Below are 57,671 nucleotides of genomic sequence, written 5' to 3' on the forward strand. Positions count from 1 at the left end.
CACCACAAACAGCGAATACCTATTCATTGAATAAAATGGGGGCTCCCCTTGTCAGGGGAGCTGGCCCGCGAAGCGGGACTGAGGGGTAGTGAATTAATCAACGAACTTACGGCGAGGCTTACTAGTGGTCCGTTTGAGATTTCAACGCGACACGCTGTTTTGCGAATGCAAGCGAATATGGTAAGTTATTCAACTGTTGCTTTTGCAACATCGGACCATAGCGCAGTTTGGTAGCGCACTTGACTGGGGGTCAAGGGGTCGCGGGTTCAAATCCCGCTGGTCCGACCAGAAAGCCCGGAATTTCAACGATTCCGGGCTTTTTCGTATTCCGGCCGGAATGGGGGCTTATCCGGCTCTTCCGATTTTGGTGTGTAAGGGCCATGCGGTTTCATGGCTCTTCGCGGTTTGGTGTGCATGTGCCTTGCGGGCGGTAACGATGGCGACATCAGGACGAGACAGTCACGGTGGGTGGACATAGGCGAACCACGGCAACCATGACAAGGTGTTTGCGTTTTTGCGATATCGAGACGATGATGTTTTGTCCTGCGCGGGATGATAGGTTGTGGCCGAATCGACCGATTCAGCCGGATCGGAGCATATAATCGCGAGGAGGAGATGACTATGGCGCTGACGTGGTTGATGCTGTTCGGAGCTATTTTCTGCGAGGTGGCTGCCACGCTGTCGCTGCGCGCATCGGAGGGGTTCAGCAGACTTGCTTGGGTGGCTCCTGTGGTGTTTGGATACGGCGTCTGCTTCTTCCTGCTCGCCAAGGTACTGGATCGTGGCATGCCGACCGCGCTGGCGTACGGCGTATGGTCGTGCGTGGGTATCATTGCCACCGCGATCATCGCGCATTTCGCCTTCCAGGATCCGTTGAACTGGCGTATGTGGCTGGGCATGGCAATCATGATTGTCGGCATCATCGTGCTGCAATGGGGCAGCCATACGGCCGTCCAGTAGATTATGGATCCGAGGAATGCAGCATCATTGACAATAATGACATTGCCAGCTACTTCGACAGTGGTATGTTTCTGAAACATGTCTTCGGGAGTGACATCCTCGAAGTCGGGAATGCGCTCGGAGGCTCTCGTATGCCCAGAGATACATCCCATGTCGAGATACTGTCCATGCGTGGAAAGATGGGGTGAGACTTAAGAAGGTGATGCCTGATGATTGTTGATGAACGCATAGATGGCGGCACGCCGTTCGACTGGGGAAAAGTGTCGGCCGACTACGCAAAATACCGTGATATTTATCCTCCGGAGTTCTACCGGATGATTCTCAATCGAGGATTGTGCAGGGATGGGCAGCACGTGCTTGATTTGGGCACAGGTACTGGTGTGTTGCCACGCAACATGGCGCGGTATGGCGCTTCGTGGACAGGAATCGATGTTTCCGGGCCTCAGATTGAACAGGCGCGTCTGCTTTCCAAGGGAATGGACATCGAATACCGCGTATCGAAGGCTGAAGATGCCGTTTTTCCGGATGGTTCGTTCGATGTCGTCACAGCGTGCCAATGCTTCTGGTATTTCAACCATGAGATGGTATGCGAGAGGTTGCATCGTCTGCTCAAACCGGGTGGCACATTCCTGGTCATGGTGATGGAGTGGCTGCCGTTCGAGGACCCGGTCGCCGGTGCGAGCGAGCGTCTCATTCTCAAGTACAGTCCTCATTGGAGCGGTGCTGGCGAACGCATGCATCCAATCGATGTGCCGGGTTGCTATCTCCGTGGTTTCGAGCTGGTCCATCATGAGGAGCGCAAGCTGGAGGTGCCATTCACCCGGGAGAGTTGGAACGGAAGGATGAAAGCGTGCCGGGGTGTCGGTGCATCGCTTGATTCGGCGCAGGTTGCCGCATGGGAGCGTGAGCATATGGCACTGCTGGAACGCATCGCGCCGCCTCGCTTTGAGGTATTGCATTATGCGGCCATGGCCGAGTTGAGACGAATCTGAGTCGCGCCGCATATGACCATGGCTGGCATAACCGTGATTGGTATAACCGTGATGGCATGCCTGCTGATACGTCATGAATGTATGGCTCGGTATTCGTGCCATGCGACTGCACAACCGGGTTACCGCCCGTGTGTGGCATCGTGTGACGCCGTATATCACAATCGTGAACTGATGTATACGGCATGAACCGCAAAACACGGAACATTCAGCCGCATGACATTGATGGCATAACGCTTCGATGGCGCCTCTGCAGCATCTTTGCAAAAGCAGAGGCGCCATCGAGCAGTATTCGCTACTTCTTCTTGCCCTTCTTCTCGCGGATGTTCACCGAAATCTGAATCGGAGTGCCTTCGAAGCCGAACTCCTCGCGCAGCGAGCGTTCGATGTAGCGGCGGTATCCGTGATCGAGGAAGCCGGTGGCGAAGATCACGAAGCGCGGCGGGCGCGTGGATGCCTGCGTGGCGAACAGGATTCTCGGCTGCTTGCCACCGCGCAGCGGATGCGGATGCGCGGCCTGGATCTTGCCGAGGAAGGCGTTGAGCTTTCCTGTGGGAACACGCTGATCCCAGGATTCCAGCGCCGAGCGCATGGCGCTTGCCAGACGATTGGTGTGCCAGCCGGTTTTGGCGGACAGGTTCACACGCTGCGCCCAGGTCACGCGATCGAATTCGGTGGTCCACAGTCGTTCGAGGCGCTGCTTGTCGAAATCGTCCATCGCGTCCCATTTGTTGAACACCAGAACAATCGCGCGACCGGCGTCCACGGCCGTGGACATGACCTTCAGGTCCTGATCCGAAACAGGCTGTGAGGCATCAAACAGGATTAGCGCCAGCTCGGAACGCTCGATGGCGGCTTGGGTACGCAACGAAGAATAGTATTCCGCGCCGGTCAGCTTATGCTGACGGCGTTTGATGCCGGCCGTATCGATGAGCAGCCAATCCTCGCCGTCGATGTCGATGATCTCATCGACAGGGTCACGAGTGGTGCCGGCCAGATCGTTGACCACGGAACGCTCCTCGCGAGCGAGCTGGTTCAACAGGGAGGATTTGCCCACGTTCGGCCGACCCACCAGAGCCACGCGACGCAGGTTCGACGGTGTGAGGAATCCGGAGGTCTTCTCGGCCTTCTTCAGCTTGTCGAGCGCGACATCAAGCATGTCGCCCACGCCGCGGCCGTGCATGGCGGACACCGCATATGGTTCGCCGAGACCAAGCTTCCAGAATTCGGCGGCCATGTATTCGCTCGCCTGATCGTCGATCTTGTTGACCGCCAAGGTCACCGGCTTGCCGGCCGCACGAAGCATCTTGACGATACGTTCATCGGTATCGGTCATGCCCACCTGTGCATCGACCACGAACACCACGGCATCGGACAGCTGCACGGCCATCTGCGCCTGCGAGGCAATCGCCGAATCGATGCCTTCGACATCGGCTTCCCAACCACCGGTATCGACCAGCTTGAAGTCGGTACCGGCCCATTCCGCATCGTAGCTGACACGGTCACGTGTCACGCCGGGAGTATCCTCCACCACTGCGGCACGACGACCGAGAATACGGTTCACCAACGAGGATTTGCCCACGTTCGGGCGTCCCACAATGGCAAGCACGCCGACAGGTTTTGGCCCTGATTTGACGGAACCCGCGGCTGGGCCACGTCCCTCGACCAGCGCCTTGTCCGCCTCATCAAGGTCATAGCCTTCGAGATTGGCGGCATACTGCTCGTATTCCTGGTTTTCGATGGCATCCTCCACCATGCCGATCAGCATGTCCAGCGTATGCTCGAAATCCAAATCCGAGTTGTCTATGGTGGTGACGCCATCGGCGGCGGTCATGAAGCTGGTGACCTTGGAGTCGGCCTTGTCCCGTGCGACGACATTCTCCGCTCCCACTCCCGCAGCGGCCTGACCGCTGCGACGTGCCTGACGCACCTCCTCACGGGCGGTCAGCAACACGCGCACTTCGGCGTCAGGAGCCACCACGGTGGTGATGTCACGACCTTCCGCGACAATGCCGAGCCCCTCCGAGAAGGAGTCGGGAGCGGCTTCGCGGGCGATGTAGGCACGCTGCGCAGCGATGAGCACATTACGCACGGGAATCACATTTGACACCTTCGACACATGCGAAGAGACTTCCGAGGAGCGGATGGCATCGGAAATGTCTTCGCCGTCGGCGAAGACGCGCGGATCGTCGGGGTTCACGGAGATGTCGAAATGATCGCCGGTGAAGAAATCACCCACCGTCTCGGTCACAGTCCGTTCATCGACCTGTTCGGAGTCCAGATCGATGCCCTGCTTCAGACACCACCAAGCGCAGGCTCGGTACATGGCTCCCGTATCCAGATAGGCATATCCGAAATATTTGGCCAGCGCCTTGGACGTGGAGGATTTGCCCACGCCGGCTGGTCCATCAATGGCGACACGAATCACAGGCCGACCTCCTTGGACAGTGCACGAACCTCGGTCTGGGAGAGCACGCGATACGAGCCGGGCTTGATTTCACCGAGCTTGATCGGGCCGATCTGCGTGCGTACCAGGCGCTTGACGGGGAAACCGATCGAGCCGAAGATACGACGGACAATGCGGTTCTTGCCGGAATGCAATACGACCTTGACCATGGTGAAATCACGGGTCGCGTCGATGATCGCGCAATGGTCGAGCTTGATCCAGCCGTCATCGAGCTGCACGCCGGTCTTGACGAGACGGCGGCATACGGTGCCGGACAGCCGGCCCTCCACCGTGGCGATATAGGTCTTTTCGACTTCATACTTGGGATGCATGACGTGCTGGGACAGCTCGCCGTCATTGGTCATCAGAATCAGGCCCTCGGAATCATAATCCAAGCGGCCCATGTGGAAGATGCGCTCATACTTGTCGCCGACGATGTCGCGCAACGTGTAACGCCCTTTCGGGTCCTCCATGGCGGAAAGGACCCTGCGCGGCTTGTTCAGCGCCAGCGTGACATGGTTCGGATTCACACGTACGCGTGAACCGTCCACGCGTACCTGCTGGGTCTTCGGATTGACTCGTGAACCGAGTTCGGTGACCAGTTCGCCGTCCACCTCGACACGGCCTTCGGTGATCATCAGCTCGCATTTGCGGCGGGATCCGAAACCGGCTTGGGCAAGCAGCTTCTGGAGTCGAATGGAATCGGTATCATCATGCGCCATCTGGGCGCGGGAATATGCGTTTGGCATCGTTCTCCCAACGTGGCCGGGCAGGCCGCCATATGCGGCCTGATCTCATCTTTATGGTGTTATATCAGTGAGTTGTATCAGTGACAGGCTGACATTCACAGCCTTTTTCAACTTATCCATAATACCGCATCGTTGGACTGCTGATAGACTTGCAACCGTTTGTGCGGGTTCGCTCGCCTTCCAACAGATGAAAAGGAAATAAATCATGGAAAAAACCAAGCAACAGCCGCTGGCCCTGCGCGTATGCGCAGAACTGGCCGGCAGCCTTCTGCTGTGCTTTGCCATTTACGCGTTCTCCACCTGGGGCTCCGCCGTATATGGTGTGAACGTTGTGTTCGCGCCGCTCGCCACAGGTCTGTCCTATGCGGTCATCTCCGCGCTATTCGCACGCGTGTCCGGCGCTCAACTGAACCCTGCCGTCACCGTGGCAGCGGTGCTCACCGCGAAAACCAAACTGGCGGACGGCATCCTGTATGTCATCGCGCAGGTAATCGGCGCCATCGCCGCGGCGTTCGCTGTGGTGAAGCTGCTCCCCACTTCCGAGCAGGTCGCAGCCAAGGTGTGGCTCTCCCCCGCCGTCAACGGTTTCGAGCAAGGTTCGGTGTCATATTCGTTGCTGACCCAGTACGGCATCACGTTCTCGGTGACTTTGGCGATCGTGGTCGAGGTGATCGGCTCGCTGGTGGTGGTGGCCGCCGCCATGTCGTCCATGAGCGCAGATGGCACGAATTCCGATCGCTATGCGCTGACCATGGGCGGCGCGTACGGCATCGCCGTGGCGATCAGCTATCCGGTGACCGGCGCTGGCCTGAATCCGGCACGCTCCACGGGTATCGCATTGGCTGCCATAAACGAGGGCTTGACCCAGAACCCTGTGCAGCAGCTGTGGGTGTTCTGGATCGCTCCGGTGCTGGCCGCCGCAATCGTGGCGTTGGTCATGATCGTCGTGCAGATGGCTACTACGCCGAAGCCCAAGGCCTATGATTCCGTGGCTGATGAGGCTGATGGCCAGGTGACTGCGGATGTCCAAGAGGACGTCGCAGACCAGACCGTACAGGACTCAGTGCAGGAAGGTGCCGGCGAGCGGGCCGAAGAAGCTGAAGTACGTGATCAGCAAGCCGATTCCCAGCGCGATGCCGATGAAGGAATCGAACGCCACTGAGCGTACTTTCCAAGGGCTTTTCTCCCGTAGCACAAGACGAATAAGCCCGGTGCCGATGGCCGTCACAGCAAGCAATACTGTGGCGGCCATCGTGTATCCGGATGCGGCAATCACCGTGATGACGACAACGATGCCGAGCACGATCCATTCGAACCAAGGTTTGCCTTCGTGGGCTTCGGATACGAAAGGATGATTGCGCATGTTGCTTCCTTGTGTCGCTTGAGGTACATGAGGTACGTGAACAGAATAGCAGGTAAACAACAGCGGCTGGGTTTCTGCCGGTTTGCATCGCAAACTTTCAGAAACCCAGCCGCTGTCATGGTGTTGTCATGGTTCCGTTCGAGGGGAACGGCAGAGGATCAGTGGAAGAAGTGGCGGGTACCGGTCAGGTACATGGTCACGCCGGCCTTCTTGGCGGCTTCGATGACCTCTTCATCGCGAATGGATCCTCCAGGCTGCACGATGGCCTTCACGCCGGCATCGATAAGCACTTGGGCGCCATCGGCGAAGGGGAAGAACGCATCGGATGCGGCAACTGAGCCGGTGGCACGGTCCGCACCATCAGCGAGCGTGTTTGCACGCTCGACGGCCAGATGGCAGGAGTCCACACGATTCACCTGACCCATGCCGATGCCGACGGTCGCCTGGTCATGCGCCAGAAGGATGGCGTTCGACTTCACACAGCGGATGGCACGCCATGCGAACACCAGATCCTTGAGCGTGGACTCGTCGGCGGGGTCGCCGGACACCAGCTTCCATGCATCGGGATCATCACCGGTGGCGTTGATCAGATCGGTGTCCTGCACCAGCAGTCCCCCATCGATCTGGCGTACGGATTCATGGCCCTTAGGCGGTTCCGCCACCTTGAGGATACGCAGGTTCTTCTTCTTGGTCTTCAGCAGTTCCAATGCTTCGGGCTCATAGTTCGGAGCTACGATCACCTCGGTGAAGATCGGACGTACGCTTTCGGCCATATCCAGCGTGACCTTGGAGTTGCATGCGATCACGCCGCCGTATGCGCTCATCGGATCACAGGCATGGGCCTTCTTGTGGGCTTCGGCAGCTGTGGCGCCGATGGCCAGTCCGCATGGATTGTTGTGCTTCACCACAGCCACGGCGATGGCCGGAGCCATATCCCATACCGTGCGCCATGCCGCATCCGCATCCACATAGTTGTTGTAGCTCATCGGCTTGCCGCCTAGCTGCTCAGCATGGGCGAAACCGGTCTGATTCAGCGGATCGATGTACAGGGCGGCCTGCTGGTGGGAGTTCTCGCCGTAGCGCAGCGTATGCGCACGATCCCAGGTGCGGGTGTACTGGGCGGGGAACTTCGCGGAATCGACTTCCGTGCCCTGATCGTCCGTATCGATCTCCGTGTCGGCAAGGGAAGCCGGCTTCGTCCAATGCTTGGCGGCCCACTCATTGATGGTGGCGTCATAGGCGGCGGTGTGCGCGAATGCCTTGGCCGCCAGCCACTTGCGTTCCTCCAGCGAGAAACCGGTGCCGTCAGCCACACGGGCTGCGACCAGTGCATAATCGCCGGGATCGGTGACGATGGCCACAGTCGCATGGTTCTTGGCTGCGCCACGGACCATGGAGGGGCCGCCGATGTCGATTTTCTCGATGGTATCCGCTTCGTTGGCGCCGGAACGTACGGTATCGGCGAACGGATAGAGGTTGACGACGACCAGATCGAACGGCTTGATGCCAAACTCCTCAAGCTGCTTCGCATGCTCGGGGTTCGTCATGTCAGCCAGAATCCCTGCATGAATATACGGGTGAAGGGTTTTGACGCGACCATCCAAGCATTCAGGGAATCCGGTGACTTGAGACACCTCAGTGACCTTGACGCCCAGTTCCATGAGCCTCTTGGCGGTCGAACCAGTGGAGACGACCTCTGTACCTGCCTTCACGAACGCGTCGGCGAGTACTTCGATTCCCTCCTTGTGGAAGACGGAAACCAGTGCCCGTCGTATCGGCCTGTTCGTGTTTGTCATCCTTGTTCCTCCTTGGATTGTTCGGGTTGAGACATATGTGAGCGCGGCTGAGACGTGGAACGGACAGCTGCAGGAACAGTGGTGCTGGAAGACTTGACTTTTCCAACAATCCAGAATACCGAAAAAACAAGTGCTGTGCCAATCAGCGCGACAAGCCAGGCTGCGAGAAGTCCCAACGCCGCTGCATGGCCGATGGTCTGGGTCGAAGCCATCACGTCGACGCCTACGTGTGCGAGGCGATGCTGCCCAAGCGATCCGTTGGACACGGTGAACAGGAGCGTCGCACCAAGGGAGAGCAGCGCTGCGCTGATGCAGAACGTGGCTGCGGGGTACGCCAGATGGATCGCCACCGAACCGCGCAATTGCGCATCTCGGACGTCCAAAGGCCTGTAACGGAATCCCTGAGGGAGGAACAGCACCAGCAGGCCGACCACCAGCGCGGTGGCGAATGGAATGCTCATGGCCACTGTCCGCCACAATTCGCTGGTGACCGGTTCGGGAAGAATACCGAACACCGGGACCGCCGGCAAGTCGTTCGATTGACCGACCCAGAGGGTGAAACTGGCCAGTTCGCCGATTGAGAATCCGGCTCCGAAGAGCCACGACATCGCCCAGATCACCAGATTCGGCATCCATATGATCATCGCGATGGTGGTGAGGATACGCGACCCGTTCTCCATACCGGACATCGCGAATATGGAACCCACGGCATTATGGTTCAAGACAATCCAGATGATCACCGTTATCGTTCCGGCCAGCAAATACAATGCCATGATCAACGCACTGACCAATCCGCCGAGCTTGACGCAACGGGTCGCCTGCGGGGACAGCACGGTTCCGGCTGCCCGGGAGACCGCATCGATGATGGACGAATGCGTAATGCCGGCGAGTCCATAGCCCAGCGCATACACCAACGCCGATTTGGCGAGCACAAGCCAGCCGGCATCCACCAATCCCCCGCCCAGCGACAGCTGGAAGCACTGGTTGATGATCAGCCATGTGATGAGTCCGGGCAGAAAGGCATGGATGCTGACGGCCTGCAGTCGTATCGCAAGGGCATCGATGAGCCAGATGAGCAGGATGGTGAGCAACAACGGTGTAATGGTAAGGGTCACCGCGTCGGTGATGAAACCGGATCCCTCGCTCAGCAGCACTATGGCCTGCGTAAGGGGCACAGTGCTGGACGTGAGGTTATCGCCGCCCTCTTCCATGGATATGACGAGAAGCATCAACGCTATGAAGCATCCCAATGCGATGGCATACACGGCCATGGCTGCAAGGGACACGACGATTCCTCGCAGCCATTGGCGTATCACTGTTTTCATGGAGACCGTTCTGTTGGCTATGCGGGCGATCAGGCCAGGTCGATCTTGGCGAGCAGGTCGCGCATGATCTGCGCAGCCTGCCCCGGGGTCTTGCCCACCGGGATGCCAGCTGCCTCCAAGGCGTTCTTCTTGTCCTGTGCAGTGCCCTTGCCTCCGGAGACGATGGCCCCTGCATGACCCATCTGCTTGCCTTCGGGTGCGGTGAATCCGGCGATATATGCCACGACGGGTTTGGTCATATGCTCCTTGGCCCATGCGGCGGCCTCTTGTTCGGCAAAACCACCGATCTCACCGATCATCATGACGGCCTTGGTGTTCGGATCCGCTTCGAATGCCTCCAATGCCTCCAGCAGCGTGGTACCCACGATGGGGTCGCCGCCAGCGCCCAGGCATGCGGTGAAGCCGATGTCCGAGAGCTCGCCCATCAGCTGATAGGTGAGCGTACCCGACTTGGACACCAGTCCCAACGGCCCGCGGGAGACGATGCCATCCGGGATGATGCCCAGATTGACTCCGGGATTGCCGAGCGTGATAAGACCGGGGCAGTTCGGTCCGATGATGCGAACGCCTTTCTGCTGGGCCAGCTCCACGAAATATGCGGAGTCGGATACCGGAATGCCTTCGGTAATGACCACGACGAGCTCGATGCCGGCTTCGACCGCTTCCACTACAGCGCTCTTGGCGAAACGCGGCGGCACGAACACCACACTCGCCTTGGCTCCGGTGGCCTCCCGCGCCTCACCGCAGTTGGCGTATACGGGGATGCTCGCATCCTGGCCGTCATGAGCGGCGGAGAATGTGACCGAAGTCCCAGCCTTACGCGGGTTCACGCCGCCGACGATATTGGTGCCCGCCTTCAGCATGCGTGCAGTATGGGTCATGCCCTGATGGCCGGTCATACCCTGAACGATGACCGGTGCGCCATCCTCAATGAACAGCATCAGCGGACCTCCTTGGAATGGGTGGATTCGGCGGCGAGCTGTGCCGCCTTGTAGGCTGCGCCTTCCATGGTTTCGGATACGTGGATGGTCGGTCTTGCGGCTTCAGCCAGGATATGAAGTCCTTCCGCCGCCGCATTGCCGTCGAAACGCACCACGATGGGCTTGGGACTTCCCAGCGTCTTGACCGCCTCGAGAATGCCATTGGCGACCTCGACACACGAGGTGATGCCACCGTAGACGTTGATGAACACGGATTCCACCTGCGGATCGGAGAGCACGATTTCGAGGCTGTTGGCCATGACCGTCGCTGAGGCGCCGCCGCCGATATCCAGGAAATTCGCCGGCTTGATGCCGGTGCCCTGTTCTTCGCCCGCACCCGAGACGGCGTCCAACGAGCTCATGACCAGGCCTGCACCGTTGCCGATGACACCGACTTCACCATGCAGATGCACGTAGTGCAGGCCATGCTCGCGCGCCTTCTGCTCGAATGGGTCGGGAACGACCGGGTCGATGAAACGGGTCCAGCCGTCATGGCGGAATGACGCGTTGTCGTCCAATGAGATCTTGGCATCCAACGCGCAAAGCTGCTTGGTGGATTCGTCATCAGGGTCACCGATTTTGGCCAGAGGATTGATCTCCACCAATGTGGCGTCGTTGTCCTTGAAGCATTTCCACATCTTGAGCAGAATCTGAGCGGCCTGATCCACATCAGCGTGGTAGAAGCCGATGGCTTCGGCCATCTTGGTGGCCGCCTCAAGATCGAAATCGCCCAATGCTTCTATGTGCAGCCTTTTGACCGATTCGGGATGCTCTTTGGCAATCTCCTCGACTTCCGTGCCGCCATTGGCGGTCGCCAGCACGTCGAAATCTCGAGAGGTGCGATCCACCGAGATGGAGACATAGTATTCGTGCAGCACGTTCTTCGCTTCGGCCACCAGCACGCCAGAGACCTTGTGACCATGGATGGTCATCGGAAGAATGCTCTCTGATTCCAGGATGGCTTCATCCCGGTTGTGCGCTATCTTCACGCCGCCAGCCTGGCCGCGGTGACCTATTTTGACCTGTGCTTTGATGACGCACGGGTATCCGATTTTATCTGCGGCTTCAGCGACTTCATGGGAGTTCTGTGCGAAGATGGCACCCGGAGTGGGGATGTCCTGTTCTTCCAGCAACTCTCGCGCCTGATACTCGTAAAGATCCATGGATCCTTCCCTGCTGAAATGAATAATCCGGCATGTAACTGTACATGCTACATGCCGGAAGAGTAAAAACCGAGTCTATTGTCTGAGATATCAACGAAACGCCCAGACGGGCCTCTTGTGCATATTGCTCACGCTGGCATCGAAATCAAGGAAGTCACCGGCACGTCACCGAGCTTGTCGATGCCATCCAATCCGTTGAGACGCATGACGAAGCTGAATCCGGCCACCTTCCCGCCGGCCTTTTCGATGAGGTCTGCGGCGGCTTTGGCAGTGCCGCCGGTCGCGATGAGATCATCCACGATGAGCACTCGCTCGCCATGAGCGACCGCGCTGGTTTCGATTTCCACACTGGCTGTGCCGTATTCGAGGTCATAGGATTCCCCGATGGTCTCGGGCGGCAGCTTGCCGGCTTTACGCACTGCGATGAATCCCTTGCCGAGCTGCGCGGCGAGAATCGGCCCGAACAGGAAACCACGGGACTCAAGACCTGCTACCGCATCAAACTGTTCGGGGGCGACCGGAAGCGTTTCGGCGATCGCGGCAATCAGGATCTGCAAGCCCCGCGGATCTGCGATAACCGGCATGAAATCACGGAAGATGATGCCTTCCTTGGGAAAACCTGGTACGGAACGAACCAGTGATACCAGATATTCGGCATCCTCCTTGCCTACGGTGTTCAATGCCTCGATAGTGATGTCCGACTGTGCCATGTTGCTTTGCCTCTTTGGTCCTGACCGGGTTCTTCGCCGTACGTTACTGCACGGACTGTTGCCTTGCGGATTCGATGTGTTACTTGGTCTCGCCGTTGTCGGCGGACTTGGTTTCGGCTTCGGCAGTGACGCCTTCGATCGGCTTCTGTGCCTCGGCGTCGTCCGTCGGGGTCTCGTCGGCGTTGTCCGGCAGGGGGTTGCCGTTTTCGTCTACTTCGTCGTCGGATACATAAGCCGGACGAGTGTATTCACGGGCGATGGCGTTGAAGGAGAAACGCATCTTGGAGCCTTCGGAGTCAATGACGATTTCCTCGTACTGCTCATCGACCTCGACGACCTTACCGATCACCTGACCGATGGTGATGATCTCAGTACCAGGCTTGAGATTGCGGCGAAAGTCCTGTTTTTCGGCCTGCTGCTGCTTGGCTTTCTTGGACTGCCACCACATCATGCCGCCGATGACCACGACCATGACGATAAGCATTGCGTATGAAGGATCCACGGAACACTCCTTTAATAAACCATCGCGATCCAAACATCAGGCGTCTGACTGCCGCCATGTTGACATCCGACCACGTTATGCAAACAGGCTAAAGTCTAGAAGAGCTTGCTGACATCATCCTTGGGCGTAATGCCCAGATGCGCCCATGCTTTCTCGGTGGCGACGCGCCCTTTGGGCGTGCGCATCAGGAAGCCTTCACGCACCAGGTACGGCTCGCAGACGGTCTCCACGGTTTCGGACTCCTCCCCCACCATGGCGGCGAGGTTGTTCAAGCCTACCGGTCCACCGTTGAAATTGCGGATTATGGCGTTCAGCACCGCAATATCCAGCCGGTCCAATCCTTCGGAATCGATCTGGTAGAGCGCCAGAGCCTCTTTGACATCCGAGGGGCGCACCATGACCAGATCATGGACTATGGCCCAGTCTCGGACTCGTCGCAGCAGACGATTGGCGATTCGCGGCGTGCCTCTGGACCGCAGGGCGAGTTCATGGGCCGATCCTTCATCCAGATTCACGCCCAGCACATTCGCGGATCGTTCGATGAGCTTCTCGAGTTCCTCATGAGGATAGAAATCCAGATGCGCCGTGAACCCGAAACGCGCGCGCAACGGACTCGGCAGCATGCCTTCGCGTGTTGTTGCTCCGATCACGGTGAATCGCGGCAGAGTCAGCGGAATTGAACTTGCACCCGGACCTTTGCCCACCATGACGTCTACACGGAAATCCTCCATCGCGATGTAGAGCAGCTCCTCCGCCGCACGCGGCAGACGATGGATCTCGTCGATGAACAGCACCTCGCCGGTATCGAGCGAACTGAGAATGGATGCCAGATCGCCCGCATGCTGCACCGCAGGTCCGGAAGTGACACGAATCGGCACTTCCAGTTCATTGGCGACGATCATGGCCAGCGTGGTCTTGCCCAAGCCCGGAGGACCGGCCAGCAGAATATGGTCAGGCGGCACATCCCGCTTGCGCGCGGCATCCAGAAACAGCTGGAGCTGGGCTTTGAGCCGTGGCTGCCCGATGAACCCATCCAGCACATGTGGCCGCAGTTCCTCGTCGCTGACCGGCTCATTGCCGATGGGCTGCGATGACACCATGCGCAACGATTCCTCGTTGGCCCCAGTATTCGACGTGCCGAAATCAACGGATTCGTTCATGAACGTCCCCTATCCATCAAGGTGAGAGCGAATCGCAGGACCCGTGGCACATCGTCATCGGACAGCGGCGTCGCTATGTCGTTGTCCGCGATGGCTTCGGCGACGGCCTGTTGGGCGTCCTGTTGACGCCATCCCAGCGACATGAGTCCCTCCACCACCTGTTCGGAACCGTTGTCCACTGTTGCGCGGCTCGACGATGCGGTTGGGACGCTTTCGTCTTCAATCGTGTTCAGGTCAATCGAACCTTTGAGCTCCAGGATGATTTTCTGCGCGCCTTTTTTGCCCAGTCCCGGTGCTTTGGCGAGTGCGGTCGCATCATTATCGGCTATGGCTTTCACCAGCTGAATCGGCGTGAGTGTGGAAAGCAACGACTGTGCCACCTTTGGGCCGATGCCGGAGACCTTGATCAGTTGCAGGAATGTCATTTTGGCGTCGCGGTCGAGAAAACCATGCAGAGATACAGCGTCCTGTGAGATGTTCATATACGTGTAGACACGTGTTTCCTGCCCGGCATGAAGTCTGCCGAGGTCTGTTGACGACATGCGCACCTCATACCCCACGCCGGAGACGTCGATCAGTGCGATATCGGATTCCACTGACTCGACTCGTCCGGTCAGCATCCCGATCATCCGCATCTCCTTTCGCTCGGCTGAATGCTGCTGTTCAGCATTCGGATCAAACGCTCGAACAACTGTTCGAAGTATACTATATGCCCTCCACTACATGCCGCGATCATGATTAATACGGCGACGTGTCGTATGCTGAGCGGCTTCGGCCCATTGACGCTGTGCAGCGGTCAGATGCTGCTCACGTTCCCCGCCTTGCAGCGCGCCCGCAGGTCGCAGGGCATGGCATATGGCCAAGGCAAGCGCATCGGCCGCATCGGCCGGAGTAGGCATCTTGGTGAGGTTCAGAATGCGCGTCACCATGCGCTCGACTTGGACTTTCTGTGCCTGGCCATTGCCGGTAATGGCCAATTTCGCCTCGGTGGGGGTGTGCAAAGCCACCGGAATGTTACGCTGTGCTGCGGCAAGCATGGCGAGACCTGCTGCCTGGGCGGTGCCAAGCACCGTGTTGCGGTTGGATTGTGCGAACACTCGTTCGATGGAGACGCTATCCGGGGCGAAACGATCCATTTTCTCGGACAGTCCGTTGTAGATGGCGAGCAGGCGCAGGTCTTGGGAAATGTCAGGAGAGGAACGTACGACGTCGACGTGAATAAAAGAAAGCCGGCGATGTTCGCCGGCTTCGATCACGCCGACCCCGCAACGTGTAAGCCCGGGATCGACGCCAAGGATGATCACTGCGGATTACTCCTCATCCAGCTGAGCCATGACCTCATCGGAAGCGGTCCAGTTGGAGTAGATGTTCTGCACATCATCAAGATCGTCAAGGTTGTCGATGAGCTTGGACACCTTGCGGGCATCCTCAAGGCCCAGCTCGACCTCGTTCTTCGGCTGCATGACCTGATCGGCGGAATCGTAATCAAAACCAGCATCCTGAAGCGCCTTGCGCACCACGAACAGGTCGGACGGGCCGGTGATCACGGTGTAGACCTCACCGTCGTCGGCCACATCCTCGGCACCTGCCTCGGCAGCGGTCTCGAACAGCTTGTCGTAATCCACGCCCTCGGACGGAACCACGATCTGGCCCTTACGCTCGAAGTTGAAGGAGACGGAGCCGGAGGTGGCCAGGGAGCCATTGCCCTTGGTCAGGGTGGATCGCACTTCGGCCGCGGCACGGTTGCGGTTATCGGTAAGGCACTCGATGATGAGGCCGACGCCGGCAGGAGCATAGCCCTCGTACACGATGTCCTCGTAGTTGGCGGCACCGTCTTCGTCACCAGCGCCACGCTTGACGGCGCGAGCGATGTTGTCGGCCGGCATGGAAGCCTTCTTGGCCTTGTAAATGGCGTCATACAGAGACGGGTTGCCATCCGGGTCGCCACCGCCCAGACGGGCGGCGATTTCGATGTTCTTGATGAGCTTGGCGAAGAGCTTGCCGCGCTTGGCGTCGATGGCGGCCTTCTTGTGCTTGGTGGTCGCCCACTTGGAATGACCTGACATTAATGCTCCTAGCGATTAATCGAATGATGTCAAACGAAATGATTGTAGGCCGGTAATCAGACATCGCCGATTGCCGGCCTAACTGTACAGGGTTGGAGGATGTTGACGATCAGTCCTCGGTGGCGGCCTTGAAGTCGTCTGCGGAGTTGACCTGGACGCGCTTCTTGATCACGGTGAGGATCTTCGTGCGGGCCTCGTCCACCGGCACACCATTGAGCTGGCTACCGTCACGGAAGCGGAAGCTCACGGCGTTGTTGTTCATGTCCTCCTCGCCGACGATGAGGATGAACGGCGCCTTGGACTTGGAGGCGTTGCGGATCTTCTTGCCGAAGCGGTCGTCGGAGGAATCGATCTCGCAGCGGACCATCTCGTCCTCGAGGGACTTGATGAACTCCTCGAGGTGCGGGGCGAACTCATCGGCCACCGGCACGCCGAGCACCTGGACCGGAGCAAGCCATGCAGGGAACGCACCGGCGTAGTGCTCGAGCAGCACGGCGAAGAAGCGCTCGATGGAGCCGAACAGGGCACGGTGAATCATCACCGGGCGCTGGTGGGTGCCATCCTTCGCGATGTACTCGAGCTGGAAACGCTCGGGCAGGTTGAAGTCGAGCTGGATGGTCGAGACCTGCCAGGTACGGCCGATGGCGTCGCGGGCCTGCACGGAGATCTTCGGGCCGTAGAAGGCGGCGCCGCCCGGATCGGCCACGAGATGCAGACCGGACTCCTTGGCGACCTCGGCAAGCGTGTTGGTCGCCTCCTCCCAGATCTCATCGGAGCCCACGTACTTGTTCGGGTCCTTGGTGGACAGCTCGAGGTAGAAGTCACTCAGGCCGAAGTCCTTGAGCACCTTCAGCACGAAGGTGAGCAGGTTGGTCAGCTCGCCCTTCATCTGCTCGCGGGTGCAGTAGATGTGGGAATCATCCTGCGTAAGGCCTCGCACACGGGTCAGGCCGTGGACCTCGCCGGACTTCTCGTAGCGGTACACGGTGCCGAACTCGAAGAGACGCAGCGGCAGCTCGCGGTAGGAGCGCTGGCGGGACTTGAAAATAAGGTTGTGCATCGGGCAGTTCATCGGCTTGAGGTAATAGTCGAAGCCGGGCTTGGTCACGTTGCCTTCGTCGTCGTATTCCTCATCGAGATGCATGGGCGGATACATGCCGTCCTTGTACCAGTGCAGGTGGCCGGAAGTCTCGTACAGGCCGCCCTTGGTGATGTGCGGGGTCTGTACGAAGCTGTAGTGATACTTGCGGTGCATCTCGCGGGAGTAGTCCTCCATCGCGTTGATCACTGCGGCTCCCTTCGGGTGGAACACGGCCAGGCCTGGACCGATCTCGTCGGGGAAGGAGAACAGATCCATTTCGGCGCCGAGCTTACGGTGGTCGCGCTTGGCGGCCTCCTCGAGACGGGTCTGGTAGGCCTTGAGGTCCTCCTTGGAGGCCCATGCGGTGCCGTAGATGCGCTGCATGGTCGGGTTCTTCTCGCTGCCACGCCAGTAGGCGGCGGCGGAACGCTCGATCTTGAAGGCCTTGATGAAGTGCGTGTTCGGCAGGTGCGGTCCGCGGCACAGGTCCTTCCACACCACGTTGCCGTCACGGTCGACGTTGTCGTAGAAGCTGAGCTCCTTTTCGGAGATCTCAGTGGCGGTGGACGGGTCGAGGTGCGCTTCCTTGTCCTGAATCAGCTCGATCTTGAACGGCTGATCAGCTTCCTCGGCCAGCGCCTCCTCCTCGGTGACCGTGCGGCGGCGGAAGGACTGCGCGGACTTGATGATCCGCTGCATGTGCTTCTCGATGTTCTTGAGGTCATCGGGGGTGAATGGCTGGTCGACCTGGAAGTCGTAGTAGAAGCCGTCCTTGATGATCGGGCCTACGCCGAGCTTCGCGTTCGGGAACAGCTCCTGAACCGCCTGGGCCATGACGTGGGTGGCGGAATGGCGCATGATGCCCAGACCGTCCTCGCTGTCAAGTGCGACGGATTCGACCTTGTCGCCGTCGGACAGCGGCGTGTACAGGTCACGCAGTTCACCATTGAGGCGCACTGCTATGATGTTCTTGTCATCGGAGAACAGCTCGACACCGGTTGTGGTTGCTTCCACCTCCTTTGCTTCGCCGTTGACTGTTATGGAGATGGTAGCTTGCGCCATGATTTGTCCTTTGCTATCGGGGTCCGCGGTACTAATGTGCAGGCCTGGACTGGTTAATCAACAGTGGACACGATAGGTTGGGTGTACGACATTGCCACCACAACGGTTCCGGCGTTTGAGGGATGCATCCGGTGATGGGGCGATGGAATGAAAAAGACCTCGATGCAATATCGAGGTCTTATGCAATGGAGCGGACAACGGGACTCGAACCCGCGGTCTCAACCTTGGCAAGGTTGCGCTTTACCAACTAAGCTATGTCCGCATAGAATTCCGCCGTGAGAAGCGGAATTCAGTGGGCGATGTAGGAATCGAACCTACGACCCCTTCGGTGTGAACGAAGTGCGCTAGCCGCTGCGCCAATCGCCCGAAACATTTCGGTATTCAGTTATATATGACGAATCACTTCGCCTTGAGTGGGCGATACAAGATTCGAACTTGTGACCCCTTCCGTGTCAGGGAAGTGCGCTACCTCTGCGCCAACCGCCCGGGTCTTTGGTCAACACATTGGAATAATCCAATGCCTGAGAGGTGGGTACGAGAGTCGAACTCGTCTATACGGCTTTGCAGGCCGCTGCCTAACCGCTTGGCTAACCCACCGTAAGGTCTGTCAACTCATCGGACCTAGAGCGGACAACGGGACTCGAACCCGCGGTCTCAACCTTGGCAAGGTTGCGCTTTACCAACTAAGCTATGTCCGCGATGCTCTCCGCAGTGGTTTCCCCTGCCGAAGCACGAGTGATTACTATACTCACATGCATCGCATTCGTCCAGCCACGGCGTGTCGTCTCTTTCTTGGCGCGCTCGCTTATGGCTGAAGCGCGCTTGCTGTAAGGCTTCAACACGTTACCCTGAAGGTATGAGTGAAGAAGCGCATATGACGGGGCCTGTGCTGATTGCCGCGTTCGAAGGATGGAATGATGCGTGCCAGGCTGCCACGAATGTCATTCGGCATCTTGTCGGCCGATACGAATCACGCGAAGTCCGCCATATCAACTGCGATGGCTATTACGACTATCAGGTGTCGCGTCCGATGATGTGCCACGCTGCGGGTTATGCGAATCTCATATGGCCCCAGACCACGTTCTATGACATCGCTCTGGATGACGTCCGTCATATCTATGCGCAGATCGCGCCGGAGCCTAACTACCGGTGGCGGCAGTATTGCAGTGAGAGTCTTGCCATTGCCGAGGAGCTCGATGTCAATCAGATCATCACGTTGGGGTCGATGTTTTCCGATTGTCCGCATACCAGGCCATTGCCGCTCTCGGTCAGTGATGGGGCTTGCCAATGCGAGGGTGATCGCGAATACAACGGTCCGGTGGGCATCCCCACCGTACTGGATGCGTCTGCTGCCGATCAGGGATTTGCGCATGCTTCGATGTGGGTCTCAATCCCCCAATATCTGGGCAGTGACGAATGCGCCGCAGGGACCATGCGTCTGCTGCGAGCATTGGGCGAGCGTATCGGTTTCTCGTTCGATACCGGTGATTTGCAGGCCAAAGCAGATCATTGGAAGGCCCAGGCGTCGGTGCTGGTCAGGTGCAACGATCAGCTGGGTGACTATGTCAGTCATTTGGAACGTGAATACGATCTCAAATGCAAGGCCGACGATGAGGCCTCGCCGGGAGCGCCTCAGGCAGAACAATTGGTCAAGGAAGCCGAGGACTTCCTCAGGCACATCGGCGATTAGCCGGACGGTGAAGGCCTGTGAGGGCTCGGACATTCGAGGCGTCGGACAATCATAAAGGGCTGTGAGGCTGTCGGCGGTATCAAGGCGGTACCCGTAGCCTGAGCGGTACCCCCAGCCTGAGGCGCGTTGCGTCGTGCATACAGTTGTTTTTTCTGTAAAAAACAAAGGTGTTGCATCTGTATGGACAGTTGCAACACCCTGTGTTCAGGACTGTTCTGATGTGTTACCCGGCATTCCTCACGGGACACAGCGGAACGGCACCGGTTACGCCGCAGCCGCGACCGAGGGGTCGATGGCGGGCAATACGCCGAGCAGCAGCAGAATCGCCACCACGACGGCAAGGCCGATGCGGTAGATCGCAAATGCCTTGTATGAGAAGGTCGATACGAACTTCAGGAAGCCGATGATGACGATGTATCCAAGGACAAAGCAGACGATGGCCGCTACGATGGTCGGCCCCCAGCCGGGGAACAATGCATCGGACTTGTAGTTCTTGAACGCCTTCACCGCCTCAAGCAGACCGGAGCCGAATACCGCGGGGATGGCCATAAGGAAGCTCAGGCGCACCGCGGCCTCACGCTCATAGCCGAGTGCACGACCGACGGTGATGGTACCGCCGGAACGGGAGACGCCGGGAATCAGCGCCAAAGACTGGCCGAGACCGAACAGGAACGCGTCCCGGTAGGTCATATCGGCCATCGTCTTGGACTGGCGTGCGCGCGCATCCACGATCCACAGCAGGATGCCGAAGAGGAACAGTACGGTGACCGTGATCCACAGGTTGCGCAGCGTGGTCTCGATGATGTTCTGCAGTGTGAAACCGAGGATGACGATCGGGATGGAGCCGACGATCACATTCCAGCCCATGGTGGCGTAGTAGTCGCCCTTGCCCATGCGGGATTTGAAATCCTTGCCGTTTCGCCCGAACAGGCAGGCGAACCAATGGGTCAGGATATTGATGATGTCATGGCGGAAATACAGGATGACGGCAAGCTCGGTGCCGATTTGGATGATTGCGGTGAACGCGGCACCGGGGTCGGAGCCAAGCATCAGATCACCGAAGATGCGGATATGGGCGCTGGAGGAGACCGGGAGATACTCGGTCAGCGCCTGAATGATGCCAAGAACTATGGCTTGGAAGAAATTCATAACCCCTCTTGTTTCCTTATCTAGTTATGACGTTGAACACACTACCTAATGGGGTGTAGAACACCGCTAAGAATAAGAAATGTTGACATACATGGCTTCTACAATGGGACTCGACATCAGCATGAGGAAGGGAACCGCGATGGCAACATATCGTAAAAGCAGGCTTTTCGCCCCGCAAGGATTCTTCGAGTGTGAAGGGCGGGGCCTTGAATGGCTGGGCGCCGCTCGTCCGCAGGGAGGCCCCCGTGTGGTTCAGGTATACGGTTGGGGCAAGGATTACCTCGACATCGAGCGGGTGAGCAGCTCCTCCCCGACGGCGAAGGCCGCCTATGATTTCGGTGTGGCTTTGGCTCATATGCATGATGTCGGAGCTCGGTATTTCGGTTCCGCCCCTGATGGCTACGAAGGCACCTGCTATTTCGGACCGCTGCAGGATCCGGTGAAAATGGATACTGGCACGTGGGATGATCCGATCAGCTATTTCGCCGACGGCCGTCTTCGCCCGATGGTGGAGCTGGGCGTCAAGCGCGGTGAGCTTGACCATCGCGATGTGGAATTGACGGAGAGAGTCATTGAGGCCTTGCCGGATCTCATGGGCCGTGCCGCTGACGACAAGCCGGCGCGTGTTCACGGTGACCTGTGGAGCGGCAACGTGATGTGGACGGCCGATTCCGGCCATAGCGAGGCCGTGCTCATCGATCCTGCAGCACATGGCGGCCATCGTGAGGAGGATCTCGCCATGCTCCACTTGTTCGGCATGAGTTACCTTACGCAGATCATGGAAGGGTATCAGTCCGCCCATCCGCTGAAGGCCGGCTGGCAGGAACGTCTGACGCTGTGGCAGCTCTACCCCATCGCCGGTCATTGCGTGTTCTTCGGTGGCGGCTATGTGAGCGAATACCGTTCCATGTGCCGTTCGCTGCTGGGCTGATCGTACAGACCCAGCGAAAACGGAAAAGCCGCTCTCCCCTACTGCCGTAAGGGAAAGCGGCTTATTCCAACGCTTGCTCAGCTGAGTGCGTCCTTCAGCTTGGAGAAGAAGCCTTTCTTCTGGGTGCTGTTCTGCGGGCGTGATGCCTGGGATACATGTGAGGCGCCAGCATCATGGGATGCTGCGAACTGTTCGATGAGACTGCGCTCGTCGTCGCTGAGTTTGGTCGGAACCATGACGTTCACATGTGCGATGAGATCGCCGCGCTCTTCGTTGTTGCGGATATTCGTGACGCCCAATCCCTTGAGCGTCACGGTGTCCTCCGGCTGGCATCCGGCGGGGATGCTCACGGTCTGTTTGCCGTCGAACGTATCGATATCGAGGTCGTGGCCGAGAATCGCCCAACTCATAGGAACCTGAATCCAGCAATGGAGGTCGTCGCCGTCGCGCGTGAATTGTTTGTCCGCTCGGATTCGGATATCGATGTACAAGTCGCCTGCTGCGCCGCCGCCTTCTCCGACCTCGCCTTGATTGGCGAGGCGCAGACGGGCGTTGTCGCTGATGCCGGCGGGGACGGTAACGCCGACATTGCGCGTGGAACGCACGCGTCCATGACCCATGCAGCTCGGGCATGGATTCTTGATGATGGTGCCATGTCCCTCGCAGCGTTCGCACGGCGCGGATGTCATCATCTGACCGAGCATGGTGCGAACGACCTTCTGCATGAATCCTCGACCGTGGCAGTCCGGGCATGTGACCGGCTGGGCGCCTCCCTGGGCTCCTGAGCCGCCGCAATCCTGGCAGAGGGAGAACGTATTGATCTTCACATGGGCGGTGCCGCCGAACACTGCGGTCCTCAAATCGATGGAGGCGGATGCCAGCGCATCCCGCCCCGGCTGGGTGCGTGGCACCGGTCCCTGCGCTCCCCCGCCGAACGCCGAACCGAAGAACGTGGAGAACACATCGTTCATGTCGCCGAATCCGCCGGAGAATCCGCCTGCGCCGGCGTTGGGGTCGTTGGGGTCCACGCCGGAATCATACATTCGTCGCTTATCGGGATTCGACAACACCTCATAGGCGTTGTTCACTTCCTTGAACTTGTCCTCGAACTCGGGCCCCGCGATATCCGGATGGTATTTGCGGCTTAGCTTGCGGTAGGCCTTCTTGATATCAGCATCGCTGGCATTGCGGTCGACGCCTAGGGTTTCGTAATAATCTGCCACTGATATGTTCCTTTTGTGTTCGATTGATCTGCGGGTTATTGTGCCACAGCCCTCGGTCAGTGCGAATGGTGCTGATCGGCTGCAGGCCGGTCTTGTATGCCGTTCTCGGAAATGAACGCCGTGAGGTATCGGGCGACTGCCTTGACGGCCGACATGGTGGCCAGATAATCCATGTGCGTCGGGCCGATCGATCCGACGAAGGCCACTGGCTCACCGGCGTCCGTGGAACTGGACGATGATTCCCCATCCTGTGCGTGGTCGGCCACAGCGTTGCTGTGGCCGTATCCGCTGCTGACCACCGAGGCATGCAGCAATCCAGGAGTATGGCTTTCGGAGCCGATGGCCACGCCGACGCCGGTGGCGTTGGTTTCTTCACTGAGGTTGCTCATCAGCTTCATCAGCACCACCTGCTCTTCAAGCGCGTCAAATAGCGGTGCGAGGTCGGACAGTGAACGCGAGTGCGCCAGATGGGATGCGCCGGACATGTACAGTTCGTTCGCACGTTCGTCCAATGCCATCGAGGCGAAGGCGTCCGCCAGTGCGCACGCCACTTCGTGTACCGTGGAGAATCCGGCTTCCTCAGCAATGGAGCGTACCTTTTCCGCCGCCGACGACAGCGACAGCCCACTGCATTGCTCGTTGACTGTCGAAGAAATCCGATTGATGTCGTCGACAGCCGGCATGGCGGACACGGCAAGGCCATGCTGCGCTACCTGACCCGTATCGGTAATGACCACGGCAAGCAGCGTTGTCATTGCGACAGGGACCATTTCCACATGCCGAAGCGTCGCCTTGGCGAGCGAAGGGGATGCCACTACGGCGACCTGACCTGTGATCTCCGACAGCAGCCGGGCGGCTCGTTGCAGCGCGTCCTTCAGGCTGACGGAGCCGGAGAGGAAACTGTTGATACCTCTTCGCTGCGCCTCGCTGAGAGGCACTACCGTGGCCAGTCGATCCACGAAATACCGGTACCCCTTTTCCGTGGGCACGCGGCCCGCGGAGGTATGGGGCTGGATGAGATACCCCTCATCTTCAAGCCCCGCCATGTCGTTCCTTATGGTGGCGGAGCTGACGCCGAGATCATGGTCCCTGGTCAATGAGGTGGACCCCACCGGTTCCTGGGAGCGAATGTAATCCTCGACCACGGCGCGCAGTACCAGCATGCGTCTAGATTGCGCCATGCGCGCCTCCTTATATATACGACAATTCACCGATTGTTCATGTAGTGGTACGTCCCTACGTTGTCCATCGACCAAAGCAACGACACGCGGAGGGACTTCCGGCACCTATCGGCGTGTCTTGCAAGCTATACGCCGCAATGGCAACGGCAAACGCGCCTGTACCTATTGTATTAGCACTCATGAGTTTCGAGTGCTAACGCGTTCGTCGGGAGCGAAGCGATGTGAATTGTGAACGCTAACAGCACACAAACTACCAAAACACGCCAAATATGCACCACAAACGTCGTCTTGCGACGCTAGCATGGAAAACGCAATGTGAGGGCGTCATGCGCCCGGCACAAGCCGGATACGCGGCCCGACCAATTGGAAGGAAAGTAAATCCATGACCGAATTCAAGGAGACCGAGCTCGACGAGCGTGCCATCAAGATGGCAAAGGTCCTTTCGGCTGACGCGGTTGAGAAGGCTGGTTCCGGCCACCCCGGTTCCCCCATCTCCCTGGCGCCTGTTGCCTACACCCTGTACCAGCACTTCATCAAGCATGATCCCAACGATCCCAACTGGGAAGGCCGCGATCGCTTCATTCTTTCCGGCGGCCACGCCTCCCTCACCCAGTACGTCCAGCTGTACTTCTCCGGCTACGGTGTGACCCTGGACGACCTCAAGCACTTCCGCGGCGGTGCTGACACCCGCACCCCGGGCCACCCCGAGTACGGCCTGACCCCGGGCATCGAAATGACCACCGGCCCGCTGGGCCAGGGCTTCGCCTCCGCCATCGGCTTCGCCTACGGCGAGCGTTTCCAGCGCGGCCTGCTCGACCCGGAGACCCCGAAGGAAGACTCCCCGTTCTACCACAAGATCTGGGCCATCTGCGGCGAGGGTGACATCGAGGAAGGCATCTCCGGCGAGGCCGCCGCTCTGGCCGCCAACCAGAAGCTCGGCAACCTGACCGTGATCTTCGACGCCAACCGCATTCAGATCGAAGGCGACACCAATCTGGTGCTGGCCGAGGACGTGCTCAAGCGCTTCCAGGCCTACGGCTGGTACACCGACGAATTCAGCTTCATCCAGCCCGATGGCTCCTACAAGGAGGACATCGAAGGCCTGGCCGACGTGATCGCCAAGGCCGAGGCCGCCGCTCCGGACCAGCCGAAGCTCATCAAGGTCCACTCCCTGATCGCATGGCCGACCCCGGGCAAGACCAACGATCCGTCCTCCCACGGCTCCAAGCTGGGCGCCGAGGCCGTCGCCGGCCTCAAGAAGATCCTCGGCTACGACCCGGAGGAATCCTTCCACGTCGACGAGGAAGCTCTCGCCCACGCCCGCAAGGTCGCCGAGCGCGGCCTCGAGGCCCACAAGGAATGGGACGAGAAGTTCGACGCTTGGCGCAAGGCCTACCCGGACAAGGCCGCCCTGTACGACCGCATCAAGGCCGGCAAGCTGCCTGAGGACTTCGACAAGGCCATCGACGATCTCGAGGCCACCTTCGAGGTCGGCAAGGGTGTCGCCACCCGTGGCGCCTCTGGTTCCGTGCTCAACGCCATCGCCGCTGTCATGCCTGAGCTCTGGGGCGGCTCCGCCGACCTCGGTGGCTCCAACAAGACCGATCTCAAGGGCGCCGCCACCTTCGCTCCGGCCGAGTGCGCCACCGTTCAGTGGCCGAACTGCAACGAGTTCGGTCGCCAGCTGCACTTCGGCGTGCGCGAGTTCACCATGGGCTGCATCACCAACGGCATCCTGCTGGGCTCCCACACCCGTCCGTTCGGCGGCACCTTCTTCATGTTCTCCGACTACGAGCGCTCCGCCGTCCGTCTGGCCGCACTCATGGAGATCCCGAACCTGTACGTGTGGACCCACGACTCCGTGGCCGTGGGCGAAGACGGCCCGACCCACCAGCCGGTCGAGCACCTCGCCTCCTTCCGCGCCATCCCGCAGCTCGAGGTCATCCGTCCTGCCGATGCCTTCGAGACCGCTGAGGCCTACCGTTACTTCTTCGAGAAGAAGAACACGCTGCCGGGCGCCATGGTGCTGACCCGTCAGGGTGTGCCGACCCTCGCCGAGACCGCCGCCAAGGCCAAGGAAGGCGTCAAGAAGGGCGCTTACGTGCTCGTCGACACCGAAGGCACCCCGGACGTCATCCTCATGGCTTCCGGCTCCGAGGTCCAGTGGGCCGTCTCCGCCGCCAAGACCCTGGCTGAGAAGAACATCAAGGCCCGCGTGGTCTCCGTTCCTTCCATGGAATGGTTCGAGGAGCAGGACGCCGAGTACAAGGAGGCCGTGCTTCCGGCCGCCGTCAAGGCCCGTGTCTCCGTCGAGGCCGGCGTTGCGATGCCGTGGTACAAGTACCTCGGCTCCTACGGCAAGCCCGTCTCCATCGAGCAGTTCGGCCTGCAGGGCAACGGCGCACAGAACATGATCGACCTCGGCATCACCGCCGAGCACGTGGTCGAAGCCGCCGAGGCATCTCTGGCCGAAGTCGCCGCCGCCAAGTGATCATCTGATCATCACCAGATAATTCAACAAACTGTTGGCTTCCCTCGTTACGAGGGAAGCCTCAAACAAGGAGAAAAACAATATGACTGAAGCAACTCAGCGCACGTCCGACAACGGCGTTTCCATCTGGCTGGACGACCTGTCCCGCTCCCGCATCGAGTCCGGCTCCCTGCAGGACCTCATCGCCAACAAGAACGTTGTCGGTGTGACCACTAACCCGTCCATCTTCCAGAAGGCCCTGAGCCAGGTCGGCCCGTACGACGAGCAGCTCAAGGAGCTCGGCAAGGTCGACGTCGAGACCGCCGTGCGTGAGCTCACCACCACCGATGTGCGCAACGCCACCGACATCTTCCGCGAGATCGCCGAGGCCACCGACTTCGTCGACGGCCGTGTCTCCATCGAGGTCGACCCGCGTCTGGCCCACGAGACCGAAGCCACCGAGAAGCAGGCTGTTGAGCTCTGGGAGAAGGTCAACCGCCCGAACGCCATGATCAAGATCCCGGCGACCCTCGAAGGCCTGCCGGCCATCACCGCCACCCTGGCCAAGGGCATCTCCGTGAACGTCACCCTAATCTTCTCGCTGGAGCGCTACGAGCAGGTCATCGACGCCTACATCGAGGGCATCGCCCAGGCCGCTGCCAACGGCCACGACCTCAAGCACATCGGCTCCGTCGCTTCCTTCTTCGTCTCCCGCGTGGACACCGCCGTGGACAAGCTGCTGGAAGCCAACGGCTCCGACGAGGCCAAGGCCCTCGAGGGCAAGGCCGCCGTGGCCAACGCCCGTCTGGCCTACGAGCTGTTCGAGAAGAAGTTCGCCGAGGATCCGCGTTGGGCCGACCTGGCTGCCAAGGGCGCCAAGGTCCAGCGTCCGCTGTGGGCCTCCACCGGCACCAAGAACCCGGCTTACTCCGACTGCAAGTACGTGGACGAGCTGGTTGCCAAGCACATCGTCAACACCATGCCGGAGAAGACCCTGAACGCCCTGGCCGACCACGGCAACGGCGCTCCGTCCATCGAGGGCACCTACGAGGAGTCCCACGCCATCATCAACAAGCTGGCTGAGCTGGGCATCAACCTCAAGGATGTCACCGACAAGCTGGAGGCCGACGGTGTCGCCGCCTTCATCAAGTCCTGGGATTCCGTGCTCGCCGACGTGCAGTCCGGCATCGACCGTGTGAACGCCTGAGATTCCTTCAGTTGCGCATCGCGTGTCCATATATCGGCTGAATAGCTGAACCATTGAGGCTCCCGACCCACGGTCGGGAGCCTCAATGCGTATGGTGGAGTGCGCACGAATCACAAACACGCGAGAAGAGGATGTCCGCCATGCAATCGAACGCACGCCAGTTGAATACACGCCGTCTGGATGTACGCCAGCGGTTGGCGATGACCTTCACATTCTTTTCGATGTTCTTCGGGGCTGGAAACCTGATTTTCCCGCCGTTCGTGGGCGCTCAGGCCGGTTCCGCCGCGGTGCCCGCGGCCATCGGGTTCATAGTCTCGGCAGTGGGCCTGCCGATTCTTGGCGTGATGGCGGTGACGTTCGCTGGAGGCTTCGACAAACTGGCCATCCGCGTCTCCCCCAGGTTCGCACTGTTCCTGGGAGTCGCCATCATCCTGACCATCGGCCCGTGCTTCGCCATCCCCCGCACAGCCACCACCTCATTCGAGATGATGGTCGCCCCGTTCACGCCGAACGGTTCCGTTTGGATTGCACGACTCATCTACTCGTTCGTGTTCTTCGCACTGGCGTTCGCCTTCGCCCAGCATCCCGAAAAGCTCTCCAAAGTACTGGGCCGTTTCATGGGCCCGCTGCTGCTCGTCCTTATCGCCGCCCTGTTCGTGTCCTGCCTGGTGCATGGCATCGGCACACCGGCCAAGCCGATGGGCGACTATGCGTCCAATCAGCTGGCTCGCGGCTTCCTCGACGGCTATCAGACCATGGATCTGCTGGCCGCCCTGTACTTCGGCATCGTGATCTCGGCGAACATCCGCGCGCAGCAGGTGGACGACGAGGTGCAGGTGCAACGCGAGACGGCGTTCGCGGGCCTCGGCACCGGCGTGCTGCTGGTGCTGATCTATGGCGCACTCGCCTATGTGGGCGTGGTCTCCGGTGCAATTGCCTCAATCGATCCCGCGACGGACACGGGCGCCACGGTGCTCACCAACCTCACGTCCTCGGTGTTCGGCGCGGCGCACGGTGTTCCTCGGTCTGGTGTTCGTCATCGCATGCCTGAATGTGTGCACTGGCTGATTTGCACATGCGCCACCTATTTCCATGCGAAGTTCCCCACCGTCGCCGGCCGGAAGGTGAGCTACCGCACCTGGCAGGTGCTGTTCACCGTGTTCAGCTTCGTGGTGTCGAACGCCGGACTGAGCGCGATCATCAAGGTGTCCGTGCCAGTGCTCTCCGCCCTGTATCCGATGGCCATCGTGCTGGTGCTACTGGCCCTGACCCATCATGTGTTCGGTGAACGCTTCCCGCGCGTGTACTTCTGGACCGTTCTGCTGGTCGGCATTGTGGCGGTACTGGGCTGTATCGAATCGTTGGTGCAGGTGTTCGGCGGCTCGCTGCCGTGGCTCGCTGCAGTATTGGGACTGTTGCCGCTGCAGTCCTATCAGCTCGGCTGGCTGGTCCCGGCTGCTCTAGGTATTGCGATCGGCGTGATTGATTCGTTCGTCCGTGGTGCCGCCGACGGACGGGTTCACGGTCGGGCCTAACGTTCGGCAGTCAGGTTGGTGGAATGGTCGGGATTGTTGGTGAGATGAACGAAGGCACACCGCGGAGTATTCGGGTAAGGTACGTCACATATGCCGTTTCATATGACGCTGTCACGAGGGCGATCGTCGGAGCGGCTGACTGGAACGAACGAGCCGGATTCTGATGGGTCTGGTTCATACCAACAGTTCAAAGGAGACGAACGACTATGACCTATGCGAAGAACGCGCCGTTCCGTGCGGATGTGGTGGGCAGCTATCTACGTCCCGCCGAGCTCAAGGCCGCCCGCGCCGACTTCGAGGCGGGCCGCATCGACGCCGATGCGTTGAAGTCCGTGGAGGACAAGGCCATCGTGGATCTGGTGGCCAAGCAGAAGGCGGCGGGACTGCATGCGATCACGGATGGCGAGTTCCGTCGTGCCTATTGGCATCTTGATTTCATGTGGAATCTGCAGGGTGTCAAGCGCGGCACGGCTCCCATCCAGTTCAAGGGCTCCGATGGCACGGCCGTGGTCGAGGCGGCCGGAGTGGACGGCGAGATCAGCGGCGAACACCACCCATTCGTGGAGCATTACCGGTTCGTCAAGGCGCTCGAGGATGACAACACCCGCGCCAAGCAGACCGTCCCCTCCCCCGCGCAGACGCTGTTCGTGCTGCAGCAGGGCATCGCCGAGGACGCGAACAACCCGTACAAGGACAATGACGCTCTGGCCGAGGCGATTGCCAACGCCTACATCCAGGTGGCTCATGACCTGTACGAAGCGGGCTGCCGCACGCTGCAGTTCGATGACTGCACATGGGGCGCGTTCGTGTCCGAGGACTTCAAGGACACCGTGTTCGGCGTCGACGCCAAGACCGTGCAGCGCCAGTATGCGGCGGTGAACAACGCGGTGATCGCCGCAGTGCCGGACGACATGGTGGTCACCACGCATATCTGCCGCGGCAACTATCAGTCGCAGTGGTTCTCCGCCGGCGGATACGGCCAAGTGGCGGATGTGCTGTTCGGCGAGGAGAACGTGGCCGCCTACTATCTGGAGTTCGACGACGACCGTTCCGGTGACTTCGAACCCCTTGCCAAGGTCTCAGACGGCAAGCAGGTGGTGCTTGGCCTCATCACGTCGAAGAAGCCGGAGCTCGAGGACCCCGAGACCATCAAGGCCCGCATCGCCGAGGCGGCGCAGTATGTGCCGCTGGAGCGCCTGTGCCTGTCCACGCAGTGCGGGTTCGCCTCCACCGAGGAAGGCAACCATCTGACCGAAGACCAGCAGTGGGCCAAGATCGCTCTGGCCCGTTCCATAGCCGAAGAGGTGTGGGCGGATCGCTGACCGGTTGCGCATGAACGGTTTCATGCCTGCCAGTAGTAGCTGAAGAAGTCGGCGATCTTGTTGGTGGCGTCCTTGAGCACCTCGATACGAGGCAGATAGACGATGCGGAAATGATCGGGTTCGCCCCAGTTGAATCCACCGCCGCGGGTGATCAGGATACGCTCGTCGTGAAGCAGGTCGAGGGCGAACTGTTCGTCGTCGCGGATATTGAACTTCTTGACGTCGATCTTCGGGAAGATGTAGAACGCGGCCTTCGGTTTGACGGCGGTCAGACCGGGGATCGCGTTAATGGCGTTGTAGATGAATTCGCGTTGCTCATACAGTCGTCCCCCGGGCACGATGTAGTCATTGACGCTCTGGTGTCCGCCAAGTGCCGTCTGCACGATGGATTGTGCGGGAACATTGGAGCAGATGCGCATGTTGGCCAGCATATTGAGGCCTTCGATATAGTCCTTGGCGATGCGCTTGTTGCCGGACAGCACCATCCATCCGACGCGGTAGCCGGCGATCATATGGGACTTGGACAGGCCCGAGAACGTGACGCAGAACAGGTCCGGCGCAAGCGAGGCGATGGAGATGTGCTTCAGTCCGTCCATGACCAAGCGGTCGTAGATCTCATCGGAGAAGATCATCAGCTGATGCTCGCGCGCGATATCCACGATCTGCTGGAGCACTTCCTTCGGATACAGTGCGCCGGTGGGGTTGTTCGGATTGATGAGCACGATGGCAACCGTACGGTCGGTGATCTTGACGCGGATGTCGTCGATGTCCGGATACCATTCGGACTGCTCGTCGCATACGTAATGCACGGCGGTGCCGCCGGCAAGGTTCACGCAGGCGGTCCACAGCGGATAATCCGGGCTCGGGATGAGCACCTCGTCACCGTCATCCAACAGCGCGGACATGCACAGGTTGATGAGCTCGCTGACGCCGTTGCCGGTGTAGATGTCGTCGATGGTCACGTTCGGCAGGTTCTTGAGCTGCGCGTACTGCATGATGGCCTTGCGCGCAGAGAACAGGCCCTTGGACGGAGAGTAGCCTTCGGTGTCGGTCAGCTGATGCGCCATGTCGTAGACGACCTCGTCCGGTGTGCGGAAGCCGAACGGCGCGGGGTTGCCGATGTTCAATTTGAGGATGTGGGTGCCGTCCGCCTCCATGCGTGCCGCCTCGTCCACCACAGGTCCGCGCACATCGTAGAGCACGTTGTCAAGCTTGTGGGATTTGCCGAATGTGCGTCGACGGCCGGCCGGAATCTCGGATTCCGACGGAGTTGCAGGATTGGATGGCATGGGCGTGGCCGAGTCGCTATGGCTGTCTGCATCTGAAGCGGCCGTCACCGGTTGCGCCGATCCAACGATGTCGGGCGTGCTGGATGCGCCGCGCAGCCAGTTGACGTCCACGTCCAGTTCATTGGCCAGAAACTCCAGTACGTCCTCACGGGGCATGGTCTTTCCCGCCACATACTGGCTGATGTGGCTTTTGCCCATTTTCACGGCTTGGCGCTCCGCGGCATGAACCAGGTCGATCTGTTTCAATCCCCTACTGGTCATCGCATTGCGAAGACGCTCTGCAAACACCGATACGCTCATCATGCCTCCAAACCTGAGTTCAATTTATATTGAACAACGGTTCAAAGCATACGCCCGGTTCAAAATAAGTTCAATTCCTAGTGTGTTCCATTGAACATACGGGAATCGCGGTATGTCTTGCTACTCACTTCGATGGCAACAGGGAACTGATTTCGCCACGTGACGGGCATGTGGCAGGCCCCCGGCGTGTCACCGAAACCGCTGCGGCCACATTGGCGACACGGACGGCATCCACGAGTGAAGCGCCTCGGATCAGTTCAGCGCTCATCACGCCTACGTGACAGTCGCCGGCGCCATTCGTATCGACGGCATGTACGTGATGAGAAGGCACCAGTTCCGCCGGCTCGCCTGGTGCGGCGCATAGCCAGGCGCCGGATGCGCCTGACCGCAGGATCACCGGGGCCAGGAGTCGCTTGCTGAGTGCCGCGCACGTATCCTTTGCCTCGTGCAGGGCATCGCCGGACAATCCCATGCGCCGAGCCAATGCCAATGACTCCTCATAGTTGCATGACCAGATCGGTCTATGGGCCACAATGGCATCCAAGAGTCGATCCTCCGAACCGGCCGCCACTGAGGATGGATCGAATACCGTGGTGAACCGATGCTCACAGTATCGCTGCAGGAAGGCCAGCAATCCGCGGGAAGTAGGGTGGGCGAACGTATATCCATTGATATGCACGATATCGTCGTCAGCGGGTTCAATCCCATCGAAGCAATGTACATCGCCCTGTGTCTCGGCGCCTCGCACAGTGACGAAAGTGCGTTCGGCCCGTGCGTCGGTCATGGCGATGCAGATGCCGGAATCCCGGGTGTGATCTGTCAGACCGATATGCTCGATGCCGTCATTGGACAATGCCTGGCGTATCTGATTGGCCCATGGTCCCGTACCGATGATGCCGCCATGTGCCGCACGCACGCCCATCTGCCGTACGGCATGGAGAATGTTGAAGCTTGACCCCACCTGTGCCACGGCCTTGTCGGCAAAAGCGTCACCACCCGGTTCAGGCACCTTGTCGATGCGCATCGTCAAATCGACCAGCATCTGTCCCAGACTGATGACCCGACCTTCACTGGCCAATCCCGTCGTGGTGGCGCCCAAGGCCTCGCCGTTGGCTTCGGAATTCATGCTTGCAGCCTTTCATTCACACGCAGCAAGGCGTCGGCCGTTCCGGCGAGATCAAGTCCATTGACCTCCTGCACGGTATGGACCAATGATTCGGGGAATGCCTGCACGCCATGTGCGGCGCCCAGCATGGCACCGACCATGGCCGCGATGGTGTCGGTGTCGCCGCCGAGATTCGCGGCCACGCAGATGGCATCGAACGGACGCTCGGCATAGCGTGTGGCGATGGCGAACGCCGCAGGTACGGATTCGTTCGCCTCGACGCTGGTGCCGATGACCGCCCGCAGCTGATCGGCGAACATGTCATGGTCATATATGTCGCCGGCGTGTTCTCCGGCATGCTCCTGCGCCCAATTGATGGCCCAGCGGGTGCGGGCGATCACCGAGGCCTTCGGCGTCCAATGGCCAATGATCCTTCCCTCGAAGCGGTTCATGGCAGATAAGCAGTCACATAATTGCATCCAACAGCATCGCTCACGCGCCTCGGCACCGTCCAACGCATAGCTGACTGTCGCGGCGATGAGCATCGTGGATTCGATGCCCTGCTCGGTGTTATGCGTTACGACTGACGAGCGACGTGCGATTTCGGCCAGATGCGGGTTTGGACGATCGGCGATGCCGATAGGGCATGATCGCATGGCGCCGCCATTCGTGGTCCCCGCGATGCCGGTCGTCGCAACATCCACACCTGCCTTGAACAGTGCCAATGCGTTCTTGGTGGACGGTCCCAACAGGTCCAAGGAGCCTTTTGCCCTCATCGCCGACTCCCAATCGAGCAGGGACTGCGCATACCGATGGATGTCGAGCTCGCCGTGTCCGGCGATGAGCTGGTTTGCCAACAGCAACGCCTGTTCTGTGTCGTCGGTGATGCTTCCCGCCGGCATGCTCGGTGCTATCGGCTGGTTCGGTGACGCATCCACGAACGTACGTATGGCCTTGACGCCATACTCGGCGCGGATTCGGTCGGGAGACATGCTTTGCGTGGGCATGCCCATTGCATCCCCGATGGCGAGACCAGCCAGCGCACCATAGGCGCGGCGCTGCAGCAGACTGTTATCCATGCTTCTTACTGTAGACGCGTCTCAATCCATTGGGCCACGCCATCGTCGTTATTCGACGGGCAGACCTCGTCCGCGATATCCAGCACCTTGGGATTGGCGTTCGCCACTGCCACTCCCCTGCCTGCGGTGCGCATCATGTTGATGTCGATAAGGTCATCGCCGAAAGCCACCGTGTCCTCCGGCTTCACCCCCAGACGATCGCACAGGATGGTGAGTGCGTGCTCCTTGCTGGCTTGAGGGTTCATCAGCATCCACATCACGCCCTCGCTGATGGAGACGGTGAAATCGTCGGGGATCAATGTACGCAGTGTATCCCACTGGCTCTTGTCCGGGAACACGGTTATTTTGTCGGCTATTCCGGCAGGCACATTGCCGTTCGGTTCGACTTGGAAGTTCGTATAGCGGAATTCCTGGGTTTTCCAGTACTGACGGACATCGAAGTTGGTGTATCGCACATCGTTCATCACGATGCCGCATTGCAATCCAGGCATGTGCTCGAGCATCATGCGGCATACTTCGCAGGCCCGTTCGGACGGGAAGCCGATTTTGACCAGATCGGGATCGTCATCCGCTGCCGGTGAGGTCAATGATGCGAAATCGGATTGCCCCGGTGCGAAATCGATCAGCGCGCCATTCAGATACACCACCGCATCGGCAGGCAGCATCTGCGCAAACCTCAACCCTGTACTGACCGGACGGGCGGTGGCGATGGCGAACAGGTATCCGGCGTCATGGGCGCGGTTGATGGCTTCGATGCTGCGCTGAGTGATGGACCTGTCTTCAAATACTGCTGCGTCATGCAGCAGCGTGCCATCCAAATCGGCGACGAGCAGTTTGGGGTTGGTGGTCAGGGGTTCAGTCACAGCAGTCCTTTGCAGTGGTCGCGTACCAGTTCGGCGGAATGATGGAGCTTGGCATGCTCCTCGCCGGTCAGGTCGAGTTCGACGATCTCGTTGGCGCCATTCGCCCGCAGTTCGGTGGGCACGCCGAGAAACACGTCATGTTCACCGTATTCGCCGTCCAGCAATGTGGATACAGGCACGATGCGTCGTTCATCCCACAGAATGGTCTGTACGATGCCGGATACCGTGGAGGCGATGCCGTAATTGGTGCCATGCTTTGCCGCGACGATCTCATCACCCCGGGTTCGGGTCTTGTGTTCGATTTCCGCTGTGGACACCGAGGAGAATCGATCGTGATTGTCGGCGAGGAATCGGGCGAATGGCTTGCCGCCGAGGGATACTGTGGACCATGCGGTGAACTGGGAGTCGCCATGCTCGCCCATTACGAAACCGCCCACGTTACGCGGATCCAATCCGGTCTCCTCGCCGATGATGGTCTTGAGACGGGATGTGTCGAGGGCGGTGCCGGTACCGATCACTTGCGAACGCGGCAAACCGGAACGTTTCCATGCATACCATGCCATGACATCGACCGGATTGGAGACCATGACGATGACGCCGTTGAACCCGGACGCCATCACATGATCGACCACGTCTCCCACGAGACCGACCGTGAAGCCGAGTTCCGCCATTCGATTCGAGTTGGTCGGCGGCTTGCGCCCCACGGTGATCACGACTATGTCGGCATCCTTGCAATCGCCGTAGTCTCCGGCATGCACCTTGACATGACGGTCCTGGAACTCGCTGCCGTCGTCGAGGTCATGCGCCTCCGCCACCGCCTTTGCCGGGAAATGATCGATAAGCACCAGCTCATTGCACAGACCATGCGTGACTATCGCGTATGCGGCAGTGGATCCCACTTGACCGGTGCCGACGATAACGACTTTGTTGCGGTTCATCGTAACCATATTTGTCCTGTTCGTACTTGTGTTTATGCAACGTGGCTTATGAAATGGCGGTGCCGTATGGCTCAAGATATCGAAAACGAATGCGACCCATGATCGTATTCGATCATGGGTCGCATTATGTCTACACGATGTTCAGCCGATGTTGAACTTCGTCATCATGTCAAGGCCGATAATCAGAGCAACCCAGATCAGGGCGATGACAACGGTCCAACGATTCAGGTTCTTTTCAGCGACACCGGACGTGCCCGCGTTCTGCGTCAGACCACCGCCGAACATGTCGGACAGGCCGCCGCCCTTGCCCTTGTGCATAAGGATGAGCAGCGTCAGCAGGCAGCTGAGCAAGACGACAATGACTTCTAGCGTGATCTTAAGAGCGGTCACTAGGTACCTCCGGTTTGAACGAACTGAAGAACAGCATAGCGCATATGGAAGAAAAACGCGGCATCATGACCGGAAATTTGTGCTTTTCAACGTAAGGCGTGCGATTTTTGTCAATTCCTCGGCGTTGAGCGAAGCGCCACCGATCAGGAATCCGTCCACATCCGGCTGGGAGATAAGCTCTGCGGCGTTCTTCGAGGTGACGGAACCGCCATAGAGGATGCGCACGGTATCGGCGACATGCCCATCGAACGTGGATCTGAGATCGTCGCGAATGGCGTTGGCGGCCTCCTGCGCTGTCTGCGGTGTGGCCACCATTCCCGTGCCGATGGCCCACACCGGCTCATAGGCGACGATGAGCTTGGCGGCTTCGTCGGTGTTCAGGTCGCGGGTGACATCATGCACCTGCCCTACTGCGAAATCGAGCTCGATGCCCTGGCGGCGTTCTTCAAAGCTCTCGCCCACGCAGAGGATCGGCTGCATCCCCGCCGCGAGCACGGCGCGAACCTGATCGACGATGTTCGCATCATCCTCAGGATGATATTTGCGCCGTTCCGAATGACCGACGATGACGTAGGTGCAACCGAGACTGGCCAGCATATCCGCCGACACATCACCGGTGAACGCACCCTGATTGGTCACGGATACGGATTGCGCGCCATAGTTGATGCGCAGCTTGTCCGCTTCGACAAACACCTGCACGCTGCGCAATGAGGTGAAGGAGGGGAACAGGGCGACCTCGCACCGTTTGAAGTCGAAATGCGCGTCGCGCAGCAGCCAGACCAGTTTCTGCACGAAATATGTGGCTTCCAGATGGTTGAAGTTCATCTTCCAATTGCCTGCCACCAACGGAATGCGCTTGGACGCCATGATTCCCCTTCTTATGCTGTGGAGCGTGGGCCCCTCATGCAGAGGGAGACCCACGAAGCGAAAAGGCGGCTGTCGCCGCCCCTTCGCCTGTAATCAGCCCTTCGGGCTGGTTGCTTTACGGCTCGACTACTCGAGTACCTTCAGACCCGGCAGCTCCTTGCCCTCAAGGAACTCGAGGGAAGCGCCACCACCTGTGGAGATGTGCGAGAAGCCATCCTCCGGGAAGCCGAGGTTGCGGACCGCGGAAGCGGAGTCGCCGCCGCCCACGATGGTGAAGGCGCCGGCTGCGGTCGCGTCGACCAGACCCTGGGCCACAGCCTTGGTGCCGGCTGCGAACTCCGGAATCTCGAACACGCCCATCGGGCCGTTCCACACGACGGTCTTGGAGTCGACGATCTTGTCGTGGAAGAGCTTCTGGGACTCCGGGCCGATGTCCAGGCCCATCTTGTCGGCCGGGATGGCGTCAGCGGCGACAACCTCCGGGGCGACCGGGGTATCGCCGGCCGGGAAGCCGGGGTTCACGACGATATCGGTCGGAAGGACCAGTTCGACGCCGTTCTTCTCAGCGGTTTCGATGTAGCCCTTGACCTTGTAGAGCTGATCCTCTTCGAGCAGGGAGGTGCCGACCTCGTAGCCCTTGGCCTTGAGGAAGGTGAACACCATACCGCCGCCGATGACCAGGCGGTTGGCCTTGTCAAGCAGGTTCTCGATCACGCCGAGCTTGTCGGAGACCTTGGAGCCGCCAAGCACCACGGTGAACGGACGCTCCGGGTTCTCGGTGGCCTTGGAGAGGGCCTTGACTTCCTTCTCGACCAGCAGGCCTGCGGCGGCCGGCAAATCGGCGGCCACGTCGTAGTCGGAGCCCTGGGCGCGGTGGACGACACCGAAGCCATCGGAGACGAAGACCTCGCCGAGTGCGGCGATCTTCTGGGCGTACGGGGCGCGCACGGCTGGATCCTTGCTGGTCTCCTCCGGGTTGAAGCGGACGTTCTCGAGCAGCACGACGTCGCCATCGTTCATGGCGGCGACCTTGGCCTGAGCGTCCTCGCCGTAGGTGTCCTTGGCCAGCGGCACAGTGATGCCAAGCAGCTCGCCGAGTCGCGCTGCGACCGGAGCCAGGCTCAGCTCGGGGACGACCTTGCCCTTCGGACGGCCGAGGTGGGCCATCAGGATGACCTTGGCGCCTTCTTCGCGCAAGGTCTTGATGGTCGGCAGGGCGGCCTTGATACGACCATCATCGGTGATCGTGGTGCCGTCCAGCGGAACATTGAAATCAGCACGCATCAGAACGCGCTTACCCTTGAGATCTCCAAGATCCTTGAGTGTCTTCATGAATATCCTTTCCTTGACGTTCGACGCCAAAGTGGCCAGTTTTGCCAATTCGCATAATACAGGCTTTTGAGAACAAAACACCGCATTGCCTCGCAGGGCGAATGCGGTGTGGTCAATTCACTGGCACAGTGGGCGGGAAGAGCTATTTTCCTTCCGCCGCACGCGCTTTCTCGGTTTTCTCGGCCAGCTGGAGCAGCCGGCGAATTCGGCCCGCGATGGCGTCCTTCGTGATCTGAGGCTCGGCGATCTTGCCGAGCTCTTCGAGGCTCTTGTCCACATGGTCGACACGCAGCTGGCCGGCTTGCCTCAGATTCTCGGGGATGTTGTCACCGAGTACTTCGAACGCGTGCTGCACTTTGATGCTGGCTTCTGCGGCGGCCTTGGCGCTGCGGCGCATATTGGCGTCGTCGAAATTCGCCAGGCGATTCGCCTTGCCCCTGGCCTCGCCATCGGATCGCTTCCCGGTCCATTCCCTCGCCGAGCGGGTGGCGCCCATCAGCTTGAGCATGCGCTCGATGGCATCGGGGTCCCTCAACGTAACGCGCTCGGAACTGCGCAGCGTGCGGTGCTTGGCCTGAATGCCCAGACGACGCGCCACGCCACACAATGCCATGGCCGCCTCTTCGGACGGGCATGCAATCTCTAGGAAACTCGCCTTGCCCGGTTCGGAAAGGAAGCCTCGGGCCAGGAACGCGCCACGCCAGGCGGCCTTGATCTGAGCGATGGAACCATTGACCACTTCGGCGGGAAGCCCCTGAACCTGCTGTTTGCGCCTATCGACGAGGCCGGTCTGCAACGCCAAGGCGACTACGTTGCGGGTGACAAACACCACGTAGGTCTTCATCGGGCCGTTCGGCGCCTGACGGGTCAGATGCTTGATTTCAGACTCGTGGCCGAACACGTTCTTCAACGTGTCTCGCAACCACTCGGCCGCCGCGAGCGAGGCGCATTCGAATTGGATTATGTATGAGTTCTTTATGCGGTGAAGTCCGCCGCCGAATCGAATCATGGCCGCCGCCTGGGCTTTGATTGCGGCTGGCGAATCGCCATCAAAAGCTGCCAACTCGCTTTTGACATCGTCCAGAAGAGCCAAGATCCAACCTCCTACAGTCTCGTTCTTCTCAATGCTTCTGCTGCATCGTGCCATCGCACGTCGACAACCATCGGGTTACCGTGATACCTAATCTCGTGGACATTTAAACCCGTTCGATATGGTTTTTGGCCACCGTCTTCTCGCAGTGTGATCACTCATGATGAGCGGCGATCATGCTGTTCTCTTGCGGAGACGGTGACATCAAGGCCGTGCATGCGCAATCTTCGTGCGAGCTCCTCGCTCATGGCCACCGAGCGATGCTGTCCGCCGGTACATCCTATGGCGATGGTCACGAAATGCTTGTCTTCACGTGCATATCCCTCAAGTGCGGTCTCGATGGCCTTCTCATAGGCGTCAAGGAATTCCACGGCGCCTTTGCTGGACAGCACGTAGTCGGCGACCGGTTTGTCATGTCCGGTGAGTTCACGCAGGCTGGGCACCCAGAAAGGATTGGGCAGAAAACGAACATCGGCCACGAAATCGGCGTCGATGGGTGTGCCGTATTTGAACCCGAAACTGAAGATATGCACGGCGACGGTGGTGGGGCCTGACCCGAGCATCGTCTCATACAGTTTGGTGGACAGCTGATGGATGCTCAACGCGCTCGTATCGATCACCCAATCCGCGCGCTCCTTCAGATTGGCGAGCAGATGCCGTTCTTCGAGGATGCCGTCGATCAGCCGATTGCCGTGCTGGAGCGGATGCGGACGGCGCACGGATTCATATCGTTTGATCAGCACGGCGTCACTGGCATCCAGGAACAGGATCCGCGTCTTCACGCCGAGGTCGTCCAAATGGCTGAGCACGGCGGACAAATCATCGAAATAGCTGCGGGACCTGACGTCAATCACCGCGGCGAGTTTGTGGATGCCGCTGTCGGACCCGGAGGTGGTCATCATATCGACCAGTGGCACGAGCAGCTTGGGCGGCAGGTTGTCGACCACATACCATCCCATGTCCTCCATAGTGCCGGCGGCACGCGAACGCCCCGCCCCGGACATGCCTGTGATGAGCAGTACCTCGAACGCGTCGGCCGGAGTGGGACGGTTAGCGGTCGGCGTACCGGACTCCTGTCCGGCGTCATGTACAGCCTGCTGATCCATCACAGTGCCTCCTCCAATGCGTTGCGCATCGCTATCTCAAGTTGATCGTCCTCGGTGGTGGTGTCTTGAATACGATTGTCGGCGTCGCTGGGCGGGTCGTTGTCCCAGATTCCTGTCATCAGCAGCACTTGAATCAGAGCCTGATACAGCAGCATTTCCTCACCGCCGATGGCATGACCGCCATGATCGCGCCACGCATTCATCAACCTGGTGGGTCGGGGATCGTATACCACGTCAAGCAAGAGGCCGGAATCCGACGCGGCGTGCATGGTCTCATCGAGCATGGAGGCGATGCCGTCAGCTGCATGTCCGGGAATGGTGTTGATCACGTACGTAGCCCCCTGAGCGGTGGCCGTCAGCCTCCGGTCATCCGCCATATCGATTTCCTCATAGGGGGCGTGGCCAGTGAGATATTTGCTCGCCAAGGGACGCAGCGCGGCGTTCTTCCCGGGGTGACGGGAGGCCACAGTGATGTGGCCGATCTCCTGCATCATGCAACAGGCGGCGACCGCGGATGTGGCGGTGTTGCCGTTGCCGATAATCAATGCCGTGCCGGCGCGGTCGGGGCGGTGATGCAGGCCGAGTTCCCGATTGGCATGGTCGAACGCCAATTGTATGCCGATGACATCGGTGTTGAACAGTCTGATCTCCGGCCTGCCATGCGCCCACTGCGGGTCATCGACGGGATGCGACCAGTCGAATATGGCGGTGTTGGCCACCTTCAACTCTCGCGCCCACAGGTTCGTCGGCCTGCCATACGGCTGGATGGTCCGTTTCAGCGGCATGGTCAGACTGAGCCCGGCCCATGTGGGGTCGAGGTTCTTGAGGAATCCGTCAAGATCGTCCTCGCCCACCTCATGCCTGCCATACGCCCAATCATGCAATCCGAGTGATGCGTATGCCGCATTGTGCAGCACGGGCGAGAGCGAATGCGCGATGGGCTTGCCGAGCACCGCACAGCGATGGTTGATCATGTCCCCTCCTCTTCAACTGTTCCTATGCTAGCCGACATCATGGGCAGATGCCGTCAGCCGACATGATCGTTCATGCTATTGGGCGGCATGCAAAGCCTGGTACAGCGCTTCCGCTTTGGCCTGCCCGATGCCTTTGACCTGCATGAAATCCTCGATATCGGCTTCGCGCATGGCTTTGACCGAACCGAAATGGTTGAGCAGTCGTTTCTGATAGCTGGCTCCGATGCCGGGAATCTCGTCGAGCGCGCTGCGCAGAGCGCCCTTGCGGCGCTGCTGGCGGTGGTAGGTGATGGCGAACCGGTGCGATTCATCCCGGACACGTTGCAACAGATACATGCCTTCGGATTGGCGTTTGAGGATGATCGGGTAATCGTCGTCCGGAACCCACACCTCTTCAAGGCGTTTGGCCAAGCCGCATACGGCCACATCATCCACGCCGCAATCCGCAAGCGCCCTGGCCGCGGCCATGACCTGCGGATGCCCACCGTCTACCACGACGAGATTGGGCTTGTAGGCGAAATGGCGTCGGTCGGTGTTCTGCTGGATGACATCCGCCGCGTCGTCGCGCTTGGCGTCGCCGGTGCCCATATCCATCGCCGCCGTCTCGTGAGCCACCCGCTGCTCGGCGTCGATGCTCTCGCCTGAATCGCCGGCGATATTGCCATGCCGGAATCGTCTCGTCAGGGTTTCGTACAACGCCGACAAATCGTCGACCGCGCCCTGGCCGTCCTTGCCGCGGATGGCGAACCGACGGTATTCGGATTTCTTCGCGATGGCGTCTTCGAACACCACCATCGACGCCACCTGGAACGCCCCGCCGACGGTGTTGGAGATGTCGTAGCATTCGATGCGCAGGGGAGCTTCGCTCATGCCAAGCGCCTTCGCCACATCGTTCATCGCCTGGGTGCGGGCGCCCATATCCGAGATGCGGCTCATCTTGGCACGCTGCAGCGCCTGGCTGGCGTTCTCGTTGGCGCGGTCCATGAGCTGTCTCTTGTCGCCGCGCGAGGCGACGCGGATGGTCACCGCTCCTCCGCGTTGTCCGGACAGCCATGTTTCAAGCTCCTGGCGACGCGATGGTTCGATGGGCACGATGATTTCACGCGGTACGGGAGCTATGGGGGCGAGCAGGTCAATGCGTCCCGTGGTCTCCTGCCTACTGTTGCGCTCGCGGGTGGCTTGCGCACGGGCTGTGGCGTCGGTGGCGGTGATGGTCTGTGTCGAGCCGATGGCTTCGCGCCGCTCCGAGATGGCTGCGCCGCCAGTGGTGGCGTTGCGAGCGGCGGCGGCGTCGGAATACACCTGAACGATGAGGTCGGCCATCAGATCCGCATCGGCGATATCCTCCACACGTTCGACGCTCCAATTGCGTTCTCCGCGGATGGACCCGGCACGTACGTAGAAGGCATGGACCGATGCCTCGAGTTCGTCGCTGGCGAAGCCGAACACGTCGGCGTCCACATCCTGATCGAACACGACGGCGTTCTGCTGCACTACGGTTTCCAGCATCTGGATCTGGTCGCGCAGCCGGGCCGCCTGTTCGAATTCCAGTTCGGCGCTGGCCTCCTTCATCTCCCGGGTGAGCTGTGCGATATATGAGCGGCCAAGGCGGCCGGTCATCACGCCCACCAGCTGTTCGACAAGCCGTCGATGCTCCTCGGGGCCGATACGTTGCACACATGGCGCAGAACATTTGCCTATTGACGCGAACAAGCAAGGACGGCCGGTCAATTGCGCCTTATGGAACACGTTGGCGGTGCAGGTACGCACGGGGAAGGTCTTCAACAGCCTGTCGACGCTATGCCTTAATTCCCACACCTTGGCATAGGGTCCGAAATATCTGGTATCCCGCCGTTTGCGCGACCGGGTGACCCACACGCGGGGAATTCGCTCCCCCGTGCTGACCGCGAGATACGGATAGGTCTTGTCGTCGCGGAACTGGATGTTGAATCGCGGGTCGAATTCCTTGATCCACGTGTATTCGAGCGTCAGTGACTCGAGTTCGGTGGCCACGACGGTCCACTCCAGGCTTCGTGCCGTAAGCACCATGGTCTGTGTGCGTGGATGTAGCAGGTACAGCGGCTGGAAATAATTGGTGAGCCTGTTGCGAAGGTTCTTCGCCTTGCCGACGTAGATGACGCGTCCCTCCCCGTCACGCCATTTGTATACGCCCGGTTTGGCAGGGATGTCCGAGGTCTTCGGGCGGAACAGATCGCGGGAATCCCCCAGCAGAGGAGCCCCGTTCGCGTTCACCATAGCTTCATCTGTGGAGGATTGGCCATTGTTTCGCGACTGCAATGCTGCAGCGGTCTTTCGCCACTCATCCGGACTATGCCGTTCAATATCGTTCGTCATAATCCTCCTCCTATCCTACGAACAGATGACGCTACCGGCCAAGGTCAACTCGACATGAATGCTCATGCAGCACAATCACGTCACCGCTGATCCAGCATCGGCTTGAGGAAGCGGCCGGTCCAGGAGTCCGCGCATTCGGCGACCTGCTCGGGTGTGCCTTCGGTGACGATGGTGCCGCCGCCGTCACCGCCTTCCGGGCCGAGATCGATCAGCCAGTCGGCTCCCTTGATCACGTCGAGGTTGTGTTCGATGACGATCACGGTGTTGCCTTTATCGACCAGGGACTGCAGCACCTTGAGCAGTTTGTTGACGTCTTCGAAGTGCAGTCCAGTGGTCGGCTCGTCGAGGATATAGACGGTCTTGCCGTCGGATCTGCGCTGCAATTCGGTGGCGAGCTTCACACGCTGCGATTCACCGCCGGACAGTGTGGGTGCCGGCTGGCCCAGACGGATGTAGCCGAGGCCGACGTCCACCAGGGTCTTCAGATACCGGGAGATGCCGGTGTATGCCTTGAAGAAATCGGCGGCCTCCTCGATGGGCATATCGAGGATGTCGGAGACGGTCTTGCCGTTGTATGTCACTTCGAGGGTCTCACGGTTGTAGCGTTTGCCGTGGCAGGTCTCGCATTCAACGTAGACATCAGGCAGGAAGTTCATCTCTATTTTCAGTGTGCCGTCGCCGTGGCAGGCTTCGCATCGTCCGCCTTTGACGTTGAAGCTGAAGCGTCCCGGTCCGTAGCCGCGCACCTGCGCCTCAGGTGTCTTGGCGAACAGCGTGCGGATCTTGTCCCACACGCCGGTGTACGTGGCGGGGTTGGAACGCGGGGTCCGGCCGATGGGGTTCTGGTCCACATGGATGACCTTGCGCACCTGATCGACACCTTCGACGCGCGTATGCTTGCCCGGCACGATGCGGGCGCCGTTGAGCTTGTCGGCGAGCACCGGGTAGAGGATCGTATTGACCAGTGAGGATTTGCCGGAACCGGAGACGCCGGTGACCACGGTGAATACGCCGAGGGGGAAGCTCACATTGATGTTCTTGAGATTGTTCTCCCGCGCGCCAACCACCTTGAGCATGCTGGTCTTGTGGACTTTACGGCGATGTGCAGGAACGGCGATCTCACGTCGGTGCGCGATGTAATCGCCGGTGATGGACCGTTTCGCCTCGATGAGATGCTTGGCGGGGCCGGAATAGATGACTTCGCCGCCGTGCTCGCCGGCACCGGGGCCGATGTCCACCACCCAATCGGCCTGACGTATGGTGTCTTCGTCGTGTTCGACGACGATGAGCGTGTTGCCGAGGTCGCGAAGATGATGCAGGGTCTCGATGAGACGCTCGTTGTCCCGCTGATGCAGGCCGATGGACGGCTCGTCGAGCACGTACATCACGCCCACCAGGCCGGATCCGATCTGTGTGGCCAGACGTATGCGCTGCGCCTCGCCACCCGAGAGTGTGGCGGCGGCGCGCGAGAGCGTCAGATAGTCCAGTCCGACATCATTGAGGAATCCGAGTCGCGCCTTGATTTCCTTCAGCACCTCTCCGGCGATCATCTGCGCCGAACCTTCGAGTTTGAGGCCGTTCACCCACGCGAGTTCGTGCACTACTGGCATGTCGCAGACATCGAAGATGGACTTGCCGTCCACAGTGACCGCCAGAACCTCGGGCTTGAGCCTTCGGCCATGGCAGACCTGGCAGGGCACTTCGCGCATGTAGGATTCGTAGTATTCGCGCATGGATTGGGAGTCGGTCTCGTCATGGCGGCGCATCAACGTGCGGACCACGCCTTCGAACCCGGTGGAGTACTCGCGCAGACGTCCCCACCGGTTGCGGTAGGAGACGTCGACCTTGAAATCATGGCCGTACAGGATGTCATGCTTCACATCCGCCGGCAGGTCCTTCCACGGTGTCTTCATCGAGAAGCCCATGTCCCGCGCCAGTCCTTCGAGGATGTGGCCATAATACTGGGAGGTCATCTTCGTGCCGCTCCACGGTTCGATGACGCCTTCCGCCAGCGACTTGTCCGGGTCGGAGATCACGAGTTCCGGGTCGATCTCCAGCTTGAAACCGAGGCCTGTGCAGGCCGGGCAAGCCCCATATGGCGCATTGAACGAGAAGGTGCGGGGCTCTATTTCGTCAAGCTCCAGCGTATGTCCGTTCGGGCAGCTGCGGTGCTCGGAGAAGGGCTGCCTGCGTGCCGGGGAGCCTTCCTCCTCGTCCACGAAATCGATGACGATGCTGCCGTTGGCGAGCTTCAACGCGGTCTCCACCGAATCGGTCAGCCGTTGGCGGATGCCGTCTTTGACGACCAGTCGATCAACCACCACCTCGATGGTGTGCTTCTTCTGCTTGGCGAGCTTGATGTCATCGGAGAGCTGCTTCACCTCGCCGTCGATGAGCGCACGGGCGTAGCCGTCGGAGCGCAGCAGCTCGAGCATGTCCACGAACTCGCCCTTACGCCCTTTGACCACTGGGGCGAGGATTTGGAAACGTGTGCGCTCCGGGTATCCCAGCAGCGTGTCCACGATCTGCTGCGGGGTCTGGGAGGCCACCGGTTCGCCGCATTCGGGGCAATGCGGGATGCCTGTGCGCGCGAACAGCAGTCGCAGATAATCGTAGATCTCGGTGATCGTGCCGACCGTCGAGCGAGGGTTGCGGTTCGTGGTCTTCTGGTCGATGGAGACGGCGGGGCTCAGACCTTCGATGAAATCGACGTCCGGCTTGTCCATCTGCCCCAGGAACTGACGTGCATAAGCGGACAGCGATTCCACGTACCGGCGCTGCCCTTCGGCGAACAAGGTGTCGAACGCGAGTGAGGATTTTCCTGAGCCCGACAACCCGGTGAACACGACCATGCGATTGCGCGGGATCGCGAGGTCGACGTTCTTGAGATTGTGCTCGCGTGCGCCTTGAATGGTGATCTTGAGGTCGTTCGGGATATGCGAGATGTCGGCGACGAGCGTGCCGTCATGTTCGACGAGAGGGGCTTTCCTGATCTCGCGCGCGAGGAACGAGTCGCTGGTCATCACCTTTTCGACAATGACCTCGCCGTTCCTCCCCTTGCCCGTCTTCGAGGTCGTTCCCCCGGTCGCATGCCGTGCCCCATTCTGCGATGCCACCACCGCTGTCCCGCCTTCCGTCGTATTCCATGTGTCCGCACGCGTGGTGCCGACCCTTGTCGTTGTGGGCGCGCGTGCGTCTGATCCGTATTCAGGATACCCGATTCCACGACACGTTTCGAACAGGCGTTCGAAACGTGTCGATGGTCACTCCCCGATGCGCGGCTGCTCCTCGGCGAAGGAGTCGTCGTAGTCGTCCACGGTGGCTTCCCGCAAGCACGTGAGCCCGGTGTCGGGATCCTTGTAGGTGACGTACGCTTTGGTGGATACTTCGAGGATTTCGCCGGTCTTGCTTTCCGGCGCGGATACGATGACTTGGAATCCGAGGCGCGGCAGCACGGTGAGGGCGCGTTGCGTATACCGCCCGTCGGCCTTGATCAGGGCTTCATCCAGGAACAATGTGGTGTAACAGGGTTTGAGCCTGTTCTCCATACCGCCGCCAAGCAGATAGATCAGCGCGGCGCCATAGACGAATGACGTGAGCTCCTGCAGCGCGCCGCCGGATCGCCCGCCCGTGGAGGTGATGCGTTCGTCCATGCCGTCCTGATGATGCACGATGGCGTAGAACGAGGAGCGGCAGCGCGGATCGAGATTGTGGGCGCCGTATTGCTTGATGCCGTTGGCGTCCTTGACGTCCGCAAGCTCCTCTTTCAGCAGTGTGATCATCGAGGCGCATGCGGCGAAGGCGTTGTGGGCGCCGTCTCGCCGCGCCTGGTCGTCCGCGGTCTTGCCGCCGGTCTTCCATGCATTGAGCTTGGCGATGATGCGTTGCAGCTCTCGGGAGAACGTGCTCTCGGGGCTGCGCACATCGGCATGGAGGGACAGGCTGCCGTGTTTGGGGCCGAACTGCTGCCCCTTGAGCATGGCGTTGATGCGATCCAGTTGGTCGTGGATGTCGTCGGCATCGGTGTCGATGGCGCGTTTGATGGTCAGGAAGCTCATCAGCAGCTGGTCGAGGCACCGCTCGTATTCGGCGTCGGTGGCCGTGGTCGCCGCCAGCTGGGAGAGGCTGGCGAGCTCATCCATATAGTACCGGTAATCATCCACACTGGCCGTAAGCGCATCGTCCCCAGCCGCCCAGATGGCGATGTAGTTGCTCATCTTGGATTCCACGGTGGTGCGGGCGGCGTCGGCCTGCGCCTCGAGCGCCTCGATGCGTGTGCCGATGTCGTTGGACAGTCCGGCGATGATTCGTTCGGCGAAGGACGGTGCAGGCGATTGGGTTCCTTTCCCGCCGGTCGCCGGCGTTCCGGCTCCGATGATCATGTGTGCGCGAAGGGCGGGGTCATCGATGCCGGCGAACCGGTTCTCATATGCTTCGGATAACGCTGCCGCCGCCGTCTCCGGCAGGTCGGCCGCCGATGGGAGGGCGTCGCCTTTCCCGCCATCATCCGTGTCGGTGGTGTGACGCTGCATCCAGATGAGCGCGGCCTCGACGGCCTGCGCGCATGCGGTCGCCAACTGCCTGGCGTTCATGCGTTCGTGTTCCACACTTTCGAGTTCCTCGGTGAGTTCGTCTTTGCGGTGGGCGAGCTCGGCGAGCTTGGGGTCTTCCTTGATCGAGGCGATGGACGCCTCGATATCGGCGACGGCCTTGCGCTGGCCCGCCGCATCGATGCGCTCCCATGAGGTGTACGCAAGTTGGTTGGCGAGCTCGAGCCTGCGGTGCAGCGTTTCCGACTCGCGTTTGGCGTCGTCGTACTGGCGGCTGGCCTGTTGGAAGGCTTGACAGGACTGCTCGATCTGCACTTCGAGTTCGGCGAGATACGCCTCGTTGACGAAACCGATGATCGGCGTACGGTCTTTGACGCCGTGCTGCCCGCGTGAGCCGGATTTGATCTGGCCGTCCTCCTGTATCTGACGTGTATCGCGATCGGCATCGTCGATGGCGTCCACGCACAGGGCGTCGAGACGTTCGGACCGGGTTTGCGAGCGCAGCCATCCGGTGAACGGTGAGTCCTCGCGATAGCGCAGTTTGTCGGAGAGCCATTCCTGCGATGATGTTCGCGATGTTGTTTCGGTCTGCGTGGCTTCGTCGGCGTATTCGCGTTCGGTGTCGATGAACTGCCAGGTTCTGCGGGTCATGGCATGCGGGTCGATGGCGCTTACCTTGGCGGCGAATCCCTGTTCGTGCCGTTTATCCACAAGGATGGTTTGCGCGATGGGCGCATAGGCCACGTTCATCGCGAGTCGCCAGGATTCCTCTGTCTCCCGGACATCCATGAGTTCGGCCACATAGGGCAGTTCGTCCGGCGACAGACCGGTGGCGCGTGCGAGCATGGCGCGGCTGTCGTCCATCTGTTGGGTGATGCGGGTGCGACGGGATTTCTGACGGTCGTAGTCATGTTGCAGCCGTTCCATCGCGTTGCGTGCGTCCGCGCGGGCGTTGATGGCTGCGGTGAGCTGTTCCTCGCATCGGGTGGCGCGTTCGTCGTAGGACCGTTTGAAGTTCACTGCGTTAATGCGCCGCTCGTTCCATGCCTGTTCGGTGGAGGGCAGCTGTTCGCCGACGGATTCGAACACCTGTTCCATTCGGGCGTGGTTCGATTCGGCGTCCTCGCAGGAGCGTCGGGTCTGGTTCAGTTCCATTTCGAGTCGGGAGAGGGTTCCGCCGTCCAGGCCTTGCATCTGGCCGCGGATCATGTCGATGCGGCTTTGCAGGTTTTCCGCTTTCCGTTTTGCGTTGCGCGCTTCGGTCTCGTAAGCCTGCGCTTCGGCGCGGTCGATGGGCAGCTGTGCGCTGACTTCCGCGCCCATGCGTGCTGTCGCCCAGTCGTGCAGCGATGCGGATGCGCCTGTGCCTATCGGGCGGATGGTGTCGAACATATGTACGCGTCCACGAGCCTTGGCGTAATCGTCATACGCGCGCTGGATGCCGTGCAGAGCCTCCACGCGTTCGGTTTTCTCCTGCATGGCATGGAAGTTCGTGGCATAGCGTTCATAGTCGTGCACGGTGGCTCGTGACAGGTCCAGCGCCTCGGGTACGCCGAGCACGCCTTGTTTGAAGATGTCGTCCAGACGTGATGGGGCGTCTGCGGACTGTATTTTGTGCAGCAGGCGGCAGGCCTCCTCGCTCAACCCCATGACGGACCAGATATGGCTGTGGAAGGATTCCGCGCTGGGGAAGGTCAGGCATTCGGGATACGCCGCCCGCAATTGCGCGGGGGTGAAGGGGGATTCTCGGTATTGGTCCATCAGCCTAGGATCGATGGGTTTGCCCCATACCGCGTACTGGCGGCGCATGTCTCCGCGGCCGTCTCCGGGCATCAGATACAGGAATTTGGCGCAGGACAGCACTTGGCCGGTGGTCTGGTTGCGGTACGTGTCCACAATCGCGCCCCAGACGGCCTGAGGTGCGCCGGTGGCCGAGTCGCGTCCGCGCAGATACACCGGCTCGTCGCCGTGGGCGGTGCTGGTCACGCCGATCATGCCGCGCAGGTATGTGTAATCGCTGCGTTCGGAACGCCCGGAGTTCGAGGCCTTGTTGAATGGGGTTCCGGTCGGGTACAGCAGCGATATCTGTGCGTCGACCAATGTGGATTTGCCGGATTCGCTGGCGCCGGCGAGCAGCGTCACGGGCAGTGCGGAATCCGTGGAAGGACGGAATTCGTGGTATCCCTCGTAGGACCCCCAGTTGACGAGTCGACGGCTGGTCATCATCCATCGGTCGGCGATCATATGCAGTTCAGTGGATGGCATCGTCACTCCCCTTGCTTGTCCGAGTCGGTGGATGCGCCGGTGTCGGCATCCGTCTGTTCGACGCTATTGCGGGCATGGTCTTCGCCGGAGCCATCCGTGGCATTATTCGTGGCTCCGAACAGCGGTTCGGCGAACAGGGACTCATCGGGCATGGCTTCCCCATCGTCAGGAGCATCGTCGGATGGCGTGGAATCCGACGCAGGCCGGTCGCCGTCCGCAGCGTCCCGCTCTTCGTCTCGTCCCTCAAGATCATGGGCGGCGGCATCCAGCCATGTGTCGGCGAGCTCGCGGTCGAGCACGACCGGCACCAGCGGTGTGATCACATACATGGCTTCGTCGTCCAGACGATTCAGATACCCGTAGGTGATCATTGAGGATACGACGGCGCCAATCTGTTTGAGCACGCCCTCCTCGTCGTTGCGCGCGGCCAGGTAGCCTGCTCCGGAGGCGAGCGCCGCGCGCATCTCCTCGAAGCTCACCAGCCATTCGTCACGGCCCACCCGGGTGTTCTCGTATTCGAGCACGCGGATGCGCAGGAAGGCGAGCAGCGCCGCCTCCTCGCGTTTCAGACTGGAGCGCGTCTTGAGCGAACGCAGCGACACGTCGTCTCCGGCGACAGGTGTCGCATACATGATGCGGTATCGTTCGTTGACGACCAGATCCAACAGGTCGTTGTTCAGCGAGCGCAGCACTGCATCACGGTTGTCGTCCACCAGATCATATAGCCGGCCGGAAATATAGCGCTCGCGTTTCAGGGCGATGGCCGCCATGCGCGCGTCTGCGGACATGTCGCCGCAATCGCCTTCGAACAAGGCGTATGGGTTGGCCACTGGTTCGTTCATGCCTGCTCCTCCTCCGCAATAGCGTCAAGTTCCTCCAAAGTCGCCCACAAGGGGATGGTGTGCCAATCCCTATCCGAGCCGTCGAGTGCGATGCAATGCCAGGTTGCGTCCATTGCCGGTCCGTCATCGACGTTCCCCTTGGCAGCCGAGGGCAGCCCTCCGAGGAATCCGACGAGCTCGCTTTCGCGTCGTTCGCGTTCCGGAAGCCGGTTGAAGCTGGCGGCCACATCCACCAGACCGTCCTGGATGACGGGATTGCGCCGGATAAGGTCGATCATGTGCCTGAGCCGTGGACCTCCGCTGGTGACCATGTCCTTGAGGCTCACCATGTCGGTGTCGGGTGCCGATGGTCCCCCGCTCAGCTTTGGCGTCGCGGTGTGGGTCATGGACCGTGCCGGTCGCATCGGCAGCGGGGCGAACAGCGCGTTTGCCGTATCGGTGGCATATGGTCGCGAGGCATCGCCCATATGGGCTTGCGCCGAGGCATTGAGGCTCACATACAGACGGTTGAGCCTGTTCATCATCGTGCGGTAGCGGGTGTCGGTCTGCTGGCGTACGAGACGGCTGATGGCTTCATCCGAAACGCGCATCTGGTTGCGGACCGCTTCCAGCCCTACGTAGATGCGGGCGAGCTCGTCACGTATCTGCCCGAGCAGCGTCGCCGAGTCTCCGGCCAGATACGGGGTTTTGGCAATATCGCGCAATGCGGAGTCGATCTGCCGGCGTCCTTCATCGGTGATGATCACCTGGAAGGCGTCCTCGAACCGGCGTCCGGCATCGGATTCGCGGAATGAACGGCGATAGTCCTCATGGTAGCGGTTCAGCGTGTCGTCCACGCTCATGGCTCCGGCCTGCATGCGGCGGCGCAGCGCATCGCCGTTGTCCCGTTCGGTGAGCACCAGTTCACGCAGGTCTATCGGCACACCGCGCAACGTATTATGGATTACGGCGATGATGTCCTCCACCTGCGACCGGTTCAGCGTGGCATGCTGCTGACCGTGTTGGATCCGTCTGATCTCATGCTGCCGCTCCTTGATCTCCTTGTTGAGCAGTCTGACGCGCTCGCCGGGATCGGCGGTCAGTTGCATGCGTGCGTGCTCGATCTCCATGATGATGCTGTTGGCCTGCGCGCCGGACAATGCGCTGGATTGGTCTTCCAGACGGCTCAGGGCTTCGATGGCACGATGGGCGCGGGCCGTCAGCCGGTAGAGGAAGCGGTGGGAAGCCGCATCATGGGAATTGGCGAGCCACGCGTAGTCACCCTCCCCTTCACGCGTGAGGTCGGTGAGGATGCGGTGCGCGGCATCGCCATAGGATTGGTCGTGCAGTACGTAGTCGCCGGTCTTCTCCAACAGCTGCAGACTTTGCGCGAAGCGCTCCTCCACGGTTTCGCGGGGCAGCTCGCCGGTCAATGGGTCGAACGCGGCGCGAAGCAGCGCCACATACAGCATGGCGTGCTGGCGCAGCAGCAGTCGGAGCACGCCGGTCTCGTAGATCGGCCGCAGACGTTCCATCTCCCGCCTGATGTCGCCCATGCGTCTCCTTTACGTTCCATTGATCGCAACGTATCGACGCTAGCACATGAGCCGGAGACTCATTCCGTTGCAAGCTAGTTTGTTTTGGCTTGCAGGACGCTCTTGCGAGTGTCCGCTCCAAGTCTCACGCCGCGTGTGCGGCTGCTTGGTTCGCGTTTCACTGCGGATTGCCCGCCATCCCGGAGGGTGGCGGGTCTTACGCCCGCTCCGCGCGCGTTTAGGGTCTCCGGGGCACTCCCGGCGACCTCGATGTTGATCGCGGCGTTCAGGTCGCGGTCGATGATGAGACCGCACCCGTCGCAATGGTAGACGCGCTCGTCGAGGGAGAGCTTGGCTTTCACTCTCCCGCAGTTCGAGCATGTCTTGCTTGACGGATACCAGCGGTCGATCACATGGAGTCGCGCGCCGGTTCGTGCGGTCTTGTATTCCAGTTGGCGGCGTATCTCGAAGAACGATGCGTCCATGATCGATTTGGCGAGCCGATGGTTCCTGATCATGCCGTTCACGTTCAGGTCCTCGATCGAGATGTCCGAGTAGGTGGAGGCGAGTCGTGTGGTGAGCTTGTCCAGCAGGTCGCGTCGCTGGTTGGCGACGTGGGCGTGCAGACGCGAGACCCGTTCGCGTGCCTTGCGGCGGCGGTTCGAGCCTTTCACCTTGCGGGACAACGCCTTCTGGGCGTGTTTCAACCGGCGTTCGCCTGTCTTGAGCGTGTGCGGGTTGGCGATCATGGTGCCGTCCGACAATACGGCCAGCGTCTTGACTCCCAGATCGATGCCGACCATGCCGCCCTTGGGTGGGATGGTCGGTGTGGGGTCGGCGCGTTCCACGGTCAGCGAGGCGTGCCAGCGGCCCGCATGCCGGGTGATGGTCATGCGCAGCACCCGAGCGTCGCCGACCCGGGCGGTGATGTTCTCCATGCAGTGCACGCGCCCTATCCGGGGCAGTCTCAACGCGTTCGGATCATTGTCGATCAGACCGTATGAGCCGGTCGTGTACGCGAACCGGGGTGTCGTCCGGTCCTTCGCCCTGAACTTGGGGAAGCCGATACGACGGCCTTTGCGTCGCCCCTTCCGGCTTTTCGACCAGTTCATGAGCGCGTCGGACAATGATTCCAGTCCGCTGTTGTACGCCTCCTTGCTGTTCTCCGGCCACCATGGCACGCCGTCCTTGTCCACGGCCAGCGTGTTCTTGTTGGCGTTCCACCAGCGTCGCAGCGCGTACAGCGACCACTCCGGTTTCCCGTGTGCGTCGATCGTCGCCTTGACGTGCGCCAAGCCAGCGTTGAACGCGAACCGGGCCGCCCCCGCATGCGCAAACAATAGACGCTCCTGCGCTGGTGTCGGGTCCAACGCGACCTTGACGGCCTCAAGCATCACGCGCCGCCTTCAACGCGGCCTCCGCCTTGTTCCGTGCGGCACGCCTGCCATACAGGCGCGCGCAGAACGAGGTGAGCGCTTCGGTCATGTCCCGGACGAGATCATCGTCCGGTTCGGTGTCGTCCACGACGATGAGCCGGCGATTCTGCGCCTTCAACGCGCTTTCGACGAGTCCGGCGTTCATGCGGGCCAGACGGTCGCGATGCTCCACGATGATGGTGCCGACCGTGGGGTCCGCGAGGATGCGGTTCAATTTACGCCGCCTGTCGTTCATGCCCGAACCGGTCTCCATAACCACCTCCGGGGATTCGACACCCATATTGATGGCGAACGCCTTCAACCGGTCCGCCTGCCGCGTCAGGTCCGTCCTCTGGTCGGCGGAGGAGACACGCGCATAGCATACGGTACGCGACCCCACGACGGGAGCGGACTGCTGCTCATACTTGGGATCATGGATGAGCCACACGCTCCCCGAACGCTCGAACGGAACGGGCATGCGATTCTCACGACACCACTTCCACACCGTCTGCTCGTTCAAACCCTCACGAGCCGCCCATTCCTTGACACGCATGAATAAATTATAACATGCCAGAACAAAGCAGATCAAACGAATACAGCATCAGATGACAACCCCGCGCAATGCCTCGGTGGGGGTCATGCGGGCGGCTCGGGAGGCGGGATAGATGCCGGCGAGGATGCCGACCATGACGGCGGCGGCCCAGGCGGTCGGAAGGCCATGCCAGTCGAGTGCGGGAGGCTGGCCGATGCCGGTCGCGACGCCGACGGCTGTGACGGCGCCGACTGTCACGCCGGCGAGTCCGCCGATGGCGGAGAGCATAGCCGCCTCGGTGACGAATTGCATGCGGATGGCGCCGCGCGTGGCTCCCAATGCCCGCCTCAGGCCGATTTCGCCGCGCCGCTCCATCACGGTGACGACCATCATGTTGGCGATGCTCATACCTCCCACCGCCAGAGCGATCACGCCGATCATGAGGCCGAGCGCGGTCAGCGAGTCGTTGGTGGTGTTGCGCGCCTCGGACAGGTTCGCCGACGCAGTCACGGACACGTTGCCGCCGGAGAGGTTGGCCGCGTGGGCGATCATGCGCCGCAACGCCTCCGCGTTACCGGGGCGGGTGCGCACGTAGATCCGGCTGATTCGGCCGATGTCGTCGGCTTGGTCCGCATAGTGCGCGAGCGCGTAGTCGGCGCCGATGAGGACCGACGAGTCGATGTCCTGAGCCTGCGGCGCGGCCTCGAGGATGCCGATGACCCCGTACCAGGCGTCGTCGACGAGCACACGGTCGCCCGGCTCGTTGATGCCGAGCCGGTATGCCGCCTCGGAGCCGAGCACCGCGACCGGCAGATGCTCGTTGTTCCGGTCGATGCCTCGGCCTTGGGCGATGCCGACGCCGACCGCGTCGAGCGTGTCTGGGCGCATGACCATGACGGCTAGCGCGTTGCCGTTGGTGGAGGGAACGAGCTCGTTTTTGAACACCCGCGCCCCGTCCGGCGCGGTGAGGAACACGCCAACCCGTTCGACGGCGCTCTGACGGGCGATGGTTTCGGGCGCGTATTCGGGCAGTGGCACGGACTGTCCGCTGGAATCCTGACCGGGGGTGACGACCTGCAGGTTCGCGCCGAGCGCGTCGAGCCGGGCGAGCAGGGCCGCCTGATTGGAGGCGGCGATGCCGGAGAGGGCCACATAGGCGGCTACCCCCAGTGCGATGCCCAAGGATGCCAGTATCGTACGCGAGATGCGCCCGGTTGCCCCGAACCATGCCGTGCGCAGCAGGTCGAGGACGCGGGTGCCGATCGTCCTTCGCGCAGGAGTCCTTCTGCAATCGTTTGCGCCTTCCTGGGTGCAACCGTTTGCAGCATTGTTGGTGAGAACGTTTGCAGGCTTGTTCATGCGACCGCCTCCTTGACCGTTTCCGTGACCACGCCGTCCTGGATGTGCAGGCGTCGGGGGAACCGTGCGGCCACGTTCGGATCATGCGTGACGACCACCAGGCTTGCCCCTGCTTTACCGGCGGCGAGCAGCATATCGACTATCGCGTGCCCGGTGGCGGTGTCGAGGGCGCCGGTCGGCTCATCGGCGAAGATGATGTCCGGACGTTTGGCCAATGCGCGGGCGATGGCCACGCGCTGCTGTTCGCCGCCGGACAGTTGCGAGGGCCTGTGATGCATGCGCTCGCCGAGTCCCACGCGCTCCAGCGCTTCGACGGCCAGACGGCGCCGCTCCCTGCGCGGCAACGTGGTGTACTGCAGGCCGGTCATCACGTTCTCCAGCGCGGAGACGGTGGCGATGAGGTGGAACTGCTGGAACACGAAGCCGATGCGTTCGGCGCGCAACGC

The 57,671-nt window shown here is 60.5% G+C and carries 45 protein-coding genes, 6 tRNA genes and 1 pseudogene (1 of these 52 running past the window's edge); 10 read left to right on the forward strand and 42 right to left on the reverse strand.

All coding sequences use genetic code 11. From position 1 onward, the window contains the following. The first annotated feature begins 211 nt into the window (after nucleotides 1–211). The 3 genes from BREU_RS02760 (at nucleotide 212) to BREU_RS02770 (ending at nucleotide 1,952) form a co-directional block, all read left to right on the forward strand. A tRNA-Pro gene (locus BREU_RS02760) sits at nucleotides 212–288 on the forward strand. Nucleotides 289–615: 327 nt separating this feature from the next. After that, nucleotides 616–960 carry a DMT family transporter gene (locus tag BREU_RS02765; protein WP_462138065.1) on the forward strand — a complete coding sequence of 115 codons (345 nt, stop codon included), beginning with the start codon at nucleotides 616–618 and terminating at the stop codon, nucleotides 958–960. A 209-nt stretch (nucleotides 961–1,169) separates the two neighbouring features. Further along, a complete protein-coding gene (locus tag BREU_RS02770; RefSeq protein ID WP_140462737.1) occupies nucleotides 1,170–1,952 on the forward strand; it encodes a class I SAM-dependent methyltransferase in 783 nt (260 codons plus the stop codon). Between the two features lie 292 nt (nucleotides 1,953–2,244). On the opposite strand, the gene der is transcribed toward BREU_RS02770, so the two are convergent. Both der and BREU_RS02780 read right to left on the reverse strand, forming a co-directional pair. After that, nucleotides 2,245–4,377, reverse strand: coding sequence for a bifunctional cytidylate kinase/GTPase Der (der, locus tag BREU_RS02775; RefSeq protein WP_044088197.1), 2,133 nt, complete (start codon nucleotides 4,375–4,377; stop codon nucleotides 2,245–2,247). Further along, nucleotides 4,374–5,144, reverse strand: a complete 771-nt coding sequence (locus BREU_RS02780) for a pseudouridine synthase (protein WP_044088199.1) — start codon at nucleotides 5,142–5,144, stop codon at nucleotides 4,374–4,376. Before BREU_RS02780 ends, der begins: the two co-directional genes overlap by 4 nt. A 205-nt stretch (nucleotides 5,145–5,349) precedes the next feature. On the opposite strand from BREU_RS02780, the gene BREU_RS02785 reads away from it, so the two are divergent. Beyond that, nucleotides 5,350–6,306, forward strand: a complete 957-nt coding sequence (locus BREU_RS02785; RefSeq protein WP_044088200.1) for an MIP/aquaporin family protein — start codon at nucleotides 5,350–5,352, stop codon at nucleotides 6,304–6,306. Here the strand turns inward: BREU_RS02785 and BREU_RS11460 are convergent. The 17 genes from BREU_RS11460 to BREU_RS02865 all read right to left on the reverse strand — a co-directional run bounded on the left by BREU_RS11460 (nucleotide 6,205) and on the right by BREU_RS02865 (nucleotide 19,050). After that, complete coding sequence (locus BREU_RS11460; RefSeq protein ID WP_081886515.1) at nucleotides 6,205–6,507, reverse strand: DUF3017 domain-containing protein; 303 nt, start codon at nucleotides 6,505–6,507, stop codon at nucleotides 6,205–6,207. The two genes, BREU_RS02785 and BREU_RS11460, sit on opposite strands and share 102 nt — an antisense overlap. Before the next feature lie 158 nt (nucleotides 6,508–6,665). Further along, nucleotides 6,666–8,303: a bifunctional phosphoribosylaminoimidazolecarboxamide formyltransferase/IMP cyclohydrolase gene (gene purH, locus BREU_RS02790; protein WP_044088201.1), complete on the reverse strand. Its 1,638-nt coding sequence runs from the start codon at nucleotides 8,301–8,303 to the stop codon at nucleotides 6,666–6,668. Then, nucleotides 8,300–9,589: a cell division protein PerM gene (locus BREU_RS02795; protein WP_462138066.1), complete on the reverse strand. Its 1,290-nt coding sequence runs from the start codon at nucleotides 9,587–9,589 to the stop codon at nucleotides 8,300–8,302. The genes purH and BREU_RS02795 overlap by 4 nt, the downstream gene beginning before the upstream one ends. Nucleotides 9,590–9,657: 68 nt before the next feature. Beyond that, a complete protein-coding gene (gene sucD, locus BREU_RS02800) occupies nucleotides 9,658–10,569 on the reverse strand; it encodes a succinate--CoA ligase subunit alpha (protein ID WP_044088202.1) in 912 nt (303 codons plus the stop codon). Next, nucleotides 10,569–11,771 (reverse strand): ADP-forming succinate--CoA ligase subunit beta, encoded by a 1,203-nt coding sequence (sucC, locus tag BREU_RS02805; RefSeq protein ID WP_044088203.1) that lies wholly within the window; start codon nucleotides 11,769–11,771, stop codon nucleotides 10,569–10,571. Before sucC ends, sucD begins: the two co-directional genes overlap by 1 nt. A 128-nt stretch (nucleotides 11,772–11,899) precedes the next feature. Next, the gene (locus BREU_RS02810; protein ID WP_044088204.1) at nucleotides 11,900–12,481 is read right to left on the reverse strand and encodes an adenine phosphoribosyltransferase; all 582 of its coding nucleotides are present in this window, start codon (nucleotides 12,479–12,481) and stop codon (nucleotides 11,900–11,902) included. A gap of 79 nt (nucleotides 12,482–12,560) precedes the next feature. Further along, nucleotides 12,561–12,965, reverse strand: coding sequence for a preprotein translocase subunit YajC (locus BREU_RS02815; RefSeq protein WP_044088205.1), 405 nt, complete (start codon nucleotides 12,963–12,965; stop codon nucleotides 12,561–12,563). 113 nt (nucleotides 12,966–13,078) lie between these two features. Further along, the gene (gene ruvB, locus BREU_RS02820) at nucleotides 13,079–14,143 is read right to left on the reverse strand and encodes a Holliday junction branch migration DNA helicase RuvB (protein ID WP_044088207.1); all 1,065 of its coding nucleotides are present in this window, start codon (nucleotides 14,141–14,143) and stop codon (nucleotides 13,079–13,081) included. Further along, on the reverse strand, nucleotides 14,140–14,772 hold the full coding sequence (gene ruvA, locus BREU_RS02825) for a Holliday junction branch migration protein RuvA (RefSeq protein WP_044088209.1): 633 nt from the start codon (nucleotides 14,770–14,772) through the stop codon (nucleotides 14,140–14,142). The genes ruvB and ruvA overlap by 4 nt, the downstream gene beginning before the upstream one ends. Nucleotides 14,773–14,862: 90 nt before the next feature. After that, nucleotides 14,863–15,447, reverse strand: a complete 585-nt coding sequence (gene ruvC, locus BREU_RS02830; RefSeq protein WP_044088210.1) for a crossover junction endodeoxyribonuclease RuvC — start codon at nucleotides 15,445–15,447, stop codon at nucleotides 14,863–14,865. A gap of 6 nt (nucleotides 15,448–15,453) precedes the next feature. After that, on the reverse strand, nucleotides 15,454–16,209 hold the full coding sequence (locus BREU_RS02835; RefSeq protein ID WP_044088211.1) for a YebC/PmpR family DNA-binding transcriptional regulator: 756 nt from the start codon (nucleotides 16,207–16,209) through the stop codon (nucleotides 15,454–15,456). Nucleotides 16,210–16,318: 109 nt separating this feature from the next. Continuing rightward, nucleotides 16,319–18,352, reverse strand: coding sequence for a threonine--tRNA ligase (gene thrS / locus BREU_RS02840; protein ID WP_044088212.1), 2,034 nt, complete (start codon nucleotides 18,350–18,352; stop codon nucleotides 16,319–16,321). Between the two features lie 186 nt (nucleotides 18,353–18,538). Next, nucleotides 18,539–18,614 (reverse strand) — tRNA-Gly (locus tag BREU_RS02845). Between the two features lie 31 nt (nucleotides 18,615–18,645). Then, nucleotides 18,646–18,718, reverse strand: a tRNA-Val gene (locus tag BREU_RS02850). Nucleotides 18,719–18,766: 48 nt separating this feature from the next. Continuing rightward, a tRNA-Val gene (locus BREU_RS02855) sits at nucleotides 18,767–18,838 on the reverse strand. Between the two features lie 40 nt (nucleotides 18,839–18,878). After that, nucleotides 18,879–18,949 (reverse strand) — tRNA-Cys (locus BREU_RS02860). A 28-nt stretch (nucleotides 18,950–18,977) separates the two neighbouring features. Further along, a tRNA-Gly gene (locus BREU_RS02865) sits at nucleotides 18,978–19,050 on the reverse strand. 158 nt (nucleotides 19,051–19,208) lie between these two features. On the opposite strand from BREU_RS02865, the gene BREU_RS02870 reads away from it, so the two are divergent. Then, a complete protein-coding gene (locus BREU_RS02870; protein WP_044088214.1) occupies nucleotides 19,209–20,042 on the forward strand; it encodes a PAC2 family protein in 834 nt (277 codons plus the stop codon). 264 nt (nucleotides 20,043–20,306) lie between these two features. Here the strand turns inward: BREU_RS02870 and uppP are convergent, their stop codons facing one another. Then, nucleotides 20,307–21,191: an undecaprenyl-diphosphatase UppP gene (uppP, locus tag BREU_RS02875; protein ID WP_044088215.1), complete on the reverse strand. Its 885-nt coding sequence runs from the start codon at nucleotides 21,189–21,191 to the stop codon at nucleotides 20,307–20,309. 139 nt (nucleotides 21,192–21,330) lie between these two features. On the opposite strand from uppP, the gene BREU_RS02880 reads away from it, so the two are divergent. Beyond that, entirely contained in the window at nucleotides 21,331–22,122 is a 792-nt protein-coding gene (locus BREU_RS02880) for a fructosamine kinase family protein (RefSeq protein ID WP_044088216.1), read from the forward strand. A 77-nt stretch (nucleotides 22,123–22,199) separates the two neighbouring features. Here BREU_RS02880 and dnaJ read toward each other — a convergent pair whose 3' ends face one another. Together dnaJ and hrcA are read right to left on the reverse strand one after the other, a co-directional pair. Then, on the reverse strand, nucleotides 22,200–23,345 hold the full coding sequence (gene dnaJ / locus BREU_RS02885; protein WP_044088217.1) for a molecular chaperone DnaJ: 1,146 nt from the start codon (nucleotides 23,343–23,345) through the stop codon (nucleotides 22,200–22,202). 56 nt (nucleotides 23,346–23,401) lie between these two features. Next, complete coding sequence (gene hrcA / locus BREU_RS02890) at nucleotides 23,402–24,526, reverse strand: heat-inducible transcriptional repressor HrcA (protein WP_044095799.1); 1,125 nt, start codon at nucleotides 24,524–24,526, stop codon at nucleotides 23,402–23,404. Between the two features lie 382 nt (nucleotides 24,527–24,908). Between hrcA and tkt the strand changes: the two genes are divergently transcribed. The 4 genes from tkt (at nucleotide 24,909) to BREU_RS02910 (ending at nucleotide 31,060) form a co-directional block, all read left to right on the forward strand. Beyond that, nucleotides 24,909–27,017, forward strand: a complete 2,109-nt coding sequence (gene tkt / locus BREU_RS02895) for a transketolase (RefSeq protein WP_044088220.1) — start codon at nucleotides 24,909–24,911, stop codon at nucleotides 27,015–27,017. 82 nt (nucleotides 27,018–27,099) lie between these two features. Further along, nucleotides 27,100–28,203 carry a transaldolase gene (tal, locus tag BREU_RS02900; protein WP_044088221.1) on the forward strand — a complete coding sequence of 368 codons (1,104 nt, stop codon included), beginning with the start codon at nucleotides 27,100–27,102 and terminating at the stop codon, nucleotides 28,201–28,203. Nucleotides 28,204–28,343: 140 nt separating this feature from the next. Then, the gene (gene brnQ / locus BREU_RS02905; protein WP_162178914.1) at nucleotides 28,344–29,738 is read left to right on the forward strand and encodes a branched-chain amino acid transport system II carrier protein; all 1,395 of its coding nucleotides are present in this window, start codon (nucleotides 28,344–28,346) and stop codon (nucleotides 29,736–29,738) included. Between the two features lie 206 nt (nucleotides 29,739–29,944). Next, nucleotides 29,945–31,060 carry a 5-methyltetrahydropteroyltriglutamate--homocysteine S-methyltransferase gene (locus BREU_RS02910; RefSeq protein ID WP_044088223.1) on the forward strand — a complete coding sequence of 372 codons (1,116 nt, stop codon included), beginning with the start codon at nucleotides 29,945–29,947 and terminating at the stop codon, nucleotides 31,058–31,060. Nucleotides 31,061–31,080: 20 nt separating this feature from the next. On the opposite strand, the gene BREU_RS02915 is transcribed toward BREU_RS02910, so the two are convergent. The 20 genes and pseudogenes from BREU_RS02915 to BREU_RS03010 form a co-directional block, all read right to left on the reverse strand. Then, nucleotides 31,081–32,649 (reverse strand): aminotransferase class I/II-fold pyridoxal phosphate-dependent enzyme, encoded by a 1,569-nt coding sequence (locus BREU_RS02915; protein ID WP_223847878.1) that lies wholly within the window; start codon nucleotides 32,647–32,649, stop codon nucleotides 31,081–31,083. A gap of 124 nt (nucleotides 32,650–32,773) precedes the next feature. Then, complete coding sequence (locus BREU_RS02920; protein WP_044088225.1) at nucleotides 32,774–33,775, reverse strand: PfkB family carbohydrate kinase; 1,002 nt, start codon at nucleotides 33,773–33,775, stop codon at nucleotides 32,774–32,776. Next, a complete protein-coding gene (locus BREU_RS02925; protein WP_044095801.1) occupies nucleotides 33,772–34,833 on the reverse strand; it encodes an ADP-ribosylglycohydrolase family protein in 1,062 nt (353 codons plus the stop codon). Before BREU_RS02925 ends, BREU_RS02920 begins: the two co-directional genes overlap by 4 nt. A gap of 5 nt (nucleotides 34,834–34,838) precedes the next feature. Next, a complete protein-coding gene (locus tag BREU_RS02930; RefSeq protein WP_044088228.1) occupies nucleotides 34,839–35,696 on the reverse strand; it encodes an HAD family hydrolase in 858 nt (285 codons plus the stop codon). Next, entirely contained in the window at nucleotides 35,693–36,643 is a 951-nt protein-coding gene (locus BREU_RS02935; protein WP_044088229.1) for an L-lactate dehydrogenase, read from the reverse strand. The genes BREU_RS02930 and BREU_RS02935 overlap by 4 nt, the downstream gene beginning before the upstream one ends. Nucleotides 36,644–36,775: 132 nt before the next feature. Beyond that, nucleotides 36,776–37,024 carry a preprotein translocase subunit SecG gene (secG, locus tag BREU_RS02940; RefSeq protein ID WP_044088232.1) on the reverse strand — a complete coding sequence of 83 codons (249 nt, stop codon included), beginning with the start codon at nucleotides 37,022–37,024 and terminating at the stop codon, nucleotides 36,776–36,778. A gap of 63 nt (nucleotides 37,025–37,087) precedes the next feature. Continuing rightward, on the reverse strand, nucleotides 37,088–37,891 hold the full coding sequence (gene tpiA, locus BREU_RS02945) for a triose-phosphate isomerase (protein WP_044088233.1): 804 nt from the start codon (nucleotides 37,889–37,891) through the stop codon (nucleotides 37,088–37,090). Between the two features lie 126 nt (nucleotides 37,892–38,017). Beyond that, nucleotides 38,018–39,223, reverse strand: coding sequence for a phosphoglycerate kinase (locus BREU_RS02950; RefSeq protein WP_044088234.1), 1,206 nt, complete (start codon nucleotides 39,221–39,223; stop codon nucleotides 38,018–38,020). 142 nt (nucleotides 39,224–39,365) lie between these two features. Next, a complete protein-coding gene (whiA, locus tag BREU_RS02955; RefSeq protein WP_044088235.1) occupies nucleotides 39,366–40,316 on the reverse strand; it encodes a DNA-binding protein WhiA in 951 nt (316 codons plus the stop codon). 155 nt (nucleotides 40,317–40,471) lie between these two features. After that, nucleotides 40,472–41,419, reverse strand: a complete 948-nt coding sequence (gene rapZ / locus BREU_RS02960; protein WP_044088236.1) for an RNase adapter RapZ — start codon at nucleotides 41,417–41,419, stop codon at nucleotides 40,472–40,474. Beyond that, on the reverse strand, nucleotides 41,419–42,393 hold the full coding sequence (locus tag BREU_RS02965; protein ID WP_044088237.1) for a shikimate dehydrogenase family protein: 975 nt from the start codon (nucleotides 42,391–42,393) through the stop codon (nucleotides 41,419–41,421). Before BREU_RS02965 ends, rapZ begins: the two co-directional genes overlap by 1 nt. A 75-nt stretch (nucleotides 42,394–42,468) precedes the next feature. Beyond that, nucleotides 42,469–44,748 (reverse strand): excinuclease ABC subunit UvrC, encoded by a 2,280-nt coding sequence (gene uvrC / locus BREU_RS02970; protein WP_044088238.1) that lies wholly within the window; start codon nucleotides 44,746–44,748, stop codon nucleotides 42,469–42,471. Between the two features lie 80 nt (nucleotides 44,749–44,828). Next, entirely contained in the window at nucleotides 44,829–47,771 is a 2,943-nt protein-coding gene (gene uvrA, locus BREU_RS02975) for an excinuclease ABC subunit UvrA (RefSeq protein ID WP_375137544.1), read from the reverse strand. 240 nt (nucleotides 47,772–48,011) lie between these two features. Then, a complete protein-coding gene (locus BREU_RS02980; protein ID WP_044088241.1) occupies nucleotides 48,012–51,563 on the reverse strand; it encodes an ATP-binding protein in 3,552 nt (1,183 codons plus the stop codon). Between the two features lie 212 nt (nucleotides 51,564–51,775). Continuing rightward, nucleotides 51,776–52,405: pseudogene (locus BREU_RS02985) on the reverse strand (DUF4194 domain-containing protein); the annotation flags it as partial. Beyond that, the gene (locus tag BREU_RS02990) at nucleotides 52,402–53,940 is read right to left on the reverse strand and encodes a DUF3375 domain-containing protein (RefSeq protein ID WP_044088243.1); all 1,539 of its coding nucleotides are present in this window, start codon (nucleotides 53,938–53,940) and stop codon (nucleotides 52,402–52,404) included. The pseudogene BREU_RS02985 and the gene BREU_RS02990, both read right to left, overlap by 4 nt. Before the next feature lie 74 nt (nucleotides 53,941–54,014). After that, entirely contained in the window at nucleotides 54,015–55,313 is a 1,299-nt protein-coding gene (tnpB, locus tag BREU_RS02995; RefSeq protein ID WP_044088244.1) for an IS607 family element RNA-guided endonuclease TnpB, read from the reverse strand. Continuing rightward, entirely contained in the window at nucleotides 55,306–55,887 is a 582-nt protein-coding gene (locus BREU_RS03000) for an IS607 family transposase (RefSeq protein WP_044088245.1), read from the reverse strand. The genes tnpB and BREU_RS03000 overlap by 8 nt, the downstream gene beginning before the upstream one ends. A gap of 48 nt (nucleotides 55,888–55,935) precedes the next feature. Continuing rightward, complete coding sequence (locus tag BREU_RS03005; RefSeq protein WP_052381998.1) at nucleotides 55,936–57,225, reverse strand: ABC transporter permease; 1,290 nt, start codon at nucleotides 57,223–57,225, stop codon at nucleotides 55,936–55,938. Continuing rightward, nucleotides 57,222–57,671 carry the 3' portion of an ABC transporter ATP-binding protein gene (locus BREU_RS03010; protein ID WP_223847871.1) on the reverse strand. The gene runs 390 nt beyond the window's last position, so 450 of the gene's 840 nt are visible here — the last part of the coding sequence; its start codon lies off the right edge, out of view — the gene reads right to left on this strand; it ends in the stop codon at nucleotides 57,222–57,224. Before BREU_RS03010 ends, BREU_RS03005 begins: the two co-directional genes overlap by 4 nt.

Origin of the sequence: Bifidobacterium reuteri DSM 23975, from assembly GCF_000741695.1 — a bacterium.
GTDB classification, from domain to species: domain Bacteria; phylum Actinomycetota; class Actinomycetes; order Actinomycetales; family Bifidobacteriaceae; genus Bifidobacterium; species Bifidobacterium reuteri.

What these genes read in the sequence shown, in the direction of transcription:
- BREU_RS02765 (WP_462138065.1), top strand. Translation starts at nt 616, where the DNA reads ATGACTATGGCGCTGACGTGGTTGATGCTGTTCGGAGCTATTTTCTGC.
- BREU_RS02770 (WP_140462737.1), top strand. Translation starts at nt 1,170, where the DNA reads ATGATTGTTGATGAACGCATAGATGGCGGCACGCCGTTCGACTGGGGA.
- BREU_RS02780 (WP_044088199.1), bottom strand. Translation starts at nt 5,144, where the DNA reads ATGCCAAACGCATATTCCCGCGCCCAGATGGCGCATGATGATACCGAT.
- BREU_RS02785 (WP_044088200.1), top strand. Translation starts at nt 5,350, where the DNA reads ATGGAAAAAACCAAGCAACAGCCGCTGGCCCTGCGCGTATGCGCAGAA.
- BREU_RS11460 (WP_081886515.1), bottom strand. Translation starts at nt 6,507, where the DNA reads ATGCGCAATCATCCTTTCGTATCCGAAGCCCACGAAGGCAAACCTTGG.
- purH (WP_044088201.1), bottom strand. Translation starts at nt 8,303, where the DNA reads ATGACAAACACGAACAGGCCGATACGACGGGCACTGGTTTCCGTCTTC.
- sucD (WP_044088202.1), bottom strand. Translation starts at nt 10,569, where the DNA reads ATGCTGTTCATTGAGGATGGCGCACCGGTCATCGTTCAGGGTATGACC.
- sucC (WP_044088203.1), bottom strand. Translation starts at nt 11,771, where the DNA reads ATGGATCTTTACGAGTATCAGGCGCGAGAGTTGCTGGAAGAACAGGAC.
- BREU_RS02810 (WP_044088204.1), bottom strand. Translation starts at nt 12,481, where the DNA reads ATGGCACAGTCGGACATCACTATCGAGGCATTGAACACCGTAGGCAAG.
- BREU_RS02815 (WP_044088205.1), bottom strand. Translation starts at nt 12,965, where the DNA reads ATGCTTATCGTCATGGTCGTGGTCATCGGCGGCATGATGTGGTGGCAG.
- ruvB (WP_044088207.1), bottom strand. Translation starts at nt 14,143, where the DNA reads ATGAACGAATCCGTTGATTTCGGCACGTCGAATACTGGGGCCAACGAG.
- ruvA (WP_044088209.1), bottom strand. Translation starts at nt 14,772, where the DNA reads ATGATCGGGATGCTGACCGGACGAGTCGAGTCAGTGGAATCCGATATC.
- BREU_RS02835 (WP_044088211.1), bottom strand. Translation starts at nt 16,209, where the DNA reads ATGTCAGGTCATTCCAAGTGGGCGACCACCAAGCACAAGAAGGCCGCC.
- thrS (WP_044088212.1), bottom strand. Translation starts at nt 18,352, where the DNA reads ATGGCGCAAGCTACCATCTCCATAACAGTCAACGGCGAAGCAAAGGAG.
- BREU_RS02870 (WP_044088214.1), top strand. Translation starts at nt 19,209, where the DNA reads ATGAGTGAAGAAGCGCATATGACGGGGCCTGTGCTGATTGCCGCGTTC.
- uppP (WP_044088215.1), bottom strand. Translation starts at nt 21,191, where the DNA reads ATGAATTTCTTCCAAGCCATAGTTCTTGGCATCATTCAGGCGCTGACC.
- BREU_RS02880 (WP_044088216.1), top strand. Translation starts at nt 21,331, where the DNA reads ATGGCAACATATCGTAAAAGCAGGCTTTTCGCCCCGCAAGGATTCTTC.
- hrcA (WP_044095799.1), bottom strand. Translation starts at nt 24,526, where the DNA reads ATGGCGCAATCTAGACGCATGCTGGTACTGCGCGCCGTGGTCGAGGAT.
- tkt (WP_044088220.1), top strand. Translation starts at nt 24,909, where the DNA reads ATGACCGAATTCAAGGAGACCGAGCTCGACGAGCGTGCCATCAAGATG.
- tal (WP_044088221.1), top strand. Translation starts at nt 27,100, where the DNA reads ATGACTGAAGCAACTCAGCGCACGTCCGACAACGGCGTTTCCATCTGG.
- brnQ (WP_162178914.1), top strand. Translation starts at nt 28,344, where the DNA reads ATGCAATCGAACGCACGCCAGTTGAATACACGCCGTCTGGATGTACGC.
- BREU_RS02910 (WP_044088223.1), top strand. Translation starts at nt 29,945, where the DNA reads ATGACCTATGCGAAGAACGCGCCGTTCCGTGCGGATGTGGTGGGCAGC.
- BREU_RS02915 (WP_223847878.1), bottom strand. Translation starts at nt 32,649, where the DNA reads ATGAGCGTATCGGTGTTTGCAGAGCGTCTTCGCAATGCGATGACCAGT.
- BREU_RS02920 (WP_044088225.1), bottom strand. Translation starts at nt 33,775, where the DNA reads ATGAATTCCGAAGCCAACGGCGAGGCCTTGGGCGCCACCACGACGGGA.
- BREU_RS02925 (WP_044095801.1), bottom strand. Translation starts at nt 34,833, where the DNA reads ATGGATAACAGTCTGCTGCAGCGCCGCGCCTATGGTGCGCTGGCTGGT.
- BREU_RS02935 (WP_044088229.1), bottom strand. Translation starts at nt 36,643, where the DNA reads ATGGTTACGATGAACCGCAACAAAGTCGTTATCGTCGGCACCGGTCAA.
- tpiA (WP_044088233.1), bottom strand. Translation starts at nt 37,891, where the DNA reads ATGGCGTCCAAGCGCATTCCGTTGGTGGCAGGCAATTGGAAGATGAAC.
- BREU_RS02950 (WP_044088234.1), bottom strand. Translation starts at nt 39,223, where the DNA reads ATGAAGACACTCAAGGATCTTGGAGATCTCAAGGGTAAGCGCGTTCTG.
- rapZ (WP_044088236.1), bottom strand. Translation starts at nt 41,419, where the DNA reads ATGGATCAGCAGGCTGTACATGACGCCGGACAGGAGTCCGGTACGCCG.
- BREU_RS02965 (WP_044088237.1), bottom strand. Translation starts at nt 42,393, where the DNA reads ATGATCAACCATCGCTGTGCGGTGCTCGGCAAGCCCATCGCGCATTCG.
- uvrC (WP_044088238.1), bottom strand. Translation starts at nt 44,748, where the DNA reads ATGACGAACGATATTGAACGGCATAGTCCGGATGAGTGGCGAAAGACC.
- uvrA (WP_375137544.1), bottom strand. Translation starts at nt 47,771, where the DNA reads ATGACCAGCGACTCGTTCCTCGCGCGCGAGATCAGGAAAGCCCCTCTC.
- BREU_RS02980 (WP_044088241.1), bottom strand. Translation starts at nt 51,563, where the DNA reads ATGCCATCCACTGAACTGCATATGATCGCCGACCGATGGATGATGACC.
- BREU_RS02990 (WP_044088243.1), bottom strand. Translation starts at nt 53,940, where the DNA reads ATGGGCGACATCAGGCGGGAGATGGAACGTCTGCGGCCGATCTACGAG.
- tnpB (WP_044088244.1), bottom strand. Translation starts at nt 55,313, where the DNA reads ATGCTTGAGGCCGTCAAGGTCGCGTTGGACCCGACACCAGCGCAGGAG.
- BREU_RS03000 (WP_044088245.1), bottom strand. Translation starts at nt 55,887, where the DNA reads ATGCGTGTCAAGGAATGGGCGGCTCGTGAGGGTTTGAACGAGCAGACG.
- BREU_RS03005 (WP_052381998.1), bottom strand. Translation starts at nt 57,225, where the DNA reads ATGAACAAGCCTGCAAACGTTCTCACCAACAATGCTGCAAACGGTTGC.